Source organism: Streptomyces sp. NPDC107550, from assembly GCF_055639095.1.
Genome location: NZ_JBVKBC010000007.1, coordinates 227488 through 283736 on the forward strand (window position 1 = coordinate 227488; position 56249 = coordinate 283736).

48 protein-coding genes and 2 tRNA genes are annotated in these 56249 nt (G+C 73.2%); 19 read left to right on the forward strand and 31 right to left on the reverse strand.

Annotation, left to right across the window (positions count from 1 at the left end; genetic code table 11):
- Position 1 precedes the first annotated feature (1 nt).
- On the forward strand, positions 2–1258 hold the full coding sequence (locus ACZ7LY_RS13095; protein WP_471624626.1) for a sensor histidine kinase: 1257 nt from the start codon (positions 2–4) through the stop codon (positions 1256–1258).
- A gap of 39 nt (positions 1259–1297) precedes the next feature.
- On the forward strand, positions 1298–1906 hold the full coding sequence (locus ACZ7LY_RS13100) for a response regulator transcription factor (protein ID WP_471624627.1): 609 nt from the start codon (positions 1298–1300) through the stop codon (positions 1904–1906).
- 94 nt (positions 1907–2000) lie between these two features.
- Here the strand turns inward: ACZ7LY_RS13100 and ACZ7LY_RS13105 are convergent, their stop codons facing one another.
- Positions 2001–2633: an NADH oxidase gene (locus ACZ7LY_RS13105; protein ID WP_471624628.1), complete on the reverse strand. Its 633-nt coding sequence runs from the start codon at positions 2631–2633 to the stop codon at positions 2001–2003.
- Between the two features lie 266 nt (positions 2634–2899).
- On the opposite strand from ACZ7LY_RS13105, the gene ACZ7LY_RS13110 reads away from it, so the two are divergent.
- From ACZ7LY_RS13110 to fdxA, 3 genes are read left to right on the forward strand one after another with little or no spacing between them, the layout of a single operon-like run.
- The gene (locus tag ACZ7LY_RS13110; RefSeq protein WP_471624629.1) at positions 2900–4795 is read left to right on the forward strand and encodes a 2-oxoacid:acceptor oxidoreductase subunit alpha; all 1896 of its coding nucleotides are present in this window, start codon (positions 2900–2902) and stop codon (positions 4793–4795) included.
- Positions 4785–5819, forward strand: a complete 1035-nt coding sequence (locus ACZ7LY_RS13115; RefSeq protein ID WP_471624630.1) for a 2-oxoacid:ferredoxin oxidoreductase subunit beta — start codon at positions 4785–4787, stop codon at positions 5817–5819. Before ACZ7LY_RS13110 ends, ACZ7LY_RS13115 begins: the two co-directional genes overlap by 11 nt.
- Positions 5816–6136, forward strand: a complete 321-nt coding sequence (gene fdxA, locus ACZ7LY_RS13120) for a ferredoxin (RefSeq protein WP_471624631.1) — start codon at positions 5816–5818, stop codon at positions 6134–6136. The genes ACZ7LY_RS13115 and fdxA overlap by 4 nt, the downstream gene beginning before the upstream one ends.
- 105 nt (positions 6137–6241) lie before the next feature.
- On the opposite strand, the gene ACZ7LY_RS13125 is transcribed toward fdxA, so the two are convergent.
- The 13 genes from ACZ7LY_RS13125 to ACZ7LY_RS13185 all read right to left on the reverse strand — a co-directional run bounded on the left by ACZ7LY_RS13125 (position 6242) and on the right by ACZ7LY_RS13185 (position 21216).
- Positions 6242–7237, reverse strand: coding sequence for an alpha/beta fold hydrolase (locus ACZ7LY_RS13125; protein ID WP_471624632.1), 996 nt, complete (start codon positions 7235–7237; stop codon positions 6242–6244).
- Positions 7238–7242: 5 nt separating this feature from the next.
- The gene (locus ACZ7LY_RS13130; RefSeq protein WP_471624633.1) at positions 7243–7425 is read right to left on the reverse strand and encodes a hypothetical protein; all 183 of its coding nucleotides are present in this window, start codon (positions 7423–7425) and stop codon (positions 7243–7245) included.
- Positions 7418–8563 (reverse strand): alpha/beta hydrolase, encoded by a 1146-nt coding sequence (locus ACZ7LY_RS13135; RefSeq protein ID WP_471624634.1) that lies wholly within the window; start codon positions 8561–8563, stop codon positions 7418–7420. Before ACZ7LY_RS13135 ends, ACZ7LY_RS13130 begins: the two co-directional genes overlap by 8 nt.
- Before the next feature lie 18 nt (positions 8564–8581).
- Positions 8582–8995, reverse strand: coding sequence for a DUF4260 family protein (locus ACZ7LY_RS13140; RefSeq protein ID WP_471624635.1), 414 nt, complete (start codon positions 8993–8995; stop codon positions 8582–8584).
- 471 nt (positions 8996–9466) lie between these two features.
- A complete protein-coding gene (locus ACZ7LY_RS13145; protein ID WP_471624716.1) occupies positions 9467–10294 on the reverse strand; it encodes a 4'-phosphopantetheinyl transferase family protein in 828 nt (275 codons plus the stop codon).
- Positions 10248–11129 (reverse strand): 2-oxo acid dehydrogenase subunit E2, encoded by an 882-nt coding sequence (locus ACZ7LY_RS13150; RefSeq protein WP_471624636.1) that lies wholly within the window; start codon positions 11127–11129, stop codon positions 10248–10250. The genes ACZ7LY_RS13145 and ACZ7LY_RS13150 overlap by 47 nt, the downstream gene beginning before the upstream one ends.
- Entirely contained in the window at positions 11126–11371 is a 246-nt protein-coding gene (locus tag ACZ7LY_RS13155) for an acyl carrier protein (RefSeq protein WP_471624637.1), read from the reverse strand. Before ACZ7LY_RS13155 ends, ACZ7LY_RS13150 begins: the two co-directional genes overlap by 4 nt.
- Positions 11368–12420, reverse strand: a complete 1053-nt coding sequence (locus tag ACZ7LY_RS13160) for a 3-oxoacyl-ACP synthase III family protein (RefSeq protein WP_471624638.1) — start codon at positions 12418–12420, stop codon at positions 11368–11370. Before ACZ7LY_RS13160 ends, ACZ7LY_RS13155 begins: the two co-directional genes overlap by 4 nt.
- Positions 12417–15422: a type I polyketide synthase gene (locus ACZ7LY_RS13165; RefSeq protein ID WP_471624639.1), complete on the reverse strand. Its 3006-nt coding sequence runs from the start codon at positions 15420–15422 to the stop codon at positions 12417–12419. Before ACZ7LY_RS13165 ends, ACZ7LY_RS13160 begins: the two co-directional genes overlap by 4 nt.
- A complete protein-coding gene (locus ACZ7LY_RS13170; protein ID WP_471624640.1) occupies positions 15422–15727 on the reverse strand; it encodes an acyl carrier protein in 306 nt (101 codons plus the stop codon). The genes ACZ7LY_RS13165 and ACZ7LY_RS13170 overlap by 1 nt, the downstream gene beginning before the upstream one ends.
- Positions 15728–15849: 122 nt before the next feature.
- Positions 15850–17616, reverse strand: a complete 1767-nt coding sequence (locus ACZ7LY_RS13175) for an acyl-CoA dehydrogenase (RefSeq protein WP_471624641.1) — start codon at positions 17614–17616, stop codon at positions 15850–15852.
- On the reverse strand, positions 17610–19421 hold the full coding sequence (locus ACZ7LY_RS13180) for an acyl-CoA dehydrogenase family protein (RefSeq protein ID WP_471624642.1): 1812 nt from the start codon (positions 19419–19421) through the stop codon (positions 17610–17612). Before ACZ7LY_RS13180 ends, ACZ7LY_RS13175 begins: the two co-directional genes overlap by 7 nt.
- A gap of 1 nt (position 19422) precedes the next feature.
- Positions 19423–21216 carry a fatty acyl-AMP ligase gene (locus ACZ7LY_RS13185; protein ID WP_471624643.1) on the reverse strand — a complete coding sequence of 598 codons (1794 nt, stop codon included), beginning with the start codon at positions 21214–21216 and terminating at the stop codon, positions 19423–19425.
- A 199-nt stretch (positions 21217–21415) separates the two neighbouring features.
- Between ACZ7LY_RS13185 and ACZ7LY_RS13190 the strand changes: the two genes are divergently transcribed.
- Positions 21416–21862: an SRPBCC family protein gene (locus ACZ7LY_RS13190; protein WP_471624644.1), complete on the forward strand. Its 447-nt coding sequence runs from the start codon at positions 21416–21418 to the stop codon at positions 21860–21862.
- A gap of 75 nt (positions 21863–21937) precedes the next feature.
- Here the strand turns inward: ACZ7LY_RS13190 and ACZ7LY_RS13195 are convergent, their stop codons facing one another.
- The 5 genes from ACZ7LY_RS13195 to ACZ7LY_RS13215 form a co-directional block, all read right to left on the reverse strand.
- Complete coding sequence (locus ACZ7LY_RS13195) at positions 21938–23029, reverse strand: alkene reductase (RefSeq protein ID WP_471624645.1); 1092 nt, start codon at positions 23027–23029, stop codon at positions 21938–21940.
- A complete protein-coding gene (locus ACZ7LY_RS13200; RefSeq protein WP_471624646.1) occupies positions 23026–24954 on the reverse strand; it encodes an HAD-IIIC family phosphatase in 1929 nt (642 codons plus the stop codon). Before ACZ7LY_RS13200 ends, ACZ7LY_RS13195 begins: the two co-directional genes overlap by 4 nt.
- 53 nt (positions 24955–25007) lie before the next feature.
- On the reverse strand, positions 25008–25394 hold the full coding sequence (locus tag ACZ7LY_RS13205) for a YrdB family protein (RefSeq protein ID WP_471624647.1): 387 nt from the start codon (positions 25392–25394) through the stop codon (positions 25008–25010).
- 65 nt (positions 25395–25459) lie between these two features.
- Positions 25460–26680, reverse strand: a complete 1221-nt coding sequence (locus tag ACZ7LY_RS13210) for a cytochrome P450 (protein ID WP_471624648.1) — start codon at positions 26678–26680, stop codon at positions 25460–25462.
- Positions 26677–27960, reverse strand: a complete 1284-nt coding sequence (locus ACZ7LY_RS13215; protein ID WP_471624649.1) for an FAD-dependent oxidoreductase — start codon at positions 27958–27960, stop codon at positions 26677–26679. Before ACZ7LY_RS13215 ends, ACZ7LY_RS13210 begins: the two co-directional genes overlap by 4 nt.
- Positions 27961–28176: 216 nt before the next feature.
- On the opposite strand from ACZ7LY_RS13215, the gene ACZ7LY_RS13220 reads away from it, so the two are divergent.
- The gene (locus ACZ7LY_RS13220) at positions 28177–29670 is read left to right on the forward strand and encodes an MFS transporter (RefSeq protein WP_471624650.1); all 1494 of its coding nucleotides are present in this window, start codon (positions 28177–28179) and stop codon (positions 29668–29670) included.
- 73 nt (positions 29671–29743) lie between these two features.
- Here ACZ7LY_RS13220 and ACZ7LY_RS13225 read toward each other — a convergent pair whose 3' ends face one another.
- Positions 29744–30259 carry a DUF3830 family protein gene (locus tag ACZ7LY_RS13225; RefSeq protein WP_471624651.1) on the reverse strand — a complete coding sequence of 172 codons (516 nt, stop codon included), beginning with the start codon at positions 30257–30259 and terminating at the stop codon, positions 29744–29746.
- 109 nt (positions 30260–30368) lie between these two features.
- Here ACZ7LY_RS13225 and ehuB point away from each other — a divergent pair, with 109 nt between their 5' ends.
- The 5 genes from ehuB to ACZ7LY_RS13250 all read left to right on the forward strand — a co-directional run bounded on the left by ehuB (position 30369) and on the right by ACZ7LY_RS13250 (position 34466).
- Positions 30369–31277: an ectoine/hydroxyectoine ABC transporter substrate-binding protein EhuB gene (ehuB, locus tag ACZ7LY_RS13230; RefSeq protein WP_471624652.1), complete on the forward strand. Its 909-nt coding sequence runs from the start codon at positions 30369–30371 to the stop codon at positions 31275–31277.
- Positions 31274–32020 (forward strand): ectoine/hydroxyectoine ABC transporter permease subunit EhuC, encoded by a 747-nt coding sequence (gene ehuC, locus ACZ7LY_RS13235; RefSeq protein WP_471624653.1) that lies wholly within the window; start codon positions 31274–31276, stop codon positions 32018–32020. Before ehuB ends, ehuC begins: the two co-directional genes overlap by 4 nt.
- 47 nt (positions 32021–32067) lie before the next feature.
- Positions 32068–32685 (forward strand): ectoine/hydroxyectoine ABC transporter permease subunit EhuD, encoded by a 618-nt coding sequence (ehuD, locus tag ACZ7LY_RS13240; RefSeq protein WP_471624717.1) that lies wholly within the window; start codon positions 32068–32070, stop codon positions 32683–32685.
- Complete coding sequence (gene ehuA, locus ACZ7LY_RS13245; RefSeq protein WP_471624654.1) at positions 32675–33490, forward strand: ectoine/hydroxyectoine ABC transporter ATP-binding protein EhuA; 816 nt, start codon at positions 32675–32677, stop codon at positions 33488–33490. The genes ehuD and ehuA overlap by 11 nt, the downstream gene beginning before the upstream one ends.
- Before the next feature lie 205 nt (positions 33491–33695).
- Positions 33696–34466: an IclR family transcriptional regulator gene (locus tag ACZ7LY_RS13250; protein WP_471624655.1), complete on the forward strand. Its 771-nt coding sequence runs from the start codon at positions 33696–33698 to the stop codon at positions 34464–34466.
- A 52-nt stretch (positions 34467–34518) separates the two neighbouring features.
- On the opposite strand, the gene ACZ7LY_RS13255 is transcribed toward ACZ7LY_RS13250, so the two are convergent.
- Positions 34519–34592: transfer RNA gene (locus tag ACZ7LY_RS13255), tRNA-Lys, on the reverse strand.
- Between the two features lie 157 nt (positions 34593–34749).
- On the opposite strand from ACZ7LY_RS13255, the gene ACZ7LY_RS13260 reads away from it, so the two are divergent.
- The 3 genes from ACZ7LY_RS13260 to ACZ7LY_RS13270 all read left to right on the forward strand — a co-directional run bounded on the left by ACZ7LY_RS13260 (position 34750) and on the right by ACZ7LY_RS13270 (position 39594).
- Positions 34750–35721 carry an AfsA-related hotdog domain-containing protein gene (locus ACZ7LY_RS13260; protein WP_471624656.1) on the forward strand — a complete coding sequence of 324 codons (972 nt, stop codon included), beginning with the start codon at positions 34750–34752 and terminating at the stop codon, positions 35719–35721.
- Positions 35722–35728: 7 nt separating this feature from the next.
- Complete coding sequence (locus ACZ7LY_RS13265) at positions 35729–38380, forward strand: AfsR/SARP family transcriptional regulator (protein ID WP_471624657.1); 2652 nt, start codon at positions 35729–35731, stop codon at positions 38378–38380.
- A 434-nt stretch (positions 38381–38814) separates the two neighbouring features.
- Positions 38815–39594 (forward strand): thioesterase II family protein, encoded by a 780-nt coding sequence (locus ACZ7LY_RS13270; RefSeq protein ID WP_471624658.1) that lies wholly within the window; start codon positions 38815–38817, stop codon positions 39592–39594.
- 459 nt (positions 39595–40053) lie between these two features.
- On the opposite strand, the gene ACZ7LY_RS13275 is transcribed toward ACZ7LY_RS13270, so the two are convergent.
- The gene (locus ACZ7LY_RS13275; RefSeq protein ID WP_471624659.1) at positions 40054–41433 is read right to left on the reverse strand and encodes an amidase; all 1380 of its coding nucleotides are present in this window, start codon (positions 41431–41433) and stop codon (positions 40054–40056) included.
- Positions 41434–41532: 99 nt separating this feature from the next.
- Positions 41533–42531 carry a D-2-hydroxyacid dehydrogenase gene (locus ACZ7LY_RS13280; protein ID WP_471624660.1) on the reverse strand — a complete coding sequence of 333 codons (999 nt, stop codon included), beginning with the start codon at positions 42529–42531 and terminating at the stop codon, positions 41533–41535.
- A 244-nt stretch (positions 42532–42775) separates the two neighbouring features.
- Here ACZ7LY_RS13280 and ACZ7LY_RS13285 point away from each other — a divergent pair, with 244 nt between their 5' ends.
- The 3 genes from ACZ7LY_RS13285 to ACZ7LY_RS13295 all read left to right on the forward strand — a co-directional run bounded on the left by ACZ7LY_RS13285 (position 42776) and on the right by ACZ7LY_RS13295 (position 45715).
- Positions 42776–43609: a maleate cis-trans isomerase family protein gene (locus ACZ7LY_RS13285; protein WP_471624661.1), complete on the forward strand. Its 834-nt coding sequence runs from the start codon at positions 42776–42778 to the stop codon at positions 43607–43609.
- 2 nt (positions 43610–43611) lie between these two features.
- Positions 43612–44346, forward strand: a complete 735-nt coding sequence (locus ACZ7LY_RS13290) for a maleate cis-trans isomerase family protein (RefSeq protein WP_471624662.1) — start codon at positions 43612–43614, stop codon at positions 44344–44346.
- 304 nt (positions 44347–44650) lie between these two features.
- Entirely contained in the window at positions 44651–45715 is a 1065-nt protein-coding gene (locus ACZ7LY_RS13295) for an LLM class flavin-dependent oxidoreductase (protein ID WP_471624663.1), read from the forward strand.
- Positions 45716–45753: 38 nt separating this feature from the next.
- Here the strand turns inward: ACZ7LY_RS13295 and ACZ7LY_RS13300 are convergent, their stop codons facing one another.
- The gene (locus ACZ7LY_RS13300; protein ID WP_471624664.1) at positions 45754–47604 is read right to left on the reverse strand and encodes a putative bifunctional diguanylate cyclase/phosphodiesterase; all 1851 of its coding nucleotides are present in this window, start codon (positions 47602–47604) and stop codon (positions 45754–45756) included.
- A 305-nt stretch (positions 47605–47909) separates the two neighbouring features.
- Here ACZ7LY_RS13300 and ACZ7LY_RS13305 point away from each other — a divergent pair, with 305 nt between their 5' ends.
- Entirely contained in the window at positions 47910–49199 is a 1290-nt protein-coding gene (locus tag ACZ7LY_RS13305) for a M6 family metalloprotease domain-containing protein (protein WP_471624665.1), read from the forward strand.
- A 386-nt stretch (positions 49200–49585) separates the two neighbouring features.
- On the opposite strand, the gene ACZ7LY_RS13310 is transcribed toward ACZ7LY_RS13305, so the two are convergent.
- The 7 genes from ACZ7LY_RS13310 to ACZ7LY_RS13340 all read right to left on the reverse strand — a co-directional run bounded on the left by ACZ7LY_RS13310 (position 49586) and on the right by ACZ7LY_RS13340 (position 56208).
- Positions 49586–49659, reverse strand: a tRNA-Lys gene (locus tag ACZ7LY_RS13310).
- Positions 49650–50264: a bifunctional DNA primase/polymerase gene (locus ACZ7LY_RS13315; protein ID WP_471624718.1), complete on the reverse strand. Its 615-nt coding sequence runs from the start codon at positions 50262–50264 to the stop codon at positions 49650–49652. Before ACZ7LY_RS13315 ends, ACZ7LY_RS13310 begins: the two co-directional genes overlap by 10 nt.
- Before the next feature lie 148 nt (positions 50265–50412).
- Positions 50413–50769 carry a hypothetical protein gene (locus tag ACZ7LY_RS13320; RefSeq protein ID WP_471624666.1) on the reverse strand — a complete coding sequence of 119 codons (357 nt, stop codon included), beginning with the start codon at positions 50767–50769 and terminating at the stop codon, positions 50413–50415.
- Positions 50770–51041: 272 nt separating this feature from the next.
- Complete coding sequence (locus tag ACZ7LY_RS13325; protein ID WP_471624719.1) at positions 51042–52463, reverse strand: AAA domain-containing protein; 1422 nt, start codon at positions 52461–52463, stop codon at positions 51042–51044.
- Positions 52464–52489: 26 nt separating this feature from the next.
- Positions 52490–54073: a hypothetical protein gene (locus tag ACZ7LY_RS13330; RefSeq protein ID WP_471624667.1), complete on the reverse strand. Its 1584-nt coding sequence runs from the start codon at positions 54071–54073 to the stop codon at positions 52490–52492.
- Between the two features lie 94 nt (positions 54074–54167).
- On the reverse strand, positions 54168–55304 hold the full coding sequence (locus ACZ7LY_RS13335) for a hypothetical protein (protein WP_471624668.1): 1137 nt from the start codon (positions 55302–55304) through the stop codon (positions 54168–54170).
- Positions 55276–56208: a phosphatase PAP2 family protein gene (locus tag ACZ7LY_RS13340; protein WP_471624669.1), complete on the reverse strand. Its 933-nt coding sequence runs from the start codon at positions 56206–56208 to the stop codon at positions 55276–55278. Before ACZ7LY_RS13340 ends, ACZ7LY_RS13335 begins: the two co-directional genes overlap by 29 nt.
- Positions 56209–56249 lie beyond the last annotated feature (41 nt).

Here is a 56249-nt window from a genome sequence, read left to right on the forward strand (position 1 = left end):
GATGCAGACTCAGGACCGGTTCGACGAGGGGGTGGGCGGGGACGGCGCACGCGCCGTCCCGCCCCGCAGAAGCCGGGACCTGCTCCCGCCGAAGGTCGCCCGCACCATCCTCGTGATGGCGCTCATCAGCTACTCCGTCGTCATCCTGCTCAACATCCTCGACACCCCCATGCCGACCAGGCACGCCGTGGCCGCCATCGCCGCGCTCGTCCTCGTCCTCGCGCTGCAATTGCGCCACTCCGCGCCCGGCGCCAACCGCGCCCCGCTGCGCCGCCGCCTGATGACACTGGGCGCGCAGGCCCTGCTCACGTACCTGCCCCTGCTCATCTTCCGCGCCGAGTGGGGCGCCATGGCCGGCTTCCTCGCCGGCTCGCTGCTGCTCCTGCTGCCGCCGCGCGTCGGCTGGCCGCTGTACGCGCTCGTCGGCCTCTCCCTGGTCGTGCCCTCGCTCCTGGAGCACCGCTCGGTCCTCGTCACCGTCTACCTCTGCCAGTCCACGCTGCTCACCGGCCTCGTCACGTACGGCCTCTCCCGGCTGAGCGAACTGGTCGCCGAGGTGCACGCGGCGCGCGGCGAGCTGGCGCACATGGCCGTCACCGAGGAACGCCTGCGCTTCGCCCGCGACCTGCACGACCTGCTCGGCTTCGGCCTGTCCACGATCACCCTCAAGACCGAGCTGGTGCACCGCCTGATCCCCGGCCACCCCGAGCGGGCCATGGAGGAGATCCAGGACGTGTTACGCGTCGCCCGCGACTCCCTGGCCGATGTGCGCCGGGTCGCACGCGGCTTTCAGGACATGTCACTTGAGCAGGAGATCGCCTCGGCCCGCTCGGTGCTCAGCGCCGCCGACATCGCGCTCGACGCCCAGGTGCGGCTGCGCCCCTTCGACGCGCCCTGCGACGCCGCCCTCGCCGCCGTGCTGCGCGAGGCCGTCACCAACCTGCTGCGGCACAGCAAGGCCGCCCACTGCACCATCGAGGCCGACCACCTGGGCGCCACCGTGCGGCTGTCCGTGGTCAACGACGGGGTGGACCCCGGCTACCGCGACCCCTCCCCGGACGGCGGCAGCGGCCTCGCCAACCTCGACGCCCGGGTGCGCGCCATAGGCGGCCGGATCGAGGCGGGCGCCCGCAAGGGCCATACGTTCCGGCTGCTGGCCGAAGTCCCGGTCCGGGCCACGGTGGTGACGACGGACGCTCTTGGCGAAAAGTTGAGCGTACGGAAGAAGACAACCAGCCGAATAGTGCCCTCCGCTTGATAGGATTCGGTCAATATTCGAACGGGTTACGGGGGAACCATGATTCGGATTCTGCTTGCCGAGGACATGAACATGGTCCGCGGCGCCCTGGTCGCTTTGTTGAATCTCGAATCCGATCTCGATGTCGTCGTCGAACTCGAACGCGGCGACGAGATCGTCCCCGCCGCCCTGGAGCACCGGCCGGACGTCGCCATCATCGACATCGACCTGCCGGGCCTCGACGGGCTGACGGCGGCCGAGCGGCTGCGCGAGTCCGTGCCCGCCTGCCGCACCCTCGTCCTCACCAACCTCGGCCGCCCCGGCACCCTGCGCCGCGCCCTGTCCGCGCAGGTCTCCGGCTATCTCCTCAAGGACGCCCCGCCCAAGCAGCTCGCCGAGGCGGTACGCAGGGTCGCGGCCGGCCAGCGGGCCATCGACCCGCAGCTCGCGCTCGCCGCGTGGGGCGGCGCGGAGAACCCGCTGACCGAGCGGGAGAACGAGGTGCTGAAGCTGGCCGCGCAGGGCTCCGAGGCGCCCGAGATCGCGTCCCTGCTGCATCTGACGACGGGCACGGTACGCAACTACCTCACGGCCATCGTCAGCAAGCTCAACGCACGCAACCGCGTCGACGCCATCCGCATCGCCCGGGAGTCCGGCTGGCTGCTGTGACCCGACGGCCCGCTCGGGGCGCGGTGCGGGCCGTCAGGGGTACGGTGCGGCCGGTTCGGGGGGCGTGCTGCGCTCGGGGCGCGGTGCGGCCGGTTCAGGGCGCGGTGAAGCCCGGGGGCGGACCGGTGACCGGCTGGGCCATGCCGGCCGCCGCGAGATAGCGCAGGATGCCGTCGGTGACGTCCGGGTGCAGCGGCAGCGCCTCCGTCGCGTCGCCGGGCGTCACCGGCCACGCCAGCATGGCGACCACCCACACCGCCTCCGGCCGGTGCAGCACCACCCGGTGCAGGGAAGCGGGCGACTGGAGGGATATCCCGGCGTCCTCCAGGGTGAGCCGCACATCGCGCGGCAGCCGCAGCGGATCGGCGTCCGGGAGTTCCTGCGGCGCGAACGTCGCCTGCCGGGACTCGGGCGACACCGACAGCAGCGGGCCCTTCAGGTCGTCCACCGACAGCGTCCGTACGGTCATGTGGGCGAGGCGGCTCAGCGTCGGCAGGAGCAGCAGGCACACGCCGTCGCCGTCCGCGTAGTCCGCGGCGACGTTGTCGGGGAGGATCGGGCCCAGCTCCATGCGGCGCAGCACCTCGCGCACGAGCGGGCTCGGATCGTCCAGCTTCTCCGAGCCGAACCGGCCGGTCAGCACCACGGCGTCGTCGGACGCGCGCACCTCGACGTCCTCGCTCAGCGACCACAGATGGATCGGCGCTCCCGCCGGCGGCCGGGTCATGGCGGCACTCCTCCCTGAGTGCGGACGGCCGGGCGTCCGCCGCGCGTCGGCCGAGTATCCGCCGCGGCGGCGGCCCGCCGACAGGCAGGCGTTCATGCCGCTGACGTGAAGAATTCACGGCTCGCGCGAGACGGGCGTGCGGGGCCGCCCGGGGCGGGCTTTGGCCGGTCACAAGCCGCTGTTCCTACCGTCGCTGCCGAGCGCCGACTCAGCCGCGGGCCGCGGCGACCGCGGCGTCCATGGCCTCGACGGGAAGGGGGCGGCCGGTGGCCGTTCTGTCAGTGGAAAGCAAGGAGATCCCCCGCAAGGACGTACGGCGTCTGGAGCGGGTGGTCATCCGGTTCGCGGGCGACTCGGGTGACGGCATGCAGCTCACCGGGGACCGCTTCACCTCCCAGACCGCGTCGTTCGGCAACGATCTGTCGACCTTGCCGAACTTCCCGGCCGAGATCCGGGCGCCCGCCGGCACGCTCCCGGGCGTCTCGTCGTTCCAGGTGCATTTCGCGGACCACGACATCCTCACGCCCGGCGACGCGCCGAACGTGCTGGTGGCGATGAACCCGGCCGCCCTGAAGGCGAACATCCAGGACCTGCCGGGCGGCGCCGAAGTCATCGTGGACAGCGACGAGTTCACCGCGCGGGCGCTCCAGAAGGTGGGGTACGCGGCCTCGCCCCTGGAAGACGGATCGCTGGACGCCTACCGGCTGCACGCGGTCCCGCTGACGACGCTGACCGTGGGCGCGCTGAAGGAGTTCGGCCTGTCCCGCAAGGAGGCGGAGCGCAGCAAGAACATGTTCGCGCTCGGCCTTCTGACCTGGATGTACCACCGGCCGACCGAGGGCACGGAAGCCTTCCTGAAGCGGAAGTTCGCCAAGAAGCCGCACATCGCCGAGGCCAACATCGCCGCCTACCGGGCCGGCTGGAACTTCGGCGAGACCACCGAGGACTTCGCCGTCTCCTACGAGGTGGACCCGGCGGTCGCCGCGTTCCCCGAAGGCCGCTACCGCAACATCTCCGGCAACCTCGCGCTCTCGTACGGGCTCGTGAGCGCCGCCGAACGCACCGGGCTGCCCCTGTTCCTCGGCTCGTACCCGATCACGCCGGCCTCGGACATCCTGCACGAGCTGTCCAAGCACAAGAACTTCGGTGTACGCACCTTCCAGGCGGAGGACGAGATCGCCGGTATCGGCGCGGCGCTGGGCGCGGCCTTCGGCGGCTCTCTCGCCGTCACCACGACCTCGGGTCCGGGTGTGGCGTTGAAGTCGGAGACGATCGGGCTGGCGGTCTCGCTCGAACTGCCGTTGCTGATCGTGGACATCCAGCGCGGCGGCCCCTCCACCGGCCTGCCGACCAAGACGGAGCAGGCGGATCTCCTCCAGGCCATGTACGGCCGCAACGGCGAGGCGCCCGTCCCGGTGATCGCCCCCTGCACGCCCGCCGACTGCTTCGACGCGGCGCTGGAAGCGGCCCGCATCGCGGTCACGTACCGCACCCCGGTCTTCCTCCTCTCGGACGGCTACCTGGCCAACGGCTCGGAGCCCTGGCGGATCCCCGAGGTCGACGAACTCCCGGATCTGCGGGTGCAGTTCGCACAGGGCCCGAACCACACGCTGGAGGACGGCAGCGAGGTCTTCTGGCCGTACAAGCGTGACCCGCACACTTTGGCGCGCCCCTGGGCCGTGCCCGGCACCCCTGGTCTGGAGCACCGGATCGGCGGGATCGAGAAGCAGGACGGCACGGGCAACATCTCCTACGACCCGGCCAACCACGACTTCATGGTCCGCACCCGCCAGGCGAAGATCGACGGCATCGACGTACCGGATCTGGACGTGGACGACCCGTCAGGTGAGGCGACCACGCTCGTGCTCGGCTGGGGTTCGACGTACGGCCCGATCACGGCTGCGGTACGCAGGCTGCGGGGGGCCGGGGAGCGGATCGCGCAGGCGCATCTGCGGCATCTGAACCCGTTCCCGAAGAACCTCGGTGACGTGCTGAAGCGGTACGACAAGGTCGTCGTGCCCGAGATGAACCTCGGCCAGCTCGCCACCCTCGTCCGCGCCCGCTACCTGGTCGACGCGCACTCCTGCAACCAGGTCAACGGCATGCCGTTCAAGGCCGAGCAGCTCGCCCACGTACTGGAGGAAGTGCTCCATGCCCGTTGAACTCCCGCTGCTCGCCAAGGACTTCAAGTCGGACCAGGAAGTGCGCTGGTGCCCCGGCTGCGGTGACTACGCGATCCTCGCCGCCGTCCAGGGCTTCATGCCCGAACTCGGCATCGCCAAGGAGAACATCGTCTTCGTCTCCGGCATCGGCTGCTCCTCTCGTTTCCCGTACTACATGAACACCTACGGGATGCACTCCATCCACGGCCGTGCCCCCGCCATCGCCACCGGACTCGCCTCCTCCCGGCGGGACTTGAGTGTCTGGGTCGTCACCGGGGACGGCGACGCCCTCTCCATCGGCGGCAACCACCTCATCCACGCCCTGCGCCGCAACGTCAACCTCAAGATCCTCCTCTTCAACAACCGCATCTACGGACTCACCAAAGGCCAGTACAGCCCCACGTCCGAGGTCGGCAAGATCACCAAGTCCACGCCGATGGGCTCCCTCGACGCGCCCTTCAACCCGCTGTCGCTCGCCATCGGGGCCGGCGCGTCCTTCGTCGCGCGGTCCATCGACTCCGACCGCAAGCACCTCACCTCCGTGCTGCGGGCCGCCGCCGCTCACCCCGGTACCGCGCTCGTGGAGATCTACCAGAACTGCAACATCTTCAACGACGGCGCCTTCGACGCCCTGAAGGACAAGCAGCGGGCCGAGGAGACCCTCGTACGCCTCGAACACGGGCAGCCCATCACGTTCGGTGCCGGGGGAGGCTCCAAGGGGGTCGTCCGCGACCCCGCCACCGGCGACCTGCGCGTCGTCGCCGTGACCGAGGGCAACAAGTCCGACATCCTCGTCCACGACGCCCACGCGGCCTCCCCGACGACGGCCTTCGCCCTGTCCCGTCTCGCCGACCCCCACACCCTGCACCACACGCCCATCGGCGTCCTGCGTGACGTCGAACGGCCGCTGTACGACCGGCAGTTGAACGACCAGCTCGACGACGCCGTCGAGCAGTACGGCAAGGGCGACCTCGCGTCCCTCCTGACCGGCACCGACACCTGGACCGTGGAGCGTTCCTCATGACCTACGTCATCGCCCAGCCCTGCGTGGACCTCAAGGACAAGGCGTGCGTCGACGAGTGCCCCGTCGACTGCATCTACGAGGGCCCCCGCAAGATGTACATCAACCCCGACGAGTGCGTGGACTGCGGCGCCTGCGAGCCCGTCTGCCCGGTCGAGGCGATCTTCTACGAGGACTCCCTGCCCGCCGAGTGGGCCGGGTACGGCAGCGCCGACCAGGAGGTGTTCGCCTCCGGCGTCTCGGGCGGCGCCTCCGCCGCCGGCGTCTTCCCCGCCGACCACCCGGTGGTCGCAGCGGAGCCCGTCAAGGCGCCCAACTGACGGCGCCCTGAACCCCGTACGGCATCGCCCGCAGCCCCACCCGAACGCCCGCGGCCCCTCCCGAACTCCGGGAGGGGCCGCGGTGGTTGGCGGGCGATGTGCGGGTCAGGCCGTACGCACCTCGGAGGCGCCCGGCGCTTCGAGTGTCTCGGGCGGGGCGGACGGGCGGTCGGGGCGGGCCGCGGCCTTGCGGGTACGCAGCATGCGCCGCCACTGCTCGGCGCTGTACTGGGCGGGCTCGGTGGTGGCGATGAAGTCCCGCAGGACCCGCTCGAAGCGCTGCGGGTCCGTACGGAACGGGAAGTGGCCCGCGTCCTCGAAGATCTCCAGCCGGCTGCCCGGCATCGCCACGTGCCCGAGGCCCGCGTGCGCGGACGGCACCACCTGATCCCGGCCGCCCCACACCAGCATCGTCGGCATGCCCTGCGCGAGATAGCAGCGGTCGAGCATCGTGCCGACCTGCCCGCGCCAGTCCACGACCGCGCGCAGCGTGCGGATGAACGCGTTGCGCGAGGTGCCGTCGGGCAGCGCGTCCACGACCCGCAGCAGGTCGGGGGCGTCCACCCCGAGGTCCGTGTCGAGGAACTGGAGCGCCTTCACCGCGAGCCCGACCTGGGTGCGCATCGTCGGCAACCGCAGTGCCATCAGCAGGAGTTCGGCACCCGGCAAGGTCGCCGCCCGCAGCAGCGGCGTGACCTGGCGGCTGACACCGCCGGTGCCGACCAGCACGAGCCGGTCGCAGCGCTCGGGGAACTGGTACGCGAACTGCATGGCGACGGCGCCGCCCAGCGAGTGCCCGACGAGGGTGACCCGTTCGACGCCGATGACGCCGAGCAGGTCCCGCATGCCGTTCGCGTACGCGGCGAGCGAGTAGTCGGCGCGCGGCTTGTCGGAGGCGCCGTGGCCGAGCAGGTCGGGGGCGATGACCCGGTAGTCGCGGGCCAGGCCCGGCATGACGTCCCGCCAGGTGTCGGAGGAGTCGCCGATGCCGTGGATGAGCAGGATCGCGCGGCCCTTGCCCGCCATCCGGAAGGCACGGCGGTAGCCGTGCACGGTGCGGTAGCGCATCCGGATGCGGGAGCCGCCGGTGGGCGCGGTCATGGTGGTCAGGCCCCCTGGGATCCGCGGCGGTGGTGCCGTTCACCCGGCCGCTCGCCGGGTTGCCTCGACGGCACGATGGGCCGGTGGTGGACGGTGGTCAGATCGTTCTCGGTCACACCGAGCGAGGCCAGGGACTGCCAGGGGCGGACCGAGGCGGAGCGGCGCGAGGACGGAGCGGCGTCAGTCATGGCGTGGCCTCTTCTCGAACGGTGCGTCGGAGGTCGGTGCGTCGAAGTGCGGTGCGTCGGAGAGCGGGTTCTCGGCGGTACGGGCGGCAGCGGCGACGGTCAGTTCCTCGGCGGGCGCCCCGCGCAGCCGCAGCCGCAGCAGCGAGCCGAACAGCCAGCGCCGCGTCGCGCCCAGATGGGCCGGGGAGCCGTGCACGTCGTCGAACTCCTTGAAGCGGACGTCCGGCAGATCGCGGCGCAGCAGGGCCTGGTCGCGGGCCGGGATGATCTCGTCGCGGGCGGAGGCGACGTACCGTACGGGCACGCGCACGCGGCGCAGTTCCTGCGGGGAGAGCGCGAACTCGGGGAACTGAGAACGCAGTTCGGCCTCCGATGTGCTGTGGGTGAGGCGCTGGAGGGTGTCCTTGGTGATGCGGGGGACGCGCGGCCACCACGCCGTGTCGGTGAAGAAGTCCGCGACGGGCGCGCCGACCGTCAGCACGCGCCGCACCCGGCGGTCCTCGGCGGCGGCCCGCAACGCCATGTGGCCGCTGAAGCTGAGCGCCAGCATCGACGTGTCCGCGACCTTCGCCCGGCCGGCCAGGCTGTCGAACAGGAAGGGCAGCATGCGCCAGGAGTCGGGGGAGTAGCGCAGGGTGTTCTCGCCGACGCCGGGCAGCTCGGTGACGACGGCCGCGAAGCCCAGCTTGCGCAGCAGCGGCAGCAGCGGCGCCCACTGCTCCTTCACGCTGACGATGCCGCCCATGACGACGACCAGCGGTTTCGGGCGCTGCGCGTCCAGGCCGCTCGCCCACGCGGTGAACGTGCCCTCGGGGGAGCGCAGTTCGAGGCGTTGGATGCCCTGGCGCTGCTGCCGCCAGCGGTCGAACACCTCCACGCACAGGTGCTGGGCGAGGACCCGGTCGCCGTCCGAGGGGTACGGGAAGCGGGCCAGGGCGTAGTGGCGGCAGGCGTCGAGCAGGTCACCGCGGGCCTCGGCGACCTTGCCCGCGCCGGTCCACACGGTCGCCCACGACGCCGGGTCGCCGGTCGTGTCGCCCGTGACGCGGGACAGTACGGCTTCGACGTGATCGGGGCGCATGCCCTGGCCGCGCGCGTGCAGCCGGGCGAACTCCGTCAGCTCTTGCAGGTGGTCCATGGCTTCCCGTCCGTCGAGTCAGTGGATGGCGCCGTCGGGGCGGCGGGGGCCGAAGCCGAACGCGCGGTCCACGGCGATGTGCGTCGTCCAGCCCAGCCCCGCCAGCAGGAGCGTGCGGGAACCGGAGAGCGCGCCCGCGGTCAGGGTGCCGGCGGCGAGGCGCGGGTCGTGCAGGGTGTTGTACAGGGGCACGGTGTCCGGCGACATGTGGCCGGGGCCCGGGGAGGGGGTCTCGCCCTTGTGCAGGAACGCCAGGTCCGGGGCGATCAGGGCGGTCCAGAACGCGGGGCTCAGGGCTCCGCCGATGGCCAGCGCGGCGGTGAGCGTCGCCGTTCCTACGGCTGCGCTCAGGAGGCGGCCGGTCGGGGTTCTCCAGGTGAACGTGTCCCGGGGGGTGGGGGTGATGGGGGTGCGGCTTGTCCGGACTGCCATACGGCATCTCCTTACGCGGAATCTCTCACCCCCCGACTCTCCCGCCGGCCGCTAGCGCGGGGCTTGTGGGGTTCGACGCCCAGGCCCACTACATGCGCAGTTCCCCGCGCCCCTGACGGGGCTGCAACCCCGGCACTTCTTCGGCGCCCCGCCGCCTTGGGCAATCTGCCGCCTGGGGCGGCAGGGTGGGCAAGGCGGCACCCAGCGCGGGGTAAGTGCACGTTGTGCGTCGGGTGCAGCCCCGGTGGGGCTTCTCGCGCAGTTCCCCGCGCCCCTGACGGGGCTCACCTCAGCGCCGGTAAATCAAGCCCCTCCGGCGATTGAGGAGCGGGGTCTGGGGCGGAGCCCCAGAGTGCCGGGTGCGTCGTGGCTGGTCGCGCAGTTCCCCGCGCCCCTGGCGGGGCTCACCTCAACGCCGGTAAATCAAGCCCCTCCGGCGATTGAGGAGCCGGGGGCTGGTCTCAGCTGGGGCTACCACCAAGGGTCCGGGTCCTGGACGGGGTCTTCCGTGCCGAGGACTTCGGAGAGGGCGTCCACGATGCCGGCGTCAAGGGCCGTGCCGGCCGCCGTGTCCCCCGCCGCCCCGAACCCCGCATCCCCCACCGCCACGCTCACGACATACGTGTCATCCAACCCGTACGTACGGAACGTCCACTCCCCGTCCGACCCGGGCCGCCCGTCCGGCCGCAGGACATCCGTCGGCGTTCCGTCGGGCCGGAACCCGAAGTCCGTGAAGCGGAACTGCATGCCGAGCCCGATCGCCTTGCTGTACGCCTCCTTCAGCGTCCACAGCCGCACGAGCGCCGGATTGCGGTCCTCCTCCGGCATCGCCTCGATCTCGGTCACCTCGTGCGGGGTGCACAGATGCCGCCCGAGCCCGGGCCCGTACAGCTTGCGGTCCGCGCGCTCCGCGTCGACGCCGATGACACCCCCGGTGGCGAGCCCCACGAGGAGGAGTTCGTCGGTGTGGCTGAGGCTGATGTGCACGCCGTCGTACCCGCGCAGGAACGGCCGCCCGGTGTGCGTGTACCCCAGCTCCACGGACTGCGGCGGCACATGGAGCGCCGCCGCCGCCGCGAACTTGAGCAGCACCCGCGAGGAGGCGAACCGCGTGCGCACGTCCGGGTGGGTCAGTTCGAGGAACCGCGCCCAGTCCCGCCCGAGCAGCGCCCGCAGCCGCGGCCCCCCGGCCCGCTCCGGACGCCAGTCGTCCAGGCGGGCGTAGAGGATCGCGGCGCGGTGCCGGTCGAGGTCAGCGCGGACTGCCGGCCAGTTCCCGCCCGGGCCCGTGATCACGATCGGCTCCCCGAGCGTGCGCGGCGGGGCCGTACCCCCTGGAGCCGTCATCGAAGGCCTCCATCGTGTCGTGGAGATCGGTCAGCAGGTCGGCCGCGACCCCGCCGTCGATCACCCGGTGGTCGAAGGTGAGCCCGAGCCGCATGACGGGCGCCGCGGCCAGCGTGCCGTCGGCGCGGACCACGGGCCGCTGTGCGACACGGCCCGCGCACAGCGTGACGGCGGTGCCGCCCGCCGAGTGGAACCCGTCGACGGCGCCCTGCCCGAGGGAGCTGACGGAGACGGTGCCGAACACCCCGGGCCGCTTGCGCGGATCCCGCAGCGCCGCCGCGAACGCGGCCCGCCCGAGCGGCAGCGGCAGCCGCCCCAGCGCCCGTACGCCCTTGAACTCGGGCAGGTCCGCGGCCTGTTCGTCGCGGTAGCGGTCGACCTGCTCCTGGATCTCGCGCAGCGACGCCCGCTCAAGACCGGGCACGAGCGCCGAAAGCACGGCCCGCTCCCCGTCCACGCGCCGGTCCAGCGCCAGCTTCGCCGTCACCGACCGGAACCGTACGATCCGCGGCGCGCGCACGAAACCGGGCCAGCCCGGCGCCATCACCGCGTTGGTCTCGGGGTGCCGGGCCAGCGCCCGGCCCGCGGCGTGCAGCAGGTACGTCACGTACGAGTACCGCAGGCCCTCGGCGCGGGCCCGCTCGCGGTGTTCCCGTACGCGCGTCATGTCGATGTCGGTGTCCAGGTGCACCGGGCGCTGGGACTGCGCCCACTCCAGGAAGAAGAGGGTGTGCCGGCGGCGCCGCTCGATGACGGTGTGCGAGCCGTGCGCGGGGGCCGGGCTCATCCGCCCACCGCCAGGTCGTAGATGCCCTTGAGGGAGCGGGCCTCCAGGACCTTGCCGACCGGCACCGGGCGGCCCGTCGCCAGTTCCAGCGCGGTGACCAGCTTCAGCAGGTACAGGGAGTCCCAGTCGGGCAGTTCGTCGAAGTCGGCGGCGACCTGCTCGTCCTTCAGCGGCATGCCGATCTCGTCGCGGACCAGCGCTGCGAAGTCGTCGAGGGTGAAGGGGGCGGCGGTGTGGGTCATATCTTCTCCAGGGCGAAACCGGCCTTGATCCACTTGCTGGACTCGACGGCGACGGCGAGGGCCTTCTCGCCCGCCTTCATCTCGTCCAGGAGCCCCGCGATCTGCAAGAACGGCAGGGCGTTGCCGTTGTTGCCGGTCGCGGCGACGCAGGAGATCTCGCGGGCGGTGGGCACGCCCAGCTCCTCGGCGATCTTCTTCGTCATGCGGCCCGACAGCTGCGGCGGCAGCAGGTAGTCCAACTCGTCGGCGTCCCAGTCGAGTTCACCGAGCAGCTCCCACAGGATCTCCACGGCCATCACCGGGACGCCCTCCTCGATGGCCTTGTAGTCCTCGGTGAGCGCCTGCCGGTCGTCGTAGCGGTCGGCGAGCCCGAACCACTCGATGACCTGCCCCGGCTTGCGGCCGAGCCCGGTGAACCGGTTCAGCACATGCCGTACGGCGACCCGCTCGCCGACCGCGTCGGCGCTGAGCACGGCCGCGCCGGCGCCGTCCCCGAACAGGACGAAGTTGACGAGGTCGCTGGGGGCCGCGCCGGACAGGTCGCGCTGCACGTCGAGGTGCTTGCTGCACACGTCGCCGCCGATGACGAGCCCGTTGCGGTACTGCCCCGACGCGATCATCGTCTGCGCCACGCTGAGCGCCTGCACCGCGCCCGCGCACCCCGACTGGAGCTGAAACGTGGGCACTTGGTCGAGGCCGAGCTGGTCGACGACGTTGTTGACGGTCGCCGGCATCAGCGTGTCCGGGGTGGCCGTGCCGAGGACGACGAAGTCGATGTCGGCGGCGTCCACCGGGCCCGCGTCCAGCGCCTTGCGGGCCGCGTCCGCGCACAGGTCCGCGAGCGAGTAGCGGATCTCGCCGGTGGCGAGGTCACGCGCGAAGTGCCGGGTCTTCGTGCCGATGAAGACCTCGATCCACTCCTCGTTGACGCCGAGCACCTTGGCGAGCTGGGCGTTGTCCACCGGCTCGCCCGGCAGGGCGGTCCCGATGGACGCGAGGTGGGCGGTCGGCGCGGTGCGCGCCTCTTGTGCCGGGTCTGCCTGGGTCATGCCGTCCTCTCTTCGGATCCGGGGGCGACGGCGTCGAGTTCGTGCAGGAAGCCGACCAGCTCCGCGATCGTCGCGAGCCGGGGCAGCAGGTCCTGGACGGTCAGGTCGCCGAGTCCCGTGAGGCGTTCCTCAAGGCGGGACTTCAGCTCCATGACCATCACGGAGTCGAAACCGAGGTCTTCGTAGAGCCGCAGCTCGGGGCTCAGCTCGTCGGGGGAGTAGCCGCCGACCAGGCCGACGGCCTCCAGCGCGGCCCGCGCCACCGGCCCGTCCGTCCGGCCGCGCCCCACGTCGAGGACGGCGACCGCCGGATGCACCGGCCGCGCGTCCACCGGCTCAGCGGCGGGCGCGGGCGCGGGTTCGGCGGCCGCCGCGAGGGGCGCCGCCGTACGGGTGGGGGTGCGGGCCGCCCAGTAGCGGTGCCGGTCGCTGAACGCGTACGGCGCGAGCGGCTGGCCCGCCCGGTCGCGCGGCGCGTACACCGCGTCCCAGTCAGGCTCCACCCCACCCCGGTACAACTCGGCTACCGCATCCGCGAGTTGGGCGCTGCCCGCGTGTTCGTCGGGCACCGGCACCACCGGCGTGGGCCCGGCGCCGAGCGTGCGCAGCATGCCGAGCAGCACCGGGCGCGGCCCGATCTCCACGGCGTGCGTGGCGCCCTCCTCCAGCAGCGCCCCGGCGGCGTCCGCGAACAGCACGGGCGCGCTGACGTGCGCCACCCAGTACGCGGCGTCCATCGGCTCGTCCTCCAACAGCCGCCCGTACACCGTCGAGTACACCGGCACGCGCGGCGCGTCGCCGCCCACCTCGTCGGCGAGCGCGGCGAACTTCTCCAGCATCGGCTCCATCAGCGGCGAGTGGAACGCGTGCGAGACGGTCAGGCGGCGGGTGCGCACGCCCTCGCCGGTCAGCTCCTCCTCGATCCGCGCGAGCGCGGTGAGGTCGCCGGAGAGGACCGTCGCCTGCGGCCCGTTGACCGCGGCCACGCCGACGAGCGGCTCGCCGGCGACCCGGGCGGCGGTCTCCTCGTACGGGGCCCGGACCGCGAGCATGCCGCCGCCCTCGGGGAGTTCCTGCATCAGGGCGCCGCGCGCCGCGATCAGCCGGGCCGCGCCCGCCAGGTCAAGGGCGCCCGCGAGCACCGCCGCCGCGTACTCCCCGACGCTGTGTCCGAGCAGCGCCGCCGGACGCACCCCGAGCGCTTCGAGCGTGCGGCCGAGCGCGAACTCCACGGCGAACAGCGCCGGCTGGGTCCACCGCGTGCGGTGCACGTCCTCGTCACCGGCGAGCAGCAGGTCCCGTACGGAACCGCCCGTGTGCGGCAGGAGCGCCGCGTCCGCCTCGTCGAGGAAGCCCCGGTACAGCGCCGACTCCCGGTACAGGCCCGCCGTCATCGCCGGGTACTGCGAGCCCTGCCCGGTGAACAGGAACGCCGTCTCCGGGCGCGCCGCCGGCTGGCCCGCGAGCCGGGTGAGGACCGCGTCGTCCGCGGCGGCATCCCGCAGCCGCGCCGCGAGGCCGGCGGTGTCCGAGGCGCCGACCGCGAACCGGTAGCGGTGCCCCGCCTTGACCTTGTTGCTGGTCCAGGCGAGCGCCCCGACCGGGGCCCGGCCCCGCTCCACCGCGTCGGCCTGCGCGAGCAGATTGCGGCGCAGCGCGTCCGCGCCCGGCGCCGTCAGCGTGAACACGGCCGTGCCGAGCCCCGCCGTGTCCCCGGCGGGCCGCTGCGCGGGCGGCGGGGCGCTCTCCAGTACGGCGTGCGCGTTCGTGCCGCCCATGCCGAAGCTGCTCAGGCCCGCCACGACCCCCTGCGCGGGCAGTCGCAGCGGCGCCTTCAGCAGCCGTATGCCGTGCTCGCGGAGCTTCAGCGACGGGTTCTCCTTCGCCGCGAACCGGCTCGCCGGCACCACCCGGTGGTGCAGCGACAGCGCCACCTTGATCAGCCCGGCGATCCCGGCGGCGCCCTCGGTGTGCCCGAGGTTGCCCTTGACCGAGCCGAGCGCCAGCGGCTTGCCCGTACGGGAGGCGTGGTGGTGGCCGAGCGCCTTGACCTCCATCATGTCGCCGAGCGCGGTGCCCGTGCCGTGCCCCTCGACGAACGTCACGTCCGAGGGCTCCACCCCGGCCCTGCGGTACGCGGCGGCCAGCACGTCCTGCTGCGCCCACCGGTTCGGCGCGGTGATGCCGTTGCTGCGGCCGTCCTGGTTGACGGCGGTGCCGCGCAGGACCGCGTACACCCGCTGCCCGTCCGCGAGGGCGTCCGCGAGGCGGCGCAGCACGACCACGCCGACGCCCTCGCCGCGCCCGATCCCGTCGGCCTGCGCGCTGAACGGCTTGCAGCGGCCGTCCGGCGCCGACAGCCCGGCCTGCGTGTAGAAGATGGACAGGGCCGGGGTCATGGCGACGTTCACGCCCCCCGCGAGCGCCACGTCGCACTCCCCGGACAGCAGGGCGTTCGCCGCCAGGTGCACGGCGACCAGCGACGAGGAGCAGGCGGTGTCGACGGCGAGCGAGGGCCCCTTCAGATCCAGGTGGTAGGAGATCCGGTTGGCGGTCATGCAGTAGCCGTTGCCGGAGCCGATCTGCGCGGTGACATGGTCGTAGTCGGTCAGATGCAGTTGCGCCCACTCGTTGCCCATGATGCCGACGAACACGCCCGCGCCGCTGCCCGCGAGGGTGCCGGGCGCGATGCCGGCGTCCTCGACGGCCCGCCACGACGCCTGGAGCAGCAGCCGCTGCTGCGGGTCCATGGCCTGCGCCTCGCGCGGCGAGATGGTGAAGAACTCGTTGTCGAAGGCGTCGGGGTCGGCGATGAAGCCGCCCTGCGTGGTGTTGGTGCGGCCCGGCGCGCCGGACGCCTCGTGGAACTCCTCGGCGTTCCAGCGCAGCCGGGGCACCTCACCGACCCCGTCGCCTGAGCGCATCAGGAGGTCCCAGTAGGCGCGCGTGTCCGGCGCGCCGGGGAACCGGCAGTCGATGCCGACGATGGCGATGGGTTCCATCAGCGGGCGCCGCCCTGCGCGCCGGCGAACTCCTCCAGGAGGTGATCGGCGAGGGCCTGCACGGTCGGGTAGTCCCAGGCGGCCGTCGGCTCCAGGACGAAGTCGAAGTCCTCCTCGATGTCCCCGCACAGGCTGAACGCGGCGACCGAGTCGAGCCCGTACTCGGCCAGCGGCACGCTCGGGTCGATCTCGGCGGGCTGCCGCTTCAAGTAGAGCGCGATGCGGTCCGACAGCCAGGTGATCAGCGTGTCACGGGTGTGGTCGGCCAGGGAGGCGGGCGAGGCGGCGGAAGGGGTAGCGGTCACGGTGCACTCCTGAGGGCGAGACGGGCGGTACGAGTCGGAACAGGCGGTACGAGTCGAAGCGGGCGGTACGGGTCGCGGCGGCCGGCGCGGGCGGACCGTGCCGTACGGGGAAGCGGGCGCGGTCAGCCGGCCAGCGGGGTGTCGTACAGGTCGAAGCTGCGGGCCCCTTCGAAGCGGCGCAGCACCTCGTCGTGGACGCGGGCGTCGACGGACTTGGGCAGCTCGGCCGGCTGCTGCCCGAGGCGGACGGCGAGCCGGTGCAGGACGGCCGCGAGCCACGCCGGGTCGGCGAGGAACGCGTCGTCGCCCGAGCGGGCCGCCTGCTGCCACACCCCGATCGCGGAGGCCGCGGCGAGCAGCACCGCGTACCGGTCGGCCAGCGCGAACGTGGCCGGGGACGCGAGCGCCGTGCGGTCCTGCGGGGCGAGGGCGAGCGACGCCTCCTGGAGCTGGCGCAGCTCGTCCATCATCTTGAGCGCCACCGCGTGCACGGCCCGCTCCTCGGGGTTGGACGAGGGCAGTTCGTCGACGGCGGCGACGAGCGAGGCGGACAGGCTGTCCCGGCCGCTGGCCAGGGTGAGCCGCTCGAAGGGGATGCCGGGCAGGTCCTCGCGCGGCCGGAACAGCGCGCCGGGCGCCGGGTCCCCGGCGAACCAGGAGCGCCGGGCGAGCCGGGCGAGCTGCGGGATGATCGTGGCCTGGCAGGCGGCCGAACCTGCGTGCCCGAGGGAGAGCACCGGCAGGTCCCTGATGTGCTTCTGGAAGATGCCGAACTCGCCCTCGCGGACGTAGAAGCGGGCGCCGAGCACGATGGACAGGTCGTGCATCGTCTCCGTGAGCATCTTCGGCACCAGGTACTTGGTGGCCGCCGCGTAGACGCTGGTCTCCTCGGGCAGCAGATGCACCGCCCGCGTCGCCGTCAGGGAGAGGCTGTCGCAGGTCAGCAGGTCGAGGAAGGCGCCGGACAGGGTGGCGCGGGCGTGCGGGATGTCCATGACGGACTTGCGGTACAGCTCCCGGCCGCGCGCGAACCGCACGACCGTGCGCAGCGCCGTGTCCGCCGCGCCCAGCGCCATGCCGGGGACCGCGCTGCGGGTGATCTGGAAGGCGCGCAGGGCCAGTTCGACGCCCTGCCCGACCTCGCCGACCAGCGCGTCCGCGCCGAGCGGGGTGTCCTCGAAGCGCAGCCCCGACAGATGGCAGCCGCGTACGCCGGTCGCGCTGTAGCGGGGCAGGACGCCGTAGGTGCCGGTGTCGAGGCCCGCGCGTTCGGCGAGGACGACGGAGTGGCTGCGGCTGCCGGGCGCCGGGCTCGTGCGGCTGAACAGCACCCAGGCGGCGGCCCGGTCGGCGTTGTTGATGACCTGCTTCTCCCCGGCGAGCAGGAAGGAGCCGTCGGGCGCGGGCCGCGCCTCGAACTCGTTGCGCACGAAGTCGTTGCCGTGCGCCAGCTCGTGGTACGCCACCGACACCTTGCCGCCGTCGAGCAGGACGCGGGCGAGGCGCTCGCGCTGCTCGGGCGAGCCGGCCGTCCACACGTTGACGCCGGCCATGAAGGAGGTGACGCCGTAGCCGAGGCCCAGGGCCACGTCCCGGCGGAACACCTGCCGCATGACCCGTACCAGCGAGTCGATCCGGTCGAGGCGGCCGCCCAGCTCGCGCGGCACGAACTCGGCGTTCAGGACCGCCTCGTCGAGCACACGCTCACCGGCCGCGGGCATCTCGCCCGCCTCGTCGGCGGCGAGCAGCGCCGCGTAACTCACCTCGTTCGCGGGGTCGTTGGGGTCGCCCAGGCGGCGTTCCAGCTCGGCCACCCGCGCGGCGACCTCGGCCTCCTGGTCGGTGCCGGTCGCCGGGGGCGACGCGTGGGGCGGGGAACCGGTCAGCATGACGTCCTCTCGTTCTCGCCGGCCGCCGCGGCGGCCTTCTCGGGGGCGGGCGCGGCCGGCACGCGCTGATCCAGCAGCGCGAACAGCCGCCCCCCGGCCCGGGCCGCCCGCACCTGGGCGAGCAGCTCCTCGTACGTGTGGTGCGCGCCGCCCGTGAGGGCGGCGGGGTCGATGCGGGTGAGCAGCCGCTCCAGCGCGCCGTGCAGCCACAGCCCGTCCCGCCACAGCGCGCCGACCGCCGGGTCGCCGGTGAGGCGGTCCGCGCTCGCCGTCCACAGGCCGACGCAGGCGGCGCCCGCGTAGCACAGGGCGTAGCGGCGGGCCGTGTCGAACGCGGCGGGCGGCACATCGGTCAGCACGTCCTGCTGCCCGGCCATCTCCTCGTGCACGGCGTCCGTCGCGGCGAGCAGCCTGCGGGCCGCGTCGAGGACCGGGGCGAGCGCCGGGTTCTCCCTGGCGCGCCGCTCCAGGTCGGCGACCGCGCCCCCGAGCCCGACGGTGACACCGCTGCCGCGCCGGGCGACGACCGACAGCTTCGCCGGGTCGAGCGGCGGCAGCGGCAGCGCCAGGTCGCAGGCGGCGGCGGCGCCCGCGGTGTCGCCGGTGGCACGGCGGTAGCCGCGTACCAGCGAACGGAACTGGTTCACCAGGGAGTTGAGGTTCACCAGCGTGTTGCCGTCGAACAGGCCGACGATGCGGTGGTCGCGCTCCAGCTTCTGGAAGCGGCCCTCGGCCCACACGTCCTTGAGGAAGGCGCGGGCGCCGAGCAGCCGGGTCAGCTCGGCCAGCACCTCCTCGGTGCCGGTGGGCAGCAGGTACTTGGTGACGGCCGCCGTCACGCTCATCTCGGCGGTCTGCGTGTGCACGGCCCGCGACGCGTACAGCGCCAGCGCCTCGTGCAGCAGCACGTCCGCCGCCGCCTCGCCCAGCGTGCGCCGCGCCTTCGGCAGATCGATCAGCCGGCGCCCGTACAGCTCGCGTTCCTCGGCGAAGTCCAGGGCGATGCGCAGCCCGTGGTCGCCCGCGCCGAGGGACAGCGCCGCGCACATCGTGCGGGTGAGCTGGAGCGCCTTGATGACGGTCTCCACGCCCCCGCCCTCGGCGCCGACCAGCGCGTGCGCCGGTACCTTCGCGCCGTCGAAGGCGATGCCGGAGATGTCGGCGCCCCGGATGCCGTGCGTGCGCACCTTCGGCAGATGCCGGTACGTGCCCTCGTCCAGCTCCCTCTTGTCGACGAGCAGGACGCTGAAGCCGCGCGGGCCGCCCGCCGGGTCGGTGCGGGTCAGCAGGGCGAGCAGGGAGCCGCGGGTGGCGTTGTTGATGAGCCACTTCTCGCCGCTGACCAGGCGCGCCCCGTCCGGCAGCCGCTCGCTCAGCTCGCCGCGCACCTCGCCCGCCAGCAGGTCGCTGCCGTGCGCCCGCTCGGTCAGGCCGAGGGAGACGGGCACCCCGGCGCGGATGTCCGCGCCGAGCCGCCGCGCCTGCTCGGGGGTGCCCGCGACCCAGACGCAGACACCGCCCAGGTACGTCTTGCCGTGGCCGATCGCGGTCGTCAGGTCGCGCCGGGCCACCGCCCGGATGAGCTGGAGCAACTGCTCGTAGTCGGTGAGCCGGCCGCCGTGCTCGGCCGGCACGTAGTAGTCGCTGAGCCCCCACTCCTGGAGCTCCTGGCAGATGTCGCCGGGGAACTCCTCCGCGTCGTCGAGCGCGACGGTCCGCGCGTGACTGAACGTGACCTCGGGGTCGTCGGGGTCGCCGAGGAAGCGGTCCAGGTCCTCGGCCAGCCGGTACGGCGGATGGTCCATGTCAGGCCACCGTGTCCAGCGGGCGGTCGATCGCGTCGGCGACCAGCTCGCGCACGGCCGGCTCCAGGACCTCGTAGAGCGGGGTGATCTGCCCCTTGAGGAAGAGCTGCTTCATCAGCGTGCGCTGGATCTTGCCGCTGGTCGTCTTGCGGATCGTGCCCGGCCGCACCAGCAGCACGTTGCCCGCCGGGATGTTGAACTCCCGCCCGATGAACGCCTGCACGCCCGTGGCGAGCGTACGCAGGTCGGTGGCGACCGAGCTGGTGCGCACCTCCTGCACGACGACGAGGTGCTCGCGCTCCGCCGTCTCCACCGCGAACACCGAGCCCGCGCCGATGCCCAGCGACTTGTCGGTGCCCTGCACGGCCCGCTCGATGTCCTGCGGGTACAGGTTGCGCCCGGCGAAAATGATCAGCTCCTTGAGCCGGCCGGTGACGTAGAGCTGCCCGTCCTCCCAGACGCCGAGGTCGCCGGTGCGCAGCCAGCCGCCCGCGTCCTGGCCGCCCGCGCCGTCCGCGATGGCCGCGTCGAAGATCTCCTTGTTGGTCAGCGGCCGCTGCCAGTAACCGGTGGCCACCGAGGGGCCCTTGACCCAGATCTCGCCGACCGAGCCCTCCGGCTGCTCCTGGAACGTGCCGGTGTCCACGATCCGTACGTCGAAGTCCTCCGCCTGGACGACACCGCTGCTGACCAGGGTGCGGCTCGGCGCCTGCTCGCGCGGGTCGGCGAGCCGGCCCGACTCCAGTGCCTCGGAGTCCACGGAGAGGACCACCGGGCGCGTACCGCGCGGGGTGCCGGAGACCAGCAGGGTCGTCTCGGCCATCCCGTAGCAGGGGAAGAACGTCTCGGGGCGGAAGCCGGCCGGGGCGAAGCGCTCGGTGAACGCGCGGATCGTCTCGACGCGGATCGGCTCGGCGCCGTTGCAGGCGGCCTGCCAGCTCGACAGGTCCAGCGTCGCGAGCTGCTCGTCGGTGACGCGGCGCAGGCACAGGTCGTACGCGAAGTTGGGGCCGCCGCCGATGGTGACCTTGTAGTCGCCGATCATCTGGAGCCAGCGGTGCGGGCGCTTGAGGAAGGACACCGGCGACATCAGGGCCGCGCTGCCGCCGAGGAACAGCGGCTGGAGGATGTGCCCGATCAGGCCCATGTCGTGGTAGAAGGGCAGCCAACCACCGTACCGGGTCTCCGAGTTGGAGCCGACCGAGTGCTGGATGGCCAGCTCGTTGGCGAGCAGGTTGGCGTGGCTGACCATGACGCCCTTGGGGTCGCTGGTCGAGCCCGAGGTGTACTGGAGGAACGCGAGATCGTCACCCGTCAGCTCCGGCGCCGTCCACGCGCCCGCGTCGCCGTAGCCGTCCGCGTCGGTGGCCAGGCACAGCACGTCGTCCATCTGCTCGGTGCGCAGCCACGCGGATATCTCCGGCGCGTTGCCCGAGTCGGTGAGGACGGCGCGGGCCTGCGCGTCCCGCAGGATGCCCGAGACGCGGGTGAAGTGGTTGCCCTGCTCGGTGGGCAGCGGCGCGGGCACCGCCACGGCACCCGCGTACAGGCAGCCCACGAACGCCTTGATGAACTCCAGGCCCGAGGGGTACAGCAGGAGCACCTGGCGCCCGCTCGCCCCGTTGGCCTGGAGCCACGAGCCGATCCGGCGGGCCTCCGCGTCGAGCGCGCTGTACGTCAGATGCTGCGGGCCCGACCCCTTGGCGTCGTCGGGCAGGAAGATGAAGGCGTCCTTGGAGCCGAGCGCGTCGGTGCGCGCCAGTACCAGTTCCGTGAATGTGCGGAAGGCTGTCAACGTCGTTCCCTGACCTCTCCACGATCCGCTGGCGTTGCGCCGGCGAGGCTGCTTGGACTACGGCGATGCTCCGCCGGGCCCCTAAGGCGACGCTTGTGCGATACCGAGACGTCCTGGGGCGGGGACCGCGAAGCGGATAGCGTGAGCGGCGCCCGTGTCAGCGGCGACCCGTCGCGGGGCAGCGGAAGGAGACCTGCTGGTGCGCCGTATCTCAACCGAGGTCGTCATCGACGCGTCGCCCGACGACGTGTGGGCGGTGCTCACCGACTTCGCGCGCTTCCCCGAGTGGAACCCCTTCATCGTCGCGGCGGCCGGCAAGGCGGCCCCCGGTGAGCGGCTCGACCTGACGTTCCGGCAGGCCAGTGGCCGGCACATGCGGATCCAGCCGACCGTCGCCGTCGCCGAGCCCGGCCGTGAACTGCGCTGGCGCGGGCGGCTGTGGCTGCCCGGCATCTTCGACGGCGAGCACCTGTTCGAGCTGGCGCCGCGGCCCGAGGGCGGCACGCTGCTCGTCCAGTCGGAGACCTTCGCGGGCCTCCTCGTCCCCTTCACGCAGAAGGTCGTCAAGGAGTCCGTGGGCCGCTTCATCGACCTCAACGAGGCCCTGCGCACCCGCGTCGAGTCCGGCGCCTGGAAAAGCGCCTGAGCCGGAAACGGCCTGACGCCCGCCCCGAGGGAGGGCGGGCGCCAGGAGCGCGGGACGCGGACCGTGCCGCGTGGTTCAGGGCAGCGCGGGATAGTCCGTGTAGCCGGCCGCGTGACCGGGGTAGAGGGTCGCCGGGTCCAGCGTGTTCAGCGGCGCGCCCTCGGCGAGCCTGCGCGGCAGATCGGGGTTGGCGATGAAGTGCCGGCCGAACGCCACCAGGTCGGCGAGCTGCTCGTCAAGGACCTCACGCGCCGCGTCGAGCCCGACCGGCTCCGCGAAGCACCCCGTCACCGGATGCACCATCGGCCCGTGCCGGGGGCTGACGATCAGCGTGTACGGCCACAGCTTGCGCACGAGCCGGGTGAACTCCCGCTCCCCGTTCTCCACGACGTGCACGTACGCGAGCCCGAGCCGGGCCAGCGCCGGCACCAGCGCCTCGTACAGCGCGGTGGTGTCGCCCTCGTCCATGTCGTTGAAGATGTTGCCGGGGGACAGGCGGATGCCGACGCGGTGCGCGCCGACCGTGCGCGCGCACGCCGTCGCCGTCTCCACCGCCATCCGGGCCCGCCCGGCCGGCGAACCGCCGTACCGGTCGTCGCGCAGGTTCGTGTTGACGCCCATGAACTGGTGCAGCAAGTAGCCGTTGGCGCCCTGGAGTTCGATGCCGTCGGCGCCCGCGAGCACCGCCCGCCGGGCCGCCGCCGCGTACTCGCGCACGACCTCCTCGACGCCCTCGGTGGTCAGCGCCCGCGGCACCTCGAACGGCTTCTTGCCCTCGTACTCCAGGACCGCGTCCGGCGGTCGCACCGCGGACGGCGCGATCGGGAGCTGCCCGTCGAGGAGGTCGGGGTGGCTGATGCGTCCCGCGTGCTGCAACTGCACGAAGATCCGGCCGCCGTTGTCGTGCACGGCCCGCGTCACCCGCCGCCAGCCCTCGACGTGGTCGGGCGTGCACATGCCCGGCATCCGGTAGCCACGGCCGAGCGGCGCCGGGTACGAGGAGTCCGCGATCAGCAGGCCCGCCGAGGCCCGCTGCGCGTAGTACGTCGCCATCAGGGGGCTCGGCACGCCCTCGTCGTCGACGCGGCCCCGGTTCATCGGCGCCATGGCGATCCGGTTCGGCAGGGACATGCCCGCCACCGTCGTGCGGTCGAACAAAGAGGTCATGTCGGCTGCCCCGCTCCCAGGTCCACGGTGAGCGCCAGATGCCCCGGCACCGCCGCGATGTCGTTCAGGCCGTGCGCGAACTCCAGCTCCCCGCCGTCGAGTTCGGCGGTCGTGGTGAAGCCGAGTGAGGGGTAGAAGCCGCGCACCCGGTGGTTCTTCGCCGTGGGCCGGTAGCGGGCCCGCACCCGGGCCGCGCCGGTGTCGCGGGCGTGCGCGAGGAGCGTGGACACCGTCGCCTGCTCGATGCCCCGGGCGAAGACGCGGCAGCTCAACAGCATGTTGTCCAGGTGGAGTTCGTCGCCCTCGCGGTGCGCGAAGACCGCGCCGACGACGCCGTTGTCGCCGAACCGGTCGCGGGCCCGCACGGTCAGCACCAGGTGGTCCGGGTCCGCCCGCCGCTCGCGGACCTCCGCCTCCTGCATGCGCAGCGTCGTCAGGTTGAACTGGTTGGTGCGCTGCGTGATCTGCGCGACGCGGGCCACCTCGTGGTCCCGTACCCGCGACACCTCAAGGCGGATGTCGAGCGCCCGCAGATACTCCTCCATCGAGCCCGACGACTCCTGGAGGTCCTGCCGGTCGGCCTCCGAGCGGTACTGCGCCGCCCGCAGCCGGTCCTCCGCCGTCAGCGCCCGTACGTCGAACCAGCCGTCCGCGAGCAGCCGGTCCACGTGCAGCGCCGGCTCCTCGTCGAGCCGCACGACCGCCACGTCCGGCAGCGACGACGCGACGAGCCCGCACTCGAACGGCGAGTCGTCCGCGAAGACGAAGCTGTCCACGCCCAGGTTCAGGCGGGCCGCGATGTCCCGCAGGTTGCCGTCCTTGGGGTCCCAGTTCGCGTTCACCCGGGCGAAGTCCGCCTCGCGCAGCACCATGTCCGGGTGGTCGCGCAGCACCCCGAGCACCGGCTCCTGGTCGTTCTTGCTGCTGACCGCGAGGAGGACGCCCTGCGCGCCGATCTGCTTGACCGCCTTCTGGAACGCGCCGAAGGCCTCGCCCCGGTAGGTCGTCGCCGCCGCGATGCCGTCCGGGCCGTCGTCGCCGAGGATGCCGTCCCACAGCGTGTTGTCGAGGTCCACGACCAGCACCTTCTTGGCGCGCCCGCGCAGCCCCCTGGCCAGATGGGCGACCTCGCGGGCGTACCGGCCGAGGACGTCCTCGCCCAGATGCACCTTCGCGTACGTGGCGAGCCGCGTGTCCCGCACCGGGCCCGACTCGGCGACCAGCACGTCCATGTCCACCACGTGCAGCCGCGGATGGTCCGCCGTGAGCCGCAGCAGGCCCGCGTTGAACTCCCGCCAGCGCGCCGACAGTTCGGCGCGGCTCGCGTGGTCGACCAGACGGCGCAGATGCGTGCCGAGCAGCGGCAGGGTGTTGAGGACCAGCGTCCCCGGGCCGTGCTCGCCGTACTGCGCGACGAGCGCCGTGAGCTGTCGCAGCTTGGCGTCGAGGGCAGCGCCCGCGTCCGCCGCCGTCCACGGCACCGGCAGCTCGTCGAAGACGATCCGGTCGTCCAGGACGCACAGCGCCAGGTCGGTGCCCGGCGCGTACAGGGCGCTGCCCGTGTCGCTCAGGTCGCGCAGCCACGCGTCGTACTCCGGCTCCCCGTACCGCAGCGGCATGCCGTGCCGGGCGCACTGCGCGGTCAGCGCCGGGCCCAGCGCGTCCAGCATGCCGTGCCCGGTGACCGCGACCGTCAGCGCCGCCGCCCCCGGGTGGTGTGCGGCGATCGCCTCCGGGGCGACCTTGGCGAGCAGCCGGCCCGCCCGGGCCAGCGCCGCGAAGTCCGGGTCGGGCAGGGACAGCTCCGCGAGGAGCGGGGCGATCGCCGGGTACTCCTCGGCGATCCGGTCCTCCTGGTGCAGCGCCCGCAGCCGCTCCAGCGGCCCGAGGCGTATCGCCTCGTCGGTCGTCACTGCTTGGGTCACGTCTGTCTTCTCCTGTCAGCGCGGACCGGCGCCGCCCCGCACCACCGCGTCACTCAGTGACGCAGCAGCCAGGCGATCCGGTCGAGGGACGCGGCGTGGTAGGCGATGAGGACCGCGGTGAGCACCACGGCCGGGATGTGGGCGCCGGCCGCGTACAGCGCGGCGGCGCCGCCGAAGAACACGGCGAGTTCGAGGAGGAGCCGCAGACCTCCCGCCGTGGCGACGACCGCGTCGCCGCTGCGCGACTCGTCACCGGGCGTGGCGAACACGCCCCAGGCGACGGCCACCAGGAGCGGTACCGCGACCACCAGGACGTACCGCAGCGCGCCCGGGCTCACCTTCCACGCCCAGTACCCGAAGCAGACGAGTGCCGTCACTTCGAGCACGAACCTGAGTCCGAGCATCGCCGGGTGGTATCCGAGTCCTGTGGTCGTGGTCATCCGCTTCCTGCTCTCTTCTCGGGTGCGCCGTCAGACGCACATGTGGGGGGTGACGGCGGCGCCGCTCACCAGGCGACCGGCAGACTGGACACCCCGTGCACCAGCCTTCCCTCCGGCCGCGGCAGCTCACGCACGTCCACGGCGAGCCGCAGCGTGGGAAAGCGCCGCAGCAGCGTGCCGACCGCGATCTGCAACTCGGCGCGGGCCAGGCCCGATCCCAGGCAGTAGTGCGTGCCCTGACCGAACGTCAGATGGGGGTTGACGGCCCGGTCGATGTCCAGCGTGTCGGCGCCCGCGAACTGGCAGGCGTCCCGGTTCGCCGAGCCCAGCGACGGCAGCACCGCGCTGCCCGCGGGCACGAGCGTGCCGCTCAGCTCGACGTCCTCCAGGGCGATCCGCAGCAGCGCCTCGTCGCCCGGCGGATACATCCGCAGCAGCTCCTCGGTCGCCCGCCCGATCCGCTCCGGGTCCGCGCGCACCGCCGCCAGCTCCTCGGGATGCGTGAGCAGCGCGAGGACGCTGTTGCCTATCTGGTTGACGGTCGTCTCGTGGCCCGCGACGAGCAGCGAGATCCCCAGGAAGATCAACTCCTGCTCGTCCAGGCGCCCTTCGTCCGTGTCGTGGATCGACACCAGCGCCGACAGCAGGTCCGTGCCCGGCGCCGCCCGCTTGCGGGCCACCTGCTCGGCGAGATAGTCGCGCAGCGCCACCTGCGCCGCCAGCACCTCCTCCGCCGGCAGCGACGCCGTGGCGAGGAACGCCGCCGACCACGCCCCGAACTTCTCCCGGTCCTCGAACGGCACCCCGAGCAGCTCGCAGATCATCGTCACCGGCAGCGGGAACGCCAGCGCCGGGATCAGGTCCGCGGGCGACCCGGACTCCTCCATCGCGTCGAGGAACGCGTCCGTGTGCGCCTGGATGCGCGGCCGCAGCTCGTTGACCCGGCGCGCGGTGAACTCCCGCGACACCAGCTTGCGCACCCGCGTGTGCTCCGGCGCGTCCATGTTGAGCAGGCTGCGGAAGTTCTGCGTCGCCTTGCCCATGCGCGGCGCGTCCGGCCGGGTCGTCGCCGCCCGGCTGAACCGCGCGTCCGACAGCACCGTCCGTACGTCCTCGTACCCCGTCACCAGATACGCGAGGTCGCCGCTCGGCATCCGCACCCGCTGCACGGGCGAGGTCGCCCGCAGCCGCGCGTAGTGCGGGCACGGCTCGAGCGCCGACTCCCGTACGAAGGGGTAGCCGAGGACGTCGTCGGCCACCGCCGGCTGCTCCAACTGCTCGGTCATCGCTGCTGTCCTCCGGTGTGCGTGGGTACGGCCGTACGGTCGGCGAGGTCCAGGCGGGTACGGCCGTCGCGTACCGCCTGCTGGAGCTGGTAGTAGACGCCCGACAGGATGCGGCGCTTGAGCAGATCGCTCGCCGACACCGTCCGGTACGCGGTCCTGCGCGCCGCCGCCGCCAGCGGCGAGGACAGCGCGAACGCCTTCTCCTGGCGCAGTTGCAGCCCGCGCGCCGTCGCCACCGACTCCTGCCGCGCGCTCTGGAACGCGGCGCACGCCTGATCCAGCCGCGTCCCCGTCGCACCGCCCGCGGCCAGCGCCCGCGCCACCAGCGGCGCCAGCGTCACCGCGTCGATGATCGCGTGGTTGACGCCCTGCCCGAGGACCGGCGTCAGCGTGTGCGCGGCGTCCCCGATCAGGGCCACGCCCGGCCGCCACCACTGCGGCACGACCGTCGTGAAGATGTCCAGCATCGACGTGTCCGACCAGCTCGTCACGTGCTCGCGCACCCCGGGCCCGGCCTGCGGCGCCAGCGCGTCGATCCGCGCGTGCAGCGCCCCGATGCCCTGGGCGCGCAGCTCCCGCAGCCCGCCCTTCGGGATGTTGAACCCGATGCGTACGAGGTCGGGCACGGTCGGGATGAACAGGCCGTGCCGGTCGCCGAGGATCCGCACCCGGTAGGTGTGCAGGTCCCACTCCTTCGGCATCGGCGCCTTGAACCAGACGAAGTCACGCTCCAGCGGGATCTTCGTGTAGTTGATCCCGGCCATCTCACGGACCTTGCTGAACCGGCCGTCCGCGGCCACCGTCAGCGCCGCCCTGATCTCGACCGGCCCGTCCGGGAGCTGCGCGCCGACGCCGGTGACCCGGTTGCCCTCGGTCAGCAGCCGCACCGCCTTCGTCCGGCGCAGCATGCGGAACGTGCCGAGCCCGGCGCCCGCCTCCGCCAGCGCCTCGAGGAGCGGCGGCTGCGGCAGCTCCATCGGGTACGGGCACGGCTGGTCGAACACCGAGAAGTCCGCGGAGAGCACGGTGTGCCCGGCGTCGGTGATCTCCATCCGGCGCGTCACCAGCGTCTGGTCCGCGACCTTGTCGAGGATGCCGAGCCGCTTCAGCAGCCACACCGAGTCGGGTGAGATGGACTCGCCGCGGAACGAGCGGTCGAAGCGGGCGCTCTGCTCGACCACCACGACCTCGACACCGCGCCTGGCCAGTTCCAGGGCGAGCGTCAGGCCGGCGGGCCCGCCCCCGACGACACACACCTGCGCGGACAGTGCCGCAGTCATGGCTTCCCCTTCCTGCTGCCGATTCCTGCCACCGCACGGTGCCCCCGTGGCCTAAAGAACGCCTTGCACCCGGCGCCGCGGCACCCGCTTCAGCGCGGCACAAGCGGCCGGGTGCAGCCTGCACGGACGTACGTACAGCAACGGCCTACCACCCCCCAGTAGTCAGCCTGTATCTAGTCGCCGCCGGCTCCCCGGCCAGGCTTGCGAGGAGACCTCATGAACACCGACTCGGCCGCCACCGCCCCGCCGGACCCCCGGCGCTGGTGGGTGCTCGGAGTCATCTCACTGGCGCAGTTCGTCATCGCCATCGACTCGTCCGTGGTCAACGTGATGGGCCCGAGGCTGAAGGAAGCCATCGGCCTGTCCACGACCGGCCTGCAGTGGGTCATGAACATCTACGTCCTGCTGTTCGGCGGGCTGCTGCTGCTCGGCGGCCGCCTCGCCGACGTCGTCGGACGCCGGATCGTCTTCATGGCCGGCCTGGCCCTGTTCACCCTCGCCTCCCTGGGCGCGGGCCTCGCCGACTCCGAGAGCGCCCTGCTCACCGCCCGCGCCCTCCAGGGCATCGGCGCCGCCGCGCTCTCCCCGGCCTCCCTGTCCATCCTCGTCACCGTCTTCCCCGACCCGAAGGAACGCGCCAAGGCGTTCGGCGTGTGGGGCGCGGTCATCGGCATCGGCGCGAGCATCGGCACGATCCTCGGCGGCGCGATCGTCAACGCCGACTGGCGGTGGGCGTTCTGGATCAACGTGCCCGTCGGCCTGCTCATCGGCGCGGGCGCCCTCTCCCTGATCAAGCTGCCCCGGCCCTCCGGCAGCCGCCCGCCCAAGGACCTCGCCGGCGCCGCCACCGCCACCGGCGGCCTGCTCCTGCTCGTCTACGGCATCGTGACCAGCAGCGATCACGGCTGGGGCGACTGGCGCACCTACGGCTCCCTCGTCGTCGCCGTCGCCCTGCTCGTCGCCTTCGTCCTCGTCGAGCAGCGCAGCGCGGCGCCGCTCGTGCCGCTGCGCCTGTTCCGCTCGCGGTCCGTGGTCGCGGGCAGCCTCGGCGAGTTCCTCACCGCCGCGATGATGATGCCGATCTTCTTCCTGCTCCCGCTGTGGATGCAGGGCGTCCTCGGCTACAGCCCCCTCCAGACCGGTCTCGCCTACCTCCCCGTCAGCATCGCCCTGATGACCCTGGCGCCGGTCGCCTCCCAGGTCATCGGCAAGACCGGCCCCCGCTCGATGTACCTCCTCGGTACGGTCTCGCTCGCGGGCTGCGTCTTCATGCTGACGCGGATGCCCGTGCACAGCGGCTACTGGAGCTTCCTGCTCCCCGTCACCGCCCTGTTCGGCATCGGCCTCGTGTGCTGCCTCATCCCGACGCCGGTCGTCGGCACCTCCGAGGCGACGGACGAGGACGCCGGTACGACGTCCGCGCTGCTCAACGCCTCCACGCAGATCGGCGCCGCGTTCGGCATCGCCGTGGCCGTCACCGTCCTCAACAACCGCACGGCGTCCCAGCTCACCCACGGCGCGAGCCCGAACGTGGCGCTGGTGCACGGGCTCCAGGCGGCGTTCCTCGTCCTCTTCGCCTTCCTGGCCCTGTCCGTCCTCAACGGCCTCTTCGGCTTCCGCCGCCCCGCCCAGGCGCCCGCGGCGGAGGCCCCGGCCCCCGCGGCGGTCCCGGCTCCGGCCCCGGCCCCCGCGCCGGAACACGTCTCCTGACCCACCCCGCATCCGTTGGGCCCGGCCTCGCGCCGGGCCCTTCGGCGTGCCCGGTGTACCCGGTGTGCCCGGGTCAGGCGCGGGCGAAGGTCAGGGACTCGTCGGTCGCGCCGTGCCGCCACAGGTCCTGGCACGCCTCGGCCATCGCGTCGAGGCCCTCCACGACCTGCCCCCACACGATCCCCGGGACCCACCCCACGTCTCCGTTCATCAGCAGGTTGTTGCGCTCGTAGAACAGCGCGAGGTCCACCACGCTCGCCCCGGCCCGCATCCCGCTCCCGCCGGCCGTGCCGTAGCCGTACGCCTGGGACCCCAACTGCGTCCCGTTGAAGGAGAAGTAGCACAGATCGCCCGGGATGGGCGTGACGGTCGGATTCTCCAGCGGCGGCTCCTGCGCCGCGAACGCCGGGAAGAGGGCGTAGATCTCGTTACGGGCGTATTTGGCGTGGTAGACGTCGGAGCCGAGCGGCAGCGCGTCCCACACCGCCGCACAGGTCAGCGGCGCACGGTCGTCGAGCAGTTTCGCCGTACAGGAAACTCCCCTTTTGGCCAGGGAGACTTCGATGTACCGGTCCTGGTTCGCAGCCATACGTCCCATGGTCGACCTCATCCACCCCTCGCGGTCAAGACCGCATCTCCCGTGTCGTCGGCGGGAATTGACCGGCATAGGTCGTGTCGAGCCGGGTAGCCGCGCGCCCATGGCTCCACCAACTGAGATACCGACGAACGAGACAGGAAGACCACGCCTGCTGCGCAGACGTTCGCTGCTCGCCGGAGCGGGGGCGCTCGGGGCGCTCGGCGCCCTTGGCACAGCGGGCTGCAGCCGGGTTCCGAACGGGGACACGCTCGCCCGGCTCAAGGGTCAGGGGACGGTCCGGCTCGGCATCGCGGGCGAGGTCCCGTACGGGTACATCGACGACTCGGGGAAGTTCACCGGCGAGGCGGTGGAGCTGGCCAAGGTCATCTTCAAACGGCTCGGTGTCGGCCATGTTCAGCCCGTCGCCACCGACTTCGCCTCCCTGATCCCCGGCCTCAACACCCAGCAGTTCGACGTGGTGTCGGCCGGGATGTACATCAACAAGGACCGCTGCCAGCAGGTCATCTTCGCGGACCCCGAGTACCAGATGCTCGACTCCTTCATCGTCCGCAAGGGCAACCCGAAGAACCTGCACGACTACGCCGACTGCGTGAAGGCCAAGGCCAAGCTCGGCACCGGCACGGGATACGCGGAGATCCAGTACGCCGTGGAGGCCGGCTACAAGGAGTCGGACATCGTGATCCTCCAGGACCAGGTCGCCGGGCTCAACGCCGTGGAGGCGGGCCGCATCGACGTGTTCGCCGGCACCGCCCTGACCACGCGCGAGGTCACCAAGCACAGCCGCAAGGCGGAGCACACCGAGCCGTTCGCCCCGACGGTCGGCGGCAAGAAGCACGTCGACGGCGGCGGCTTCACCTTCCGGCCCACGGACACGACGCTGCGGGACGCCTTCAACGCCGAGATCCACAAGATGAAGAAGAGCGGCGAACTCTTCCGGATCCTCGCGCCGTTCGGCTTCACCAAGGCGGAGATGACGACGCTGACCGCCAAGGAGCTGTGCGCACAATGACCTCCGGACTGTGGGAACACTGGGTACTGCCCGGCATATGGGTCACGGTCCAGCTGACCGTGTACAGCGCCGCGCTCGCCGCCGTGGTCGCCTTCGGCGCCGGCATGGCCCGCACGCACCGGCTGTGGATCGTACGGTTCCTCGCCGGCGCCTATACGGAGATCTTCCGGGGCACGTCGGCGCTGGTGCTGATGTTCTGGATCTTCTTCGTGCTGCCGCAGCTCGCGGGCTGGTCGCTGGTCCCGATGTGGGCGGCCGTCCTCGCGCTCGGCCTGTCCTACGGCGCGTACGGCGCGGAGATCGTGCGCGGCGCCCTGAACGCGGTGGCGCCCGCGCAGCGCGAGGCGGGGGTCGCGCTGAGCTTCACGCCCTGGCAGCGGATGCGGCTGATCGTGCTGCCGCAGGCCGTGCCGGAGATGATCCCGCCGTTCTCCAACCTGCTGATCGAGCTGCTCAAGGGCACCGCCCTCGTGTCGCTGCTCGGCATCGGTGACGTGTCGTTCGCCGCCAACCTGGTGCGCCTCGCCACGACCGAGAGCGCGGAGATCTACTCGCTGACGCTCGTCATCTACTTCGTCATCGCCTTCCTGCTGACCCGCGTCATGCGGGCCGTGGAGCGCAAGGCCAAGGCGGGCATCGGGCAGAAGCCCGCGCCGGGAGCGGGACTCATGGGCAAGCTGAACATCCGTCGCACACCGGAGGCCGCGCCCGTCGCGTCCCACCCCGGAGGTGGTTCCGCGTGATCACCACTGCCGCGTCCGGCTGGGACTGGTCCGCCGTCGGCGACTTCATGCCGCATTTCTGGGACGGCGTCCTCGTCACCGTCCAGGTCCTCGTCCTCGGGTCGTTGATCTCGTTCAGCGTGGGGCTCGTGTGGGCGCTCGCGTTCCGCGCGCCGACCCGCTTCGTGCGCTGGCCCGTCGGGGTGCTCACGGAGTTCATCCGCAACACCCCGCTCCTGGTCCAGCTGTTCTTCTTCTTTTTCGTGCTGCCGGAGTGGGGGGTGCAGGCGTCCGCGCTGACCACCGGTGTCCTCGCGCTCGGCCTGCACTACTCGACGTACACCGCGCAGGTGTACCGGGCCGGCATCGAGGCCGTGCCCGTGGGCCAGTGGGAGGCGGCCCGGGCGCTGAGCCTGCCGTACCGCAGGACGTGGACCGCGGTGATCCTGCCGCAGGCCATCCGGCGCGTCGTGCCCGCGCTCGGCAACTACGTCATCGCCATGCTGAAGGACACTCCGCTGCTCGCGGCGATCGGCGTCCTGGAGATGCTCCAGCGCTCGAAGCTGCAAGCCGCGCAGACGTTCCAGTACACCGAGGCCCTCACGGTCGTCGGTGTCGCCTTCATCCTCATCGCCTACCCGTCCTCCCTTCTCCTGCGAGTCCTGGAGCGCCGCCTTGTCCGCTGACGCGAACCTCTCCAAAGAACAGCCCAACCCCAAGGTCGACGGCAGCGAGCTGATCCGCTTCGACAAGGTCGTGAAGCGGTTCGGCGGCAACACCGTCCTCGACGAACTCGACTTCTCCGTCGCCTCCGGCAAGCACGTCACCCTGATCGGTCCTTCCGGCTCGGGCAAGACGACGATCCTGCGGCTGCTGATGACCCTGATCAAGCCCGACGAGGGCACGATCAGCGTCGGCGGGGAGTACCTGACCCACGAGCGGAAGAACGGCGCGCTCGTCCCGGCCGGCGAGAAGCACATCCGCGAGGTCCGCAAGAACATCGGGATGGTCTTCCAGCAGTTCAACCTGTTCCCGAACATGAAGGTGCTGCGCAACATCATGGAGGCGCCCGTCACCGTGCTCGGGCTGCCGAAGGACGAGGCGGAGCAGCGGGCCAGGGAACTGCTCGACCTCGTCGGCCTCGCCGACCGCTGCGACGCGTACCCGACGCAGTTGTCCGGCGGGCAGCAGCAGCGCGTCGCCATCGCGCGGGCGCTGGCGATGCGCCCGCAGGTCCTCCTGCTCGACGAGGTGACCTCCGCGCTCGACCCGGAGCTGGTCGCGGGCGTCCTCGACGTGCTCCGGGACATCGCGCACACCACCGACATCACGATGCTGTGCGTCACGCACGAGATGAACTTCGCGCGGGACATCTCGGACCAGGTGCTGATGTTCGACGCGGGCCGCGTCATCGAGTCCGGCTCCCCGGAGAAGATCTTCACCGAGCCGGAGCACGAGCGGACGCGGGAGTTCCTGAGCGCCGTCCTGTGAGCGGCGGGGCGGGGCGTCCTCCGGTCCCCGGGGCGGGGCGTCCGCGTCCCGGGGAATGACGGTGACATATGCCACGGTGGCGCGTCGCTGCTGAGAGGCACGCGATGCGCCACCAATCTCCCCAACGTCCGCACGGGCGCGGGGCGTTGACGGCTATCGTGGAACACGGCCGGCTGTCCACAACCGTTCCACGCAGGGGGATGCCGTGGCGCTGAAGCACGAGCGGGACACGTCGTCGTACCAGCCTCACCGCTCGGTACGGCAGGCGCTGCGCGTCCTGGAGGCCGTGGCCGGGCGGGGCACCGGGATCACCGACGCCGAACTGGCCCGCGTCACCGGGCTCCCCGCCGACCGGCTCGCGCCCCTGCTGCGGATGCTGCGCCGCGAGGGGTACGTGCGTCAGGCAGCCGACGGGGCGTACGTCCCCGGGGAGACGTTCACCCGGCTCGGCGCCGCCGACGGGCACGAGGCCGCGCTCGCCGCGAAACTCCAGGGCACGCTGGAGGGGCTGCGGGACACCGTGGGCGCGGCCGTCTACATCAGCCGCTACATCGACGGCGAGGTCCGCGTCACCCAGTACGCGGCCGGCCCCGGGGCGCCCGCGGTGCGCGAGTGGGTCGACTTCCGCGACTCCGCGCACGCGAGCGCCGTCGGCAAGAGCCTGCTGGGGCAGTTGGACATGGACGGGCGGCGCGATCATCTGTCCCGGCACAAGATGGCCCGCCTGACGTCCCGCACCATCACCGACGAACGGGTCCTCCTCTCCCGCCTCGCCGCCCAGCCGCCGACCGTCCCCGTCCTCGACCTCCAGGAGTACGCGGTCGGCACGGTCTGCGCCGCGGTCCCCATCACGGCCGGCGCGGCCGTCGGCTGCCTCGCCCTCTCCCTCCCCGTGGCCCACGCCCACCGCCTCCACGACGCGGCCCACCACCTCAACCAACAGGCAACGCCGGTCCTGCTGTCGCTGACGATCTGAGTCCCGTACCAACGACAAAACCCCCCGCTGTTGCGAGGGGTTTTGCTGGAGGTGCGCCATCAGGGACTCGAACCCCGGACACGCGGATTAAGAGTCCGCTGCTCTAACCAACTGAGCTAATGGCGCCGGTTGACGAGGTAAATACTACCCGGCCCCAAGGGGTGCTCGTGACCACGCATGAAAACGTCATGCGGGAGCCGTGACCGGCGGCGTTCCGGGCGCGGGGGGCGGGGGCGCACACTCGGAGCGCCCGGGACCCGGATCACGCCGCGGAGGACTTCGTATGGACAGCTCTGTCGCGCTCACCCCGTTCTTCCCCGGCCCGCAGCACCTCGTGCACAAGCCGGACAGCCCCGAGTCGTACCTGCTGGGGACGGCGGCGCCCGCCCGGCAGCGGTTCGCGTTCGCCACGGAGCTGCCCGAGGCGCACCCGGTGTACGACGGGGGCCCGCTGCCCTTCCACGACCTGCTGTTCCCGATGGAGGCGCTGCGCAGGGCCGCCGTGTTCGCCGCACGCCAGTACTTCCGGGTGCCGGAGAAGCGGATCACGGCCGTCGCCACCGCCGGCACCGAGATCACCGACGTGGACGGCTGGCGGCACACCGGCGGGCCCGCCCGGATCTCGCTGGATCTGGCGCTGACCCCGGCGGACGTCGTCACCGGCGTCCCCAGGGGCCTGAGCTGCGAGGCGGACGTCGCCATCGACGGGCGGCACTGCGGTACGGCGGGCGCCCGCCTGGTGTTCCTGAGCCCCGGCGTGCACCGCGCCCACCGCGTCGCCGGGCGGCTGGAGAGCGAGCGCGCGCCGCTCGCCCGCCCCGCCGGGACCGTCGGCGCCCCGGAGCCGGAGCGGGTGGGGCAGCGTGCGGCGCGGCACGTGTTCGTGGGGCTGCCCGCGCAGGGCGAGGACGGCACGCTGGTGCTGCCCGTGGACACGGCCGCCGCGGCCGCCGTACTCGCCGACGGCTCCGACGAGGTGCCGGCCGCCCTGTATCTGGAGGCGTCCCGGCAGGCCGCGCTGCTCGCCGCCGCGGAGCTGCACGGTTTCCTGCCCGCGCACACGCTGCTGACCCGCTGGCGCGCCGCGTTCCGCGGCTACGCCGAACCGGAGCTGGCCCTGGACTGCACGGTGCGGGCCAAGGGCGGCACGGTCAGGGACGCGGCGGGCCGGCCCTCGGCGCGGCTGCATCTGTCGTTCCTCCAGGGCGAGCGCGAGGTCGCGCAGGTGTCCGCGACCGTGCTCCAGGACTGCTAGGCCCGGCATGCGCTTCCGTGTCCTCGGGCCGATCCGGATGTCCCCGGCCACGCCGTCCGCGGCGAAGCCGAGGGCCGTCCTCGCCACCCTGCTGATCCAGGCGAACAGCGTCGTGTCCACGCACACGCTGATCGACGAGCTGTGGGGCACCGAGCCGCCGCGCACCGCGACGACGACCCTCCAGGTGTACGTCTCCCAGCTGCGCAAGGCACTCGTGGAGGGCACCCCCGACGGCTCCCAGCCCCTGCTGACCCGCCCGCCCGGCTACCTCCTCCAGGTCGGCGCCGACGACCTGGACCTGCTGGCCTTCGAGGCGCTGCGCGAACAGGGCCGCGCCGCCCACCACCGCAAGGAGTACGGGGAGGCGTCCCGCCTGCTGGGCCGCGCCCTGGACCTGTGGACCGGGCCCGCGCTGTCGGGCATCCCGCACGGGCCGACGCTGGAGTCCTCCGCGATCAGGCTCGACGAGCTGCGCGCCGAGGTCGTCGAACAGCGCATCGCCGCCGACCTGCGCCTCGGCCGCCACCAGGAGCTGATCGGGGAGCTGCGCTCGCTCGTCCACGACCATCCGCTGCGCGAGACCGTGCACTGCCATCTGATGGTGGCGCTGTACCGCTCGGGCCGGCAGTCGGACGCCCTGGACGTGTACCACCGGGCGCGCCGCGCGCTCGTCACGGAGCTGGGCGTCGAGCCCGGCCCGGTCATGAGCCGCCTGCAAGAACGCATCCTCGCCGGCGACCCCCGACTGGCGTGGCAGGGCGACGCGCCGGACGCCCCTGAACCCCGTACGGCGGTCGCGGCCGTGGCGGCGGGGCCGGTGGTGCGGCTGCCCGCGCCCGTCAGCGACTTCACGGGGCGGACCGCGCAGCTCGCGCTCGGGCGCCGCTTCCTCGCCGGGGCCGGGCCCGCGACCGGGCGGGTGCTCGCCGTGTCGGGGCGGGCGGGGGTCGGCAAGACGGCGCTGGTGGCGCGGCTCGCGCACGAGGCGGGCGGCCACTTCCCCGACGGGCGGGTGCTGCTCCTGCTGCGCGACGCGGGCGGCCGGGCGCTGGAGCCGGCGGCGGTGCTGTCGGCGCTCGTGCGGCGGCTCGGCGAGACACCGGGCGCGGTCCGCGAGGACCCGGCGGCGGGAGCGGCCGGCGACACCGACGAACTGCTGTACGCGCGGACACGGGGCCGGCGCGTCCTGGTCGTCCTCGACGACGTGGTGTCGGAGGCGCAGGTGCGGCCCGTGCTGGCCGCCGCCCCGGACCTCACCGTGCTGCTGACCAGCCGGCAGGCGCTCGGCGCGCTGGAGGAGGCGCGGCATCTGGTCCTGGACGTGTTCAGCGAGCAGGAGTCCCTGGAGCTGCTGACGCGGTGCGGCGGCGAGGCGATGCGGGCCGCGCCCCGGGACGCGGCGCGGATAGCGGCCCTGTGCGGGAACCTGCCGCTGGCCCTGCGGGTCGCCGCCGCCGGCCTCGCCGCGCGCCCGCACTGGAGCGCCGCCGATCTCGTCGCCCGCCTCACCGACGAACGGACCCGGCTCGCCGCGCTCGCCCTCGGCGACCTAGACGTACGGGGAAGCCTGCTGGCCGCGTACCGGCAGGCGGGGGTGCAGGAGCGGCTGGCGTTCCGGCTGCTCGGGCTCGCGCCGCTGCCCGACTTCCCGCTGTGGAGCGCGGCGGCGCTGCTGGCGTGCCCGCCGCCGGAGGCGGACCGGCACGTGGAGGAGCTGGTGCGCAGCCGGCTCCTGGAGGCGCGCCCGGCGCCGGGCCGGCTGACGCAGGTGCGGTACGGGTTCCATCCGCTGCTGCGGTCGCTGTCGCTGGAGCTGCTGGGCGCCGGATCGCCGGCGGCGACGGACCGGCTGTGCCGGGCGTTCCTGGCGCTGGCCCGTTACGCCGACGAACGCCTCGCCCCCGGCCGGGACCGGCTGGCGCGGCCCGTGCGGGCCCCCGCGGGCATCGATCCGGCCGAACTCATCGGGGAGGCGGCGCTCGCTTGGTTCCAGGAGGAGTCGGCGGGGCTGCTGGAGGCGGTGCGGCAGGCGCACGCGGGCGGCCTGTGGCCGCTGTGCTTCGGCCTCGCGTCGGCGAGCGCCGGGTACTACGAGGCGGCGGCCGTCTGGGACGACTGGGAGCTGAGCCACGGGCTCGGGCTCGACGCGGCCCGGCAGGCGGGCGACCCCCAGGCGGAGGCGGTGCTGCTGCGCTCGCTGGCCGACCTGGACTGGCAGCGGCACCTGTCGACGGCGGCCCTCGACCGCTACCGGCTGGCCTGGCACCTGTTCACGCAGTGCGGCGACCGGATCTCGGCGGCGCGCTGCCTGTCGGGCGAGGCGGACGTCCTGCTCGGGCAGGGCCGGGTCGCGCGGGCCGAACGCGGTTACGTACGGGCCCTGTCCGGCGCCCGGACGGCCGGGGACGCGCGGGGCGCGGCCCACGCGCTGCGCGGACTCGCGCTGGTCGCGCTGCGCGAGGGCCGGGCACCGGAGGCGCTGGCACGGCTCGCGGAGTGCGCCCGCTGGGCGGACCGCACCGGGGACCGCCGCTGGCAGGAGTACGCGCTGCGCACGACGCGGGCGGTGAGCGCGGGCGCAGGCGGCGGGGGCGGTACGGGGGTGCCGCTCGAAGTGCGCCCGGGCATGTGGCTGCTGTCGGCGGCGCCGACCGGCTGAGCCTGCCAGCCTGCCAGTGCGCACAAGTCCCGTGTGTACTGCGGGCGTTGGCGTGGGTACCGCGCGGGCGGGCCCGTCGGGCCGGGGGGATGGTCGGCGGCCGACGGGCCCGCTCTCACGGGGGGCGCCGACGTCCTGCGGCGCTGAACCCACCCTGACACCGCCTCCTAAAGCCCGCCTTGACGCGCTCCGGACCGCCAACTCCCGTACGTACGAACAGATTTGGCCACACTTTAGGCGTCAACCGCATGCTGACCACGTCGGCCGGGATCCGTCCCGGGGCCCTGCCGGCGCCCTCCCGGACGGTGGGGCGCCCCGCCCGCGCGCACCACACGGCGCGGGCCGGGCACCCGCCGTCCGTTCGGCCGCCGCACCGGCCCCGGGACGGATCCCGCCGGCGCACCCACGCTGGAATGACCCCGAGGCGGAGCGAGATGACCCGATACCTGTCCCGGAGCGGCATCGACGAGAGCACGCACGAGGACGTACGGCTGTTCTGCTTCCCGTACGCGGGCGGCGGCGCGTCGGCGTACGGGCGCTGGCAGCGGACCCTGGACGCGCACGGCGCGGGGGTGCGGGTGCTGCCCATCCAGTTGCCCGGCCGCGAAGGGCGCATCGACGAACCCCGGTTCACCGACCTGCGGGCGCTCATCGACGACATGGACGCCGAACTGGACGCCGAACTGGAGCGCCCGCACCTCTTCTACGGGCACAGCATGGGCGCCCTCATCGCCTACTCCCTCGCCGCCCGCCGCCAGCGGCGCGGGGCGCCGCTGCCGCTCGCCGTCGTGCTCAGCGCCTACCGCGCCCCGCATCTGCCGGCGCCGCAGATCGCCCGGCCCGAGGCCAGCGACGAGGAGCTGATCGACTCCCTCGCCGCGCTCGGCGGCATCCCCCAAGTCCTCCTGAAACACCCGGACTTCCTCTCCGCGCTGCTTCCCGTGGCCCGCGACGACCTGCTGCTGTGCACGGGGCAGGGTGCTTCGGCCTCCGCCGAGCCGTTGCGGGTGCCGCTGCACTTGTTCGCGGGGCGGCGGGACCGGTTGGTGTCGGTGCCGGAGGTCGTCTCGTGGCGGCGGCACGCGGGGCGGGGGTGTGAGGTCCGTACGATGCCGGGCGGGCACTTCTTCGTGCGGGCGCACGAGGACACGTTCTTGCGTGAACTGGCCGCGCTGGCCCGCCAGTACGCCGCCCGCGTCCCGATCGCCGCCTGACCCAGTTCTCCGGCAGAGGCCCCCTGAAGTGACCGCTTTGCGCAGTTCCCCGCGCCCCTAGGGAGTTCTCCGGCGGAGGCCGCTTGCAGTGACCGTCTTGCGCAGTTCCCCGCGCCCCTAGGTGGGTGGGTGGCTCCGGCCGGCGGGCTTCCTCGACTTTCGTCGTGGTTGCTCGCGCAGTTCCCCGCGCCCCTGTCGGGGCGACTGCGTCGCCACCTCCATCGGGGGCGAAGCCCCGCTTCCCCCAGGGGAAGCTGCACGAAGTGCATGCTTCAGGGGCGCGGGGAACTGCGCGACCAGCCACCCACCGGCCGGTGGTCGAGATACGACCCGGTGGCGCACCCCCAGGTGTAACGCCCCTGAGCCGGCCAACTCCCCAGGGGCGCGGGGAACTGCGCAATACGGTCACTTCAGGGGGCCTGAAACCGGGAAACCAGGGTGCCGGAGGCGCAGGGGGCTTCAGGACGCGCCGCCCCCCACCGCTCCCGCCACCCGAAGGACCGCCGCATCCGCATGCCGCGCCCCCACCACCTGCAACCCCACCGGCAACCCATCCGCCCCCCGCCCCACCGGCACGGTCGCCGCAGGCTGCTGCGTGAGGTTGAACGGATACGTGAACGGCGTCCACCCGGTCCACCGCCGAAGCCCCGACCCCGCCGGCACCTCCACCCCCGCCCCGAACGCGGTGATCGGCAGCGTAGGCGTGACCAGCACGTCGTACGTGGAGTGGAAGACCCCCATCCGCCGCCCCAGCTCCATCCGCACATCGACCGCCGCCAGATAGTCCAGCGCGCTGTACCGGGCGCCCCGCTCACAGATCTCCCGCAGCCCGGGATCCAGCAACTCCCGCTGAGAAGCAGGCAGTTGCTGAACGACCCGCGCCGCCCCGCTGAACCACAGCGTGTGGAACGCCTCCACGGGATCGGTGAAGTCGGGGTCCACCTCCTCCACGTACGCCCCCAGCTCGGCGAGCCGCGTCACCCCGGCCCGTACCGCCGCCGCCACGTCCCCCCGCACCGCGACCTGCCCGCCGAACGACGGCGAGTACGCGACGCGCAGCCCCCGCACCCCGTCGTGCAGCCCGTCCCGGAAGCTGCCCGGCGCCGGCGCGAGCCCGGACCAGTCGCGCGGGTCGGCGCCGCTGATGACGTCCAGCATCAGCGCCGCGTCCGCCGCGTCCCGCGCCATCGGCCCGACATGCGCGAGCGTGCCGAACGCCGACGCCGGATACAGCGGCACCCGCCCGTACGTGGGCTTCAGCCCGAAGATCCCGCAGAACGCCGCCGGGATCCGCACCGACCCGCCCCCGTCCGTACCCAGCGACAGCGGCCCCGCCCCCGCCGCGACGGCCGCCGCGCTGCCCCCGCTGGATCCGCCGGCGGTGCGGGACGTGTCGTACGGATTGCGCGTGACGCCCGACAGCGGCGAGTCCGTGACGCCCTTCCAGCCGAACTCGGGCGTCGTCGTCTTGCCCACGAACACCGCGCCGTGCTCCCGCAGCCGCGCCACCGACGGCGCGTCCTCGTCCCAGCGCCCCTGCTCCCGCGTCGTACGCGACCCCTTGAACGTGGGCGCCCCGCGCTGCAACAGGATGTCCTTCACCGTCACCGGCACCCCGTCGAGCAGCCCCTGCGGCTCGCCGCGCCGCCACCGCTCCTCGCTCGCGCGGGCCGCCTCCAGCGCGCCGTCGCCGTCGACGCGCACGAACGCGTTCAGCTCGGGCTGGACGGCCTCGATCCGGGCGAGGACCGCCCGCGTCGCCTCCAGCGGGCTGAACTCGCCCTTGCGGTACCCGTCGAGAAGTTCCCGCGCGGTCAGTCCCGTGAGCTCGGTCGTCATCCGCCCTCCAGCGCGAAGCGTCGGTCACAGTGGCTCAGCGATCGGTGAGATCAGTGAGGCCCACCCGTCGGATCAGTGCCCTCAGTGCCCTCAGTGCCCTCAGTGCGATCCGTTCCCCGGGACATACCCACGTTCCTTGTCGACTACATTCACCAGCGGGCGCCCGGACTCCCACAGGTCGTACAACGCGAGGAACTGCTTTCCGAGTTCGTCGCGCCAGCCCACCGTGTCGCCGCTCATGTGCGGGGAGACGATCATGCCCGGCGCCGTCCACAGCGGATGGTCCGGCGCCAGCGGCTCGGCTGCGAACACATCGAGGGCCGCGCCCGCGATCCGCCCATCCTCCAGCGCCGCCAGCAGGTCCGCCTCCACGACGAGCGGGCCGCGCCCCACGTTCACGAACCGCGCCGAGGGCCGCATCAGCGCGAACCGCCGCTTGTCGAACATGCCGCGCGTCTGCTCGGTCAGCGGCGCCGCGCACACCACCCAGTCCGCCTCCGCGAGCAGGGTGTCCAGCTCCTCGGGCCCGCGCACCCCGGCCGCCGCCCGCCGCCCGACCAGCACCGTGCTGATGCCGAGCGCTTCGAGCAGGCCCGCGACGGCCCGCCCGATGGGCCCCGAGCCGACGACGCACGCGCGCGTCCCGGCGATCCGCCGCGTCTCCCGGTGCCGCCACTCGCGGTGCCCCTGGAGCGCGAGCGTGCGCGGCAGATCCTTGCCCATGGCGAGGACGAGCGCGGCCACGTACTCGGCGATGGGCCCGTCGAAGACGCCCCGCGCGTTCGTCAACACCGCGTCGGAGCCGATGAGTTCGGGGAACATCAGACGGTCCACGCCCGCGCTCGCCGTATGCACCCAGCGCGGCCGCGCACCCGGCCCGGCCGCAGGCCACGCCTCCCGTACGGCGTCGGAGAGGAAGTCCCACACCAGCAGCACGTCGGCGCGCGGCAGCAGCGCGGCCAGATCCGCCGCCCCCGACGCGTGCAGCACCTCGGCCCGTCCGGCGAGCGGTTCGAGCCGGGGCGGGGGCGCCGGGGGAGCGGCGTCGAGGACGAGCACGGTGGGCTTCCGGCCCTCGGGCACATGATCGTTACGCAACGAAACTCCGCTTTCTTGGGGGTTTCTTGGGACGAACGGCTTTCCCGGGGACCGTGTGCGTCCCGTCTGACTTGGGCGGATTGACCACGCTGGCACCTGAACCTACCTTCGTCAACAAGGGGGTGTACCGCGCGCGGAAGCCCTCCGTCCTCGCTGTCCCGACGTCCCGGCGGTTCGCCGGTCTCAGCACCACCCGGGCACATCCCGGCAACCCAACACATCCGCTGAAACGTGGGGCCTGCTCATGGACGTCTCTTTTCTGGGGGGACCGCAGCCGCAGCGCGGAGTCGGCGTCGTCGCACCCTTCGACTTCGCCCTCGACCGTGAACTGTGGCGCTGGGTGCCCGACGAGGTCTCCCTGCACCTGACCCGTACGCCGTTCGTGCCCGTCGAGGTCAGCCTCGACCTCGCGCGCCTCGTCAGCGAGCACGAGACGCTCGGCGAGGCGGTCCGCGCGCTCGGCGCCGCCGAACCCGAAGTCCTCGCCTACGCCTGCACCTCCGGCAGTTTCGTCGGCGGCATCGCCGGTGAGCGCGCGATGTGCGAGGCGATGCGCCGGGCCGGCGAGCTGCCCGCGCTCACCACGTCCGGCGCCCTGCTCGAAGCCCTCGCGGAACTCGGCGCGCGCCGCATCGCCCTCGTCACCCCCTACACCCGCTCGGTCACCGAGTCGCTTGAGGAGTACCTCGCCGAGGCCGGCACGACGGTCGTGGGCCGCGCCTACCTGGGCCTGACCCGGCACATCTGGAAGGTGCCGTACCGGGACGTGGCCGACATGGCGCGGGCGGCGGCGGCCGACGGTGCCGACGCGCTGTTCATCAGCTGTACGAACCTGCCGACGTACGACGTCATCCCCCAACTGGAGGCGGAACTGCGAATACCGGTGATCTCGGCCAATCAGGTCACGATGTGGGCAGCCCTCGCCCGAGTGGGTACCCGGGCCGTGGGGCCGTACCAGGCGCTCCTGGACCCGCAGGCGCGCCGCCAGTGGCCCCTGCCGGACCAGGGCCAAGCGCTTCCGGGGTTCCCGGAGGGACGACTTCCGGAACTTCCGGAGGGACAGGAAGGGTGGGCATAGGCATGACCGCGCTCGGATTTCTCTACCCCGGCCACTCCGCCGAGGACGACTACCCGCGCATCGAGATGCTGATCGACAGCGACGTACGGCTGACGGTCGTGCACACCGACATCGGCGAGGACGCGCACCGCGTCGACGCGCTGCTGCGGATGGGCGCGGCGGAGCGGCTGGCCGCCGGGGTCGAGGAGGTGCGGCTGTCCGGCGCGGAGGCGGTCGTGTGGGCGTGCACCTCAGGGAGCTTCGTCTTCGGCTGGGACGGCGCGCACGAACAGGTCCGCTCCCTCGCCGTGGCGGCCGGGCTTCCCGCGTCCAGTACGTCCTTCGCGTTCGCGCACGCCGCCGCGGAACTCGGGGTGCGGCGCGTCGCCGTCGCCGCGACCTATCCCGAGGACGTCGCCGGGCACTTCGCCGCGTTTCTGAAGGCGGCGGGGGTGGAGGTGCTGTCCGTGCGGGGGAGCGGGATCATCACCGCGGCGGAAGTCGGTACGTGGGGGTGGGACGAGGTGCTGGCGATGGCCCGGGCAGGGGATCATCCGGAGGCGGAGGCGGTGTTGTTGCCGGATACGGCGTTGCATACGGCGGCGTTCGTGCGGGACCTGGAGAAGGAGCTCGGCAAGCCCGTTCTCACGGCGAATCAGGTCACCGTCTGGGAGGCGCTTCGCCTCGCCGGCCGCCGAGTGAACGCCCCCGCCCTAGGCACCCTCTTCACCAAAACCCCGGTGATCCAGTCCCCCTGACAGGCCCTGCCCCCTGAGGCGGATGACCATCTTCCGGCCGGTGGGTGGCTGGCCGCGCAGTTCCCCGCGCCCCTGTCGGGGCGACTGCGTCGCCACCTCCCCCAGGGGAAGCTGCACGAAGTGCATGCTTCAGGGGCGCGGGGAACTGCGCGGCCAGCCACGACGCGAGTCGAGGTGACCCACCGGCCGGAGCCACCCGCGTTCAGGGCAGCGGGCCGAGCCCCGGATCACCCGGGGAATAAAACGGAGGTGGACTCCGCTAAAGCCAGGGCACCCGTACAGGCACACGCCAGTTGGAGGACCCGTGCCGCCCACCCCCCGTACCCCCCTCTCCGTCCTGGACCTGGTCACCGTAGGTGCCGGCCGCACCGCCACCCAGGCCCTGCGCACAGCCGCGGACCTCGTCCGGCTGGCGGAGCGCCGCGGCTACCACCGCTACTGGGTCGCGGAGCACCACTCGATGCCGGGCGTCGCCTCCTCGTCCCCGGCGGTGATCCTCGCCCACCTCGCCGCCCACACCACCCGCATCCGCCTCGGCTCCGGCGGAGTCATGCTCCCCAACCACGCCCCCCTGGCCATCGCGGAGCAGTTCGGCACGCTGGAGGCGATGGCCCCCGGCCGTATCGACCTGGGCCTCGGCCGCGCCCCCGGCACCGACGGCGCCACCGCCGCCGCCCTGCGCCGCAGCGACCGCCTGAACGAGGGCGCCGACGACTTCCCGCAGCAGCTCGCGGAGCTGATCAGGTTCCTGGACGACGACTTCCCCGACGGCCACCCCTACTCCCGTATCCACGCGGTCCCGGGCCCGGTCCAGGCGACCTCGCCCGGCGGCGTCCAGGACCCGCACCGCCCGCCGGTCTGGCTGCTCGGCTCGTCCGGGTTCAGCGCCCGCCTCGCCGGAGCGCTCGGCCTGCCCTTCGCGTTCGCCCACCACTTCTCCGCGCAGAACACGATCCCGGCGCTCGACCTGTACCGCGAGTCGTTCCAGCCCTCGCAGGTCCTCGCCGAGCCGTACGCGATGATCGGCGTCTCCGCGCTCGCCACCGACGACGACGGCACCGAGGCCCGCCGCCAGGTGATGGCCGCCGCGCTCAACATGGTCCGCCTGCGCACCGGCCGCCCCGGGCTCGTCCCCACCCCGGAGGAGGCGGAGGCCCACGTGTTCAGCGAGATGGAGCGGGACTTCGTGCGCTCCTGGAACGCGAACGTCATCCACGGCACCCCCGACGAGGTCCGCTCCGGCCTCGACGACCTCGCCAAGCGCACCGGCGCCGACGAGCTGATGCTGACGGCGAACGCGCACAGCGGGGAGATCCGCGTGCGCTCGTACGACCTGATCGCCGACGCCTACGGCATGCCCACCGCCTGAGACGCCCGGCCGGGCCGCGCGGGGCTTTCGACCGTCCCCTACGCGGCCCGGCCGCGCTCCAGCAGCGCCGAGATCCGCTCGGGGGTGACCGCCCGCGAGTACAGCCAGCCCTGACCGACGTCGCAGCCGATGCGGCGCAGCCGGTCCGCCTGCCCGGCCGTCTCCACGCACTCCGCGGTCACGCTCAGCCCGAGCCGGTGCGCGAGCTGCACCATCGCCTCGACGATCACCGCGTCCGCCGGGTCCGCGAGCGTGCCGTCACGGTCCTGGAAGCCGCGTACGAACGAGCCGTCGAGCTTCAGCACCGACACCGGGAGCCGGCTCAGGTACGCGAGGTTCGAGTACCCCGTGCCGAAGTCGTCGATGGCGATGCTCACGCCCATGTCGCTGAGCGCCTGCAACGCCTGCAACGGCCGCCCCGCCGACCCCATGACGGCCGACTCGGTCAGCTCCAGTTGCAGCAGCTCAGGCGCGAGTCCGGTCTCGCGCAGGATGCGGGCGACGTCCGCGACGAGGTCGGAGTCCCAGACCTGACGCACCGCCACGTTCACACTGACGGTGAGCGGCTCGGCGTCCGGGTGCGCGAGCTGCCAGGCCCGCGCCTGCCGGCACGCCTCGCGCAGCACCCACCGCCCGAGCTGCACGATCGAGCCGTCCTCCTCGGCCAGCGGGACGAACCGATTCGGCGTGAGCAGCCCGAACTGCGGGTGCCGCCAGCGCACCAGCGCCTCCACGCCGATCGTCCCGCCGTCCGTCATCCGCACCAGCGGCTGGTACTCCAGGACGAACTCGCCGCGCTCCACGGCCTGCCGCAGCCCCGACGCGAGGGCCTGCCGGGTCATCCGGTGCGCGTTGCGCTCGGGGTCGAACAGGGTCCAGCGGGCCTTCCCGTCGGCCTTCGCCCAGTACAGCGTCGTGTCGGCGGCCTGCATGAGCCCCGTGGACGAGGTGCCGGTGACATGCCGCTCGACCACCCCGACCGACGCCGACACCGCGAGCCGCTGCCCCGCCAGGTCGAACGGCTCCTGCAACGCCCCGAGCACCGCCTCCGCGAGGTCGGTGAGCTGCCGCGTACCCGTGGAGTCCTCCACGAGCAGCGCGAACTCGTCGCCCCCGAGCCGGGCCACCAGCGGCGCGCCCGAGGTGCGCCGGGCGCGCTCGGCGACCCGCGTCAGCCGCTCGCCGACCGCCGTCAGGAGGCGGTCGCCGACGTGGTGGCCGAGCGTGTCGTTGACGGCCTTGAACCCGTCGAGGTCCAGGTAGCACAGGCCGACCCGCCCGGTCGTGCCCGTCCCCTCGTACGCCCCCGCCTCCAGGGCGCCCGTCAGCCGCTCGAAGAACAGCGCGCGGTTGGCGAGCCGGGTCACCGGGTCGTGCATCCGGTGGTGGCGAAGGCGTGCCTTCAGTTCGCGGTGGGCGCTGACGTCGGTGAGCGAGGCCAGCAGCAGTTCGCTCCCGGGCACCGGCGCGACCTCCACTCGTACCCACACCGCGCGGCCCGCCGCGTGCCCCAGCCGCCGCGTCCGGCTCAGCCGTGCCTCGCGCCCGCGCAGCACCTCCTGGTACGTGTGCCAGGTGCGCGGGTCCGACGCGAGGTCGAGCACGTCGGCGGCGACGCGGCCGGTGAGCGGCCGGCCGCCCGCCTCGCCTGTCTCGCCCGCGTCGCCGAGCAGGAGGGAGCGGGCCGCGTCGTTGGCGGCGGCGATCTGGCCGCGGCGGTCCACCAGCAGCAGGGCCAGCGGCGCCGCGCACAGCGCGGGCCAGGCCGCCGCCCGTACCGCCGGGTCCGTGGCCGGACGCCGGTCGCCACGCTCCGTGAGGGCGTCGCGGCGCGGACCGGGCGGGGGCGCCTGTGCCGCGGTCGTGGGGCCTTCAGGCTGTGCGCTCACCGCTCGCTCCCGCAGTGCGTCGAATGGTTGCGTGGTCTGGGGCAGCCGGGTCCCGGCAGAAAGTGTGCCGATCATAGAGGCAGGTCGGACGGCCCTTCCAGCCTTGTCCACGGGCCGCGCGCCGCTCCTCGGCGCGCCCGGCGACCCGTCGGACCGTTTATGCCCACTTCCGTACGGGCTTCTTTCCGGCGTCGTCCAATTGTGACGTTCGGTGACCGTACGAGGGTCCACGAGGGATGACGCCCTCACTCGTCCGGGCCAGATAAACAGGGCGTAACGGGAGCAAAGCCAACAGTCTGGGTGGGGTGTCCCGCTTTCCCCTCCCGGAGGTCGACTTGCCGCGTCCGCAGCCACTCGGGGGAGTGGACAGGGCCCGCCTGCGCGCGACCACGGCGGCGCTGACCGCTCTCGTCGCCCTCGCCGCCACCGGCCTGGTCGCGGGACCCGCCGTCGCCGCCTCCGCCGCGGGCCCCTGCGCGCTGGAACGCACCGCCGACCACCACTCCGAGGGCGTCGACACCTGGAACCCCGCCTACCCGCGCCCGCGCGGCCGGCTCGACGCCCTCCTCGTCTTCCTCTCCTTCCCCGACTCCGTCCCCGAGGTGAGCCCCGACCAGCTCACCGCCGACTACTTCCCCGCCACCAGCCGCTTCTTCGAGCGGGCCTCCTACGGCACGTTCTCCCTGGTCCCGCACCCGCAGCGGCAGTGGACGCGGATGCCGCGCCCCTCCACCGCGTACGCCATAAAGCGGGACTGGGACGCGGGTCACCGCGGCGCCTATCTGCGGGACGCCCTGGCGGCCGCCGACCCGCACACCGACTTCGGCAAGTACGACGTCGTGTACTTCGTCGCCGACCCGGACGCGCCCGGTGTCGACTCCGACGCCACGAAGGTCGTCAACCTCGACCGGCCGCTGCGCGCCGACGGCACCGAGCTGCGGCGCGTCGTCACCGTCTTCGAACACCATCCGCCCGACCGCAACGTCCTCGCCCACGAGACCGGCCACGTCTTCGACCTGCCCGACCTCTACCACCGGCCCGCCGACGGCAAGGGGGACTGGGACACGTACGTGGGGGACTGGGACGTCATGGGCAGCCAGTTCGGGCTCGCGCCGGACTTCTTCGGCTGGCACAAGTGGAAGCTCGGCTGGCTCGATCCCCGGCAGGTGGCGTGCGTGACGCGGACCGGCGAGACCCGGCTGACGCTGGAGCCGCTCAGCGCCGGCCCCCGGACGGGCGGGCCGTTCGGCGCGGGGCGCGGGACGAAGCTGGCGGTCGTGCGGACGGGGGCGGCGGGTGCGGTCGCCCTTGAGGTGCGGGGCGGGGGCGGGAACGATGTCGCCGGGTGCCGGCGGGGGGTGCTCGTGTACCGGGTGCGCAGTGATTCCCCGTCCGGGGGTGGGCCCGTTCAGGTGCTGGACGCGCATCCCCGGACCGGGGCGTGTGCGGGGGGTTCGGTGTATCCGGCGCTGGCGGACGCGCCGGTCGGGCCCGGCGAGAGCTTCTCCGTCCCGGGTACGCGCATCAAGGTCACGGTCCCCGGAACGACCCCCTCCGGCAACTGGACAGTCACGGTGACAGTGGGCGCGCCCTGAGGCCCTGATCCCGGGTGCGGGTTGCGCCGTGGCTGAGCGCGCAGTTCCCCGCGCCCCTGACGGGGCTGACCTCAGCGCCGGTAATTCAAGCCCCTCCGGCGATTGAGGAGCGGGGTCCGGGGCGGAGCCCCAGGCGTCGTCGCCGGGTGCGGGTTCGTCGTGGCTGGCCGCGCAGTTCCCCGCGCCCCTTACGGGGCTTCAGTGCCGTCCACCTCAAGCCCCTCCGGCGATTGAGGAGCGGGGTCTGGGGCGGAGCCCCAGGGCTTGTCGCCGGGTGCGGGTTTCGTCGTGGCTGAGCGCGCAGTTCCCCGCGCCCCTTACGGGGCTGGAATGGGCGTAGGCATAGCAAAAAGCCCCCCGTTGTGCACGGAGGGCCTTGCTGTCTGTGCGCCGCCAGGGACTCGAACCCCGGACCCGCTGATTAAGAGTCAGCTGCTCTAACCAACTGAGCTAGCGGCGCCTGCTGACGTCGTAGACATTAGCACCCTGATCCCCACCAGGAAAAATCGATACCCGCACAGCCGCCTGCGCCCCCGCCCGAACCGCCCGCACACAAGCCCAGAGCATGACCTCGGGCCCCGGCAGCCACGGCCGCCGCGTATCGGGCGCGACCACCCACCGCGAGTCGAGGTGCGGGTCGAGCACGGGCGCCGCCCCCGCGACCGGCGCCGGCACGGTCACCGCGTCCCCCCGCCCATGACACAGCAGCGGCGGCACGGCCGGCCCCCACTCCTCCCACTCCAGCAGCGACGGCAGCCGCTGAGCCGTACCTGGCGCGCAGAAGAGGAGCATGCGTCCCCGGTACGCCGCGACCGGCCCGGACCCGGGACCCTCGTCCCAGAGTCGGTCTAACATCCGCCGCCCGAAGATCGACGGCACGTTCACCACGTCGAAGGCGGACCCGCACGGCAGCACCACGGGCGCCGTCGGCCGGGACTCCCAGTGCGCGAGCGTGGAGCGCGGATACGTTCCTGCGGAGGCGAGCCACGCGGCTCCCTCGGGCGTGACGCCCTGCACGTCGAAACGGTCCTGCAAACCACCGGTGGTGAGGGGCGAGGCGGGCATGAAGTGGGGGTGCACGGTGCTCATGCCACCTACATCTACAGGGTGTGAGGGTCCTGCTCCAAAGGGTTGCGGGAAATCGGGACAGGAGGGGGCGGGGTGGAGTATCTTGCCCCTCTGGCATATGCCAAACGATCTTTACGGGGGTGCCTCAGCGGGCCTGATCCTCGGCCCCGCGCAGCAGTTCGCGCCCGAACTCGACCATCTTCTTCGCGTAGTCCTCCGTCCACTCCGCGCGCTCGGCGATGTCCGCCGTGGTCAGCCGGTCGAACCGGCGCGGGTCGGCGAGCTGGGCCGCGGCGATCGCCTGGAACTCCACGGAGCGGTCCGCGGCGGCGCGGAACGCGTGCGTGAGTTCCGTGGAGCGGGCCAGCAGTTCGCGGGGGTCCTCGATGGACTCCAGGTCGAAGAAGTGCTCGGGGTCCGCGGTGGCCTCCGCCGGTTCGAAGATCAGGGGGGCGGGGCGCAGGCGGGGTTGTGGGGTACGGGGCCGGTCGGGCTCCGCCATGGTGTTCCTCCTCGTGCAGGGGCACGGCCCGTCACGTCGAACCGGACCACTCCCATTCTCCGCCGCCCCGCAACCCCGCCGATCCCAGCCCCGTAAGGGGCACCCGAAAGTCACCGCTGAGGTCAGCCCCGCCAGGGGCGCGGGGAACTGCGCGCTCAGCCACGATGAACCCCGCACCCGGCGACGACGCCCGGGGCTCCGCCCCAGACCCCGCTCCTCAATCGCCGGAGGGGCTTGAGGTGGACGGCACTGAAGCCCCGCAGGGTGCGCGATCAGCCCCGACGAACCCCGCGCCCGACGACGAACCCGCCCCCGGCGACGGACCCCGCCCCCCAAGACACCCGATGCCGCCGCAACCGTTCAAGCACGGAGTGATTCGCCTCCCAGCCGTCAGGGAACTTCACCGTCACCCCGAGCTGCACCGGCTCCGCCGACGGATGCGCGTCGAGCAGGTCCGCCACCCCCTCCCGGCACACCACGACACACGCATGCCGATGCCGGGAGGCAAGCACGCACAGTCGCCCCGTCTCCAAGTGGAACGCCGTCGCGTCGGGCCGCCCCGACAGGGGATGCAGCACGACGGTGACGTCGTACTCCCGCCCCTGCAACCGGTTCGCCGTGTCCACGGTCACCCCCGTGACGCCCAGCTCCGCGAGCCGCGCCCGCACGGCCGCCGCCTGATCCCGGTGCGCGGTGCCGACACACACCCGGTCGGCGGTGAGCGGCGCCCGCCCTGGCTCCCGTTCCGACGTCGTCACCCCGTCCCGCTCCAGCAGCCGCCGCACGACGAGCGCCACCGCCGCCACCGCCTCCGGATCGGTTCGCGGCGTGTGCGCGCGAGGCAGTTCCAGCAGCCCCCAGCCCGCCGCCGCGGCCTCGTCGAGCACCCGGTCCACGCCCGACCCGTCCGACGCCCCGCGGAACTCCAGCCCCCGCTCACCCTCCTCCGTACCGCTGCGGAACGGCGTGAACGGGTAGAACGCGTCCGACACCAGCCCCGCCGCCGACGCCGGCAGCCGCCACGACACCGGCAGCCGGTGCTGCGGAAGCTGCGGATTGTGCGCGAGCAGCGTCGACACGGCCGACGCCGACGGGTCGTAGGACAGGCCCGCCCACTGCTCCGCGCCCACGATCGAGAACGGGTCGAGCTGCCCCGGGTCGCCCACGAACAGCGCCCGCTCGAACAGCCCCGCCACCGCGAGCAGCGCGTCCGACCGCATCTGGTACGCCTCGTCCACGATCGCGTGCGCCCACGGCTCGACGTCCTTGACGTGCGCCCACTTCGCCGCCGTCGAGATCACCACCGGCAGCGGCGCGAGATCCCCCGCCTTCGTCGACGTCCGCACCCCGGGCAGGTCGTCGAGGGCCTTGTCGTACGCGTCCGGGTCGCTGCTGTGCAGGCGCCCCACCGGCAGCTCGGGGTTCTTCTCGTGGAGCCGCAGGACGAGGTCGTCCACCTGCGCGTTCGTCTGGGCGACGATCATCAGGGGGCGGCCCGCCGCCGCCAGTTCGAGCGCGGCGCGCACCACGAGCGTCGACTTGCCGGCGCCCGGCGGCGAGTCCACGACGACCCCGCGCGCGTCGCCGTGCAGCGTGTCGCGCAGGATCGCGTCGGTGGCGAGCGCGGCGGCCGCGCCCGGGTCGAGGGCGCCCTCGGCCTCAGCGCGGGGTTCGGTGGCGGTGGCGGTCGGCAGGGTCACGACACGTCCGGTCGGCAGGGTCACAGCACGTCCTCACTCGTCACGGCGTCCGGCGCCTCCGGGCCCGCCCCGGGCGGACCCCCGTGCGTCCACGGTGTCTCCTCCGGCTCCGGCAGCTTCGGCCCGCCCCGCTGCTCGTGCTCGAACAGCGTCCAGCACACCCGGTCGCCCTTGACCGGCACACTGCCCTCGTCGGGCTCCTTGCCCCGGCCCATCTTGTCGAGCAGCCGCAGCACGACCGCGTCGCCCTCGGCCTCGTACCCGACGAACTCGGCGCTCTGCGGCTTGCCGTCCAGCGAGCGGTACACCTTGACGCGCTCCCCGAGGTGCGGCCGGTCGTCGGTGCGCACGGTGACCAGCGGGCGCGGGCGCTTCTTGTCGTTGTACGCGGCGACGACCTCCGTCACCTCGCCCGCGAACGCTTCCCCGGCCAGCCGGCGGCCCGCCATCACCAGCGGATCGTCCAGCGCCTCCTGCGCGTCGAGGCGGGCCTGCTCGCGCTCGCGCGTCGCCAGCTTGTTCGCCGCGGTCACCGCGTCGTCGCGGCGCGGCTGCGGCGGCTCGCCGGCCGCCACCCGGTCGCGGTGCATGGTGAACGACCAGCGGTCCCGCGTCCACCGCTCCTCGACCCGGCTGCCTTCCGGCAGCTTGCACAGCACGTCGAGCCCGCGCCACACCGCGTCCCATGTGGGCCGCGTCCGCGACTCGACCAGCGCGTGGATCTCCCGCTCGGCCGCCGTCAGCTCCGCGAGCCTGCCGTCGGCCTCCACCGCGTCCTCGGCCGCCGCGAGCCGCGTACGGGCCCGGTCGTAGCGCTCGATGGCGGGCGCCAGCAGCTTGTTGTCGAACGCCGGGTCCGTCGCCGGGCCCGCCGGCGGGCACCGCAACTGCCCGGCCGCGTCCCGCTCCAGCTCCGCCCGGCGCGCCGCCTCCGCGCCCGACGTCCCCGGCCGCGCGTCGATCCAGGCGAGCAGCGCGCCCAGGTGCTGGTCCTCCAGGCTCGACTGGCCCGTCGCCCAGTGCCGGGACAGCAGGTCGGTCATCGCCAGCAGCAGCGACGAGCCCGGCACCCGCGCCCGCTCCCCGAAGTGCGTCAGCCAGCGGCCCAGCAGCGGCACGTGCGGCGGTGCCGGGAACGGCGTGTCCGGGTCCTGCTCCGCCGTACGCCGGAACCGCATCGAGCGGCCCAGCAGCCGGACGAACTCGATGCCCGCCCGCCCCGGCACGACGATCTGCGGGGCGTCCGCGCACAGCTCGACCTCGACCTTGACCTTCTTGCCGGTCGCCGGGTCGGTCTCGCCGCGCTCGGCGGCCTCCACGTCACCCGCGTACGCGTCCAGGTACGGCAGGACCGTCGCGGCCAGCTCCGCGAGGAACGCGAACCGCAGGTCACGGTCGCGCGGCTGCGGCACGACGAGCAGCCGGGGCGAAGTCCGCTCGGTGCCGACCAGCGCGCCCAGCGGCGCGCCCGTCTCACCGGACGTCGTCAGCGGCACGAACACCAGCGGGCGCTGCGACAGATGCCGGTGCCGGACCGTGGCCAGGGGCTGGGCGCGGCCGGTGCTCGTCGCTTCGAGCCGCGCCAGATGGGTGATCAGGCTCAACGCTGTGCTTCCTCACGGTGGCGGGACGCACGGCACGCGCGCGATGCGCGGCGGCCGTCCGTGCGGGGACCTCGGACGTCGTCTCGCGGGCGCCTCATCCGGCCGCCTCCCACGCCCCGGCGCCCTCCCGCAGGGCCTCCGCGCGCAGGGCCGCCGCCCGGCGCAGCGCCGCCACCGCCGGATCCTCCGGGTCGCCGCTCTCGCCGCGCGCCGCCGCCAGCACCGCGCCCACCGTGGTCAGGCCGCCCAGCTCGGCGCGGAGCGAACGGCCCAGCGCCGTCACCGCGCCCGCGCCGCGCGCCCGCTCACGGCAGTGGAACGCCAGCTCGCACGCGGCCAGGCACTCCGGCGCGTACGTCGCGGGCACCGCCTCGACCGCCGCCGTCAGCTCCTCGGCGGGCAGCTCCGGGTCGAACGCGGTGCCCGGCGGGAGCAGCGCCGCGATCTCCTCGATCCGCGTGAGCCGCCGCAACTGGCGCCGCGTCACCGACAACTGCTTGCGCACGTCCACCGAGGACGCCGCCGGCAGGTTCGAGAAGTCCTTCGGGCAGACCAGCACCACCCGGTCCCGTACGGCCGCGCCCGTCTCCGGGAGCCGCGCCGCGACCTCCTCCAGCGCCAGCACGTACACCGCCGCCTGCCGGGCCGCCGCACCCACCTTCGCCGCGTCCGCCGCCCCGTCGATCATCGGGAACGACTTGATCTCCACGACCGTCCAGCTCCCGTCCGGGTGCACCACCACCGCGTCCGGCTCCAGGAACGCGGGGCTGCCCGCCACGTCCAGCGCCAGCATCGGATGGTCGAGGAACGTCCACGCCCCCGACTCGGCCGCCTCCCGCGCCGCCTCGCGCAGCGCCAGCGCGGTCCGCGCCGTGCGCCCCTGCGGGCCGGTCGCCGCGAGGTCAGGCGCCCGTACGAGATCGGGGACCGGCTCCGCGCCCGTGCCGGGCACGCGCGCGTGGACCAGCGCCAGCAACTGCGCGCCGCCGTCCGCCTTCACGCGGGCCTCGAACACATTGCCCCGGGCCAGCGCGAACTGCGACTGGCCGAACGCCGACGGCGCGCCCAGCGCGTCCGCGAGCCGCGCCTTGTCGACGCCCGCGCCGTCCAGGAGCGCGCGCCGGTCACACCCCGGGTTCGCCGCGAGGGCGGCCAGGGCGCGCGCGTCCAGCGGACGCGGGGGCAGGTCGGGGCCGCGCAGCTCAGCGAGCCGCCGCGGCAGCCCCGTCACCCGTGTCAGGGGCCGGGGCGGCCTTGCGCTGTCGGGGAATTCGCTCACCCGGGGAAGTCTGGCACTCCCCACTGACAATCGGGGCCCCTGAGGCGCGAGGGGCGGCGCCGACCGGCTCCGCGAACAGTCCGATCCGCGCCCGCAGCCGCGCCGCGAGCCGCATGACGGGCCTGGTCAGCGCCAGCCCCACGCCCATCACGGCGGCCCCGGCGAGCGCGTCGAAGAAGTAGTGGTTGGCCGTGCCCATGACGACGATCGTGGTGATCAGCGGATAGGCGACGCCCGCGGCCTTCGCGTACGGGGAACGCCCGTGCCGCCACAGCATCACCCCGCACCACAGCGCCCACCCGACGTGCAGGCTGGGCATGGCCGCGTACTGGTTCGTCATCCCGCCGAGCCCCTTGGGCGCGCTCGCCGCCCCGCCCCACCAGCCGTACGAGCTGTACTGCGCCATGGTGTCGACGAAGCCCTGGCTCGCCGCGAGCAGCCGGGGCGGGCACGTCGGCAGGAGCGTGAAGCCGATCAGACCGATCAGCGTGGACGTCATCAGCCAGGTGCGGGCCGCGCGGTACAGATGCGCGCGGCGGCGGAACAGCCAGATCAGGACGGCCGGCGTGACGATGTAGTGCAGGGAGGCGTACCAGAAGTCGGCGGGGACACCGATCCACGCCTCGCGGGTGAACAGCCGGTTCAGCGGGTGTTCCAGGTTGAGGTGGACGGCCTTCTCGGCCCGGAGTATCGCAAGACCGTGGTCGACGGCCGTGGACACGTCCCCGCGCGCGAGGAGCCGGCCCGCCGAGTACGCGCCGTACACGAGGACGATGAGCGGCAGCTCGGTCCACCAGCGCAGCCCGGCGCCGGATATCGCCTCCGTGACTGGTGCGTCGTCGGTCTGCTGCGCCATGCGGGCCGCGCCCCCTCTTCCCTCGTTCGGCGGCCACCGGC

What these genes read in the sequence shown, in the direction of transcription:
- ACZ7LY_RS13095 (WP_471624626.1), top strand. Translation starts at nt 2, where the DNA reads ATGCAGACTCAGGACCGGTTCGACGAGGGGGTGGGCGGGGACGGCGCA.
- ACZ7LY_RS13100 (WP_471624627.1), top strand. Translation starts at nt 1,298, where the DNA reads ATGATTCGGATTCTGCTTGCCGAGGACATGAACATGGTCCGCGGCGCC.
- ACZ7LY_RS13105 (WP_471624628.1), bottom strand. Translation starts at nt 2,633, where the DNA reads ATGACCCGGCCGCCGGCGGGAGCGCCGATCCATCTGTGGTCGCTGAGC.
- ACZ7LY_RS13115 (WP_471624630.1), top strand. Translation starts at nt 4,785, where the DNA reads ATGCCCGTTGAACTCCCGCTGCTCGCCAAGGACTTCAAGTCGGACCAG.
- fdxA (WP_471624631.1), top strand. Translation starts at nt 5,816, where the DNA reads ATGACCTACGTCATCGCCCAGCCCTGCGTGGACCTCAAGGACAAGGCG.
- ACZ7LY_RS13125 (WP_471624632.1), bottom strand. Translation starts at nt 7,237, where the DNA reads ATGACCGCGCCCACCGGCGGCTCCCGCATCCGGATGCGCTACCGCACC.
- ACZ7LY_RS13130 (WP_471624633.1), bottom strand. Translation starts at nt 7,425, where the DNA reads ATGACTGACGCCGCTCCGTCCTCGCGCCGCTCCGCCTCGGTCCGCCCC.
- ACZ7LY_RS13135 (WP_471624634.1), bottom strand. Translation starts at nt 8,563, where the DNA reads ATGGACCACCTGCAAGAGCTGACGGAGTTCGCCCGGCTGCACGCGCGC.
- ACZ7LY_RS13140 (WP_471624635.1), bottom strand. Translation starts at nt 8,995, where the DNA reads ATGGCAGTCCGGACAAGCCGCACCCCCATCACCCCCACCCCCCGGGAC.
- ACZ7LY_RS13150 (WP_471624636.1), bottom strand. Translation starts at nt 11,129, where the DNA reads ATGAGCCCGGCCCCCGCGCACGGCTCGCACACCGTCATCGAGCGGCGC.
- ACZ7LY_RS13155 (WP_471624637.1), bottom strand. Translation starts at nt 11,371, where the DNA reads ATGACCCACACCGCCGCCCCCTTCACCCTCGACGACTTCGCAGCGCTG.
- ACZ7LY_RS13160 (WP_471624638.1), bottom strand. Translation starts at nt 12,420, where the DNA reads ATGACCCAGGCAGACCCGGCACAAGAGGCGCGCACCGCGCCGACCGCC.
- ACZ7LY_RS13165 (WP_471624639.1), bottom strand. Translation starts at nt 15,422, where the DNA reads ATGGAACCCATCGCCATCGTCGGCATCGACTGCCGGTTCCCCGGCGCG.
- ACZ7LY_RS13175 (WP_471624641.1), bottom strand. Translation starts at nt 17,616, where the DNA reads ATGCTGACCGGTTCCCCGCCCCACGCGTCGCCCCCGGCGACCGGCACC.
- ACZ7LY_RS13180 (WP_471624642.1), bottom strand. Translation starts at nt 19,421, where the DNA reads ATGGACCATCCGCCGTACCGGCTGGCCGAGGACCTGGACCGCTTCCTC.
- ACZ7LY_RS13195 (WP_471624645.1), bottom strand. Translation starts at nt 23,029, where the DNA reads ATGACCTCTTTGTTCGACCGCACGACGGTGGCGGGCATGTCCCTGCCG.
- ACZ7LY_RS13205 (WP_471624647.1), bottom strand. Translation starts at nt 25,394, where the DNA reads ATGACCACGACCACAGGACTCGGATACCACCCGGCGATGCTCGGACTC.
- ACZ7LY_RS13210 (WP_471624648.1), bottom strand. Translation starts at nt 26,680, where the DNA reads ATGACCGAGCAGTTGGAGCAGCCGGCGGTGGCCGACGACGTCCTCGGC.
- ACZ7LY_RS13215 (WP_471624649.1), bottom strand. Translation starts at nt 27,960, where the DNA reads ATGACTGCGGCACTGTCCGCGCAGGTGTGTGTCGTCGGGGGCGGGCCC.
- ACZ7LY_RS13220 (WP_471624650.1), top strand. Translation starts at nt 28,177, where the DNA reads ATGAACACCGACTCGGCCGCCACCGCCCCGCCGGACCCCCGGCGCTGG.
- ACZ7LY_RS13225 (WP_471624651.1), bottom strand. Translation starts at nt 30,259, where the DNA reads ATGGCTGCGAACCAGGACCGGTACATCGAAGTCTCCCTGGCCAAAAGG.
- ehuB (WP_471624652.1), top strand. Translation starts at nt 30,369, where the DNA reads ATGGCTCCACCAACTGAGATACCGACGAACGAGACAGGAAGACCACGC.
- ehuC (WP_471624653.1), top strand. Translation starts at nt 31,274, where the DNA reads ATGACCTCCGGACTGTGGGAACACTGGGTACTGCCCGGCATATGGGTC.
- ehuD (WP_471624717.1), top strand. Translation starts at nt 32,068, where the DNA reads ATGCCGCATTTCTGGGACGGCGTCCTCGTCACCGTCCAGGTCCTCGTC.
- ACZ7LY_RS13260 (WP_471624656.1), top strand. Translation starts at nt 34,750, where the DNA reads ATGGACAGCTCTGTCGCGCTCACCCCGTTCTTCCCCGGCCCGCAGCAC.
- ACZ7LY_RS13265 (WP_471624657.1), top strand. Translation starts at nt 35,729, where the DNA reads ATGCGCTTCCGTGTCCTCGGGCCGATCCGGATGTCCCCGGCCACGCCG.
- ACZ7LY_RS13270 (WP_471624658.1), top strand. Translation starts at nt 38,815, where the DNA reads ATGACCCGATACCTGTCCCGGAGCGGCATCGACGAGAGCACGCACGAG.
- ACZ7LY_RS13275 (WP_471624659.1), bottom strand. Translation starts at nt 41,433, where the DNA reads ATGACGACCGAGCTCACGGGACTGACCGCGCGGGAACTTCTCGACGGG.
- ACZ7LY_RS13285 (WP_471624661.1), top strand. Translation starts at nt 42,776, where the DNA reads ATGGACGTCTCTTTTCTGGGGGGACCGCAGCCGCAGCGCGGAGTCGGC.
- ACZ7LY_RS13290 (WP_471624662.1), top strand. Translation starts at nt 43,612, where the DNA reads ATGACCGCGCTCGGATTTCTCTACCCCGGCCACTCCGCCGAGGACGAC.
- ACZ7LY_RS13315 (WP_471624718.1), bottom strand. Translation starts at nt 50,264, where the DNA reads ATGCCCGCCTCGCCCCTCACCACCGGTGGTTTGCAGGACCGTTTCGAC.
- ACZ7LY_RS13320 (WP_471624666.1), bottom strand. Translation starts at nt 50,769, where the DNA reads ATGGCGGAGCCCGACCGGCCCCGTACCCCACAACCCCGCCTGCGCCCC.
- ACZ7LY_RS13340 (WP_471624669.1), bottom strand. Translation starts at nt 56,208, where the DNA reads ATGGCGCAGCAGACCGACGACGCACCAGTCACGGAGGCGATATCCGGC.